Source organism: Devosia sp. (assembly GCF_036676215.1).
Taxonomy (GTDB): domain Bacteria; phylum Pseudomonadota; class Alphaproteobacteria; order Rhizobiales; family Devosiaceae; genus Devosia.
The window spans coordinates 1-46,219 of the sequence record NZ_JAKFDJ010000218.1; the positions used below are offsets into that span (position 1 = coordinate 1).

Genomic DNA, 46,219 nt, shown 5'->3' on the forward strand with positions numbered 1-46,219 from the left:
GGCCTGGAAAAGCATCTACGATCCGATGTTCGGTGGCCTCAATCCCATTCTGCAGGGCGTCGGCATCATCGATCGTCCGCTCGGCTGGCTGTCCGATCCCAACATGGCCATGGGCAGCATCATTTCGGTCAATGTCTGGAAAGGCATTCCCTTCTTTGTCCTGCTGCTGTTGGCTGGCCTCAAGGCTATCGACCGCGAACAGATCGAGGCCGCGCAGGTCGACGGAGCCAACGCCGTCCAGCGATTCCGCAACGTCACCCTGCCCGGACTGCGGTATGTGATCGTTGTTACCCTGCTGCTATCGTTCATCTCCACCTTCAATCAATTCGGCTTGCCCTTTCTGATGACCGGCGGCGGACCGAGCGGGGCGACAAAGCTCTATTCGATCCTGGCCTATGAGAAGGCCCTCGGCTCGCTGCAATATGGCCCGGGCATCGCCATCGCCTTCAGCGTTGCGCCCTTGATGGCCATCCTGATCTGGCTGCTGGCGCGCTTCATGCGCCACGATGACAAGCGCGACGGCGCGTCCGAAAAAGGACCGGGGATTGCGGACCGGCTGCTGGCGGGCGGCACCTGGCTGGTCAATGTCATCATTGACCTGGTCTTCTTGCCGATCCAACTGGTATTCGCGGGTATCGAATGGGCCGTGCGCAGGGTTCGTCGGGCCACTGGCCGGTCAGCGGTGCAACCAATCTTCCGGCAATCGGCGCGCTCCAATGCGGGCCCGATTGCTCGCCTGCTGGTACTGACCCCGCTTCTGGTCTTCGTGCTTTTCCCCTTTTACTGGATCGTCACCACTTCCCTCAAGACGACGTCGCAGATCAGCGAACGTCGGTCGATCTTCTGGCCGGAGCCTGCCACCACCGAACAATATACCTCCCTGCTCCGCGACACGCCCTTTTTGACCTGGCTCATGAACTCGGTCTTCGTCGCCGCTGTCAGCACGCTTGTTTCGGTGGCTCTGGCTTCGCTGGCGGCATACGCGCTGTCACGGCTGCGGTTTCGTGGCGCGGGCCTGCTGACTACGCTCCTGCTCATCACCTATCTGCTGCCCGGCACGCTGCTGTTCATTCCCCTTTATCAGACGCTGACGACGCTGGGGGTGATCAACACCCACACAGCGCTGATCATTACCTACCCAACATTTCTGTTGCCCTTCGCAACCTGGGTGCTAATGGGCTATTTCAGATCCATCCCAATCGAACTCGAAGAAGCTGCACGGATCGACGGCGCAAGCCGGCTCTACATCTTTTGGCGCATCACCCTGCCTCTTGCGGCTCCCGCGATCCTGTCGGTGACGCTTTTTGCCTTTACCAATGCGTGGAACGAATTCCTGTTCGCCTTCGTCTTCATCACCAGTGAGTCACTGCGCACCCTGCCGATCGGGCTGCAATCGATGGTGGTCGGAGACATCCTGCCCTGGGGCAAGTTGATGGCCGCATCGCTTCTGACCGCCATCCCGGTGGCCGTTCTCTATGTCTACGCCCAGCGCTTCCTTTCCGAGGGGCTGACCGTCGGGGCAGTCAAGGGATGAATGATCCGTCTCGGATGGGGGGAGCCGGCAGCGCGCTGAACGCCTCCATCGTGCGCAACTCAATTCCATCTGCCGTCGACGCCATGGTGCTCAACATTCGTGGCCTCATCTCCGATGGAGGGCTAGGCGTGGGAGACAGCCTCCCCACTGAGCGGGAACTGTGCGAACGTTTCCAGGCCAGCCGGAACACCGTGCGCGAAGCCATGCGCATCATGAAGGCCTACGGGATAGTGTCGGTGCGCCCGAAGGTGGGGGCCATAATCGTCGACGACCGGATGGAGCGGGCGCTTGACCTGTTTTCATTCAATACTCTGGATATTTCGCGACGCACGTTCAACGACATCCAAGGCTTCCGCAAGCTGATCGAGGTTGGGTCGGTCGATGCCATTTTTGACCAGATACGGCCCGACGACATTGCAGAGATGCGAAGTATCAATGCTCAGTTACGCGCTGCAGGCTCCATCGCAGAGGCATCCGAGATGGATTTCCGCTTCCACCTTCGGCTTGTATTGGTCCTGGACAACCGGGCTGTGTGCGACGTCTATCGCATCATGAAGCCGGTCATCATCCGCATTATGGAGCGGGCCAAGGAACTGCGGGACTTTACGGTTGATACCTATGAGCAGCACGCAGCTGTCGTGGATGCCTTGGCGCTCAGGGATCGAATTCGCTACCAGTATGCATTGCAGTCGCACCTTCAGGTGGGCATCACGGCATTCGAGGATCCCGAGGAAGTGGCTCCGGCGTGATGGGCCAGCCGCGGAATCGTTTCGCGGTAGCGCGTTGATGCCACGGACATGCGCCAAAACCGACCCCGCCCCGGACCCTGGCTAGTAGAGGCGAAGTGGCGAGGACAATTTGTGGGCGATGGCCTCAAACGCGGCATGGATTTGCGCTGGGGAACTGGCCTGCAGAACGTGGTCGGTACTACCCGCACACGTCGCCATACGCGCAGGAATAATAGGGAAAAGGCTTTTACTTATGAAGTCAAAACGCTGCCGGTCGCCGGAGTTAATCGTACCGTATTTCGGCTCCAGATACTCGGTATAGATGAAATAAAGGTCGATTTCAGACCGTCGAAGGCCATCGCACGCACTCGGATTCAGCGCATAGTTCACCTCATGCGGGGCGTAGGCCTTTTTCGGGTCGTTGGGAGAACTCTTGGCATGCAGAAACCAGTAATTTGGTAGCCAGGCCTGGCCACTTTCAACGCCGTCGCTCACGACGACGACATACTGGATACGGTCACCCGGCGAGCCGCCATTGCCACTTGCCGGCATTCGGGTTGCGATCTGGCGAAGTGCTTCCTCGATATTGGTGCCGCCATATGTCATGTCGAGATTGATCTGGCTCTGCGCCAGGGACTTGACGTAGGCGGGGTCCGCTGCGCGCGCATCGGTCGGTGACAGGATTTCAGTGAGTTCGTTGCTGAACCGATAGAGGCCAACAGTCACCTGGCCGGGAAACTCCTCGGTCGCCACGATTGTATCCACCGCGGCCGCGACGGCGCTCCTCGCCACGTCAATACGCATGGTGGCGCCGTTCCGACGGGCAGCGTCATAAGATGAACTGCCCCTCGCCTTGTTGATGTGACATGCGAAGGCGCAGCTGGGGTTAGTGGCTTGCGCAACGAGTTGCTGGTCCCTGTCTGTCGCGCCGATGCCCATCGACTGCGACGTATCGATCAAAATATTTATATTGATATAGGAGCGCAACGTGACGGTAGCCTGTGCCTGGTTTGAAATTGGAACAGTATCTCGTCCGAATAGCATCATCAGTGTAGTTTGATAATTCGCCTGGAAACTGAGAGTCGCTGTTATCTCGTTTCGAGCAATCTCGGCGCGGGGTGTTACTGACGACAGCGTCGTAAGGGGAAGGTTCGAAGCGTTGGACAGGAAGAAGCCTTCGACGGCCTCGGCGATAGCCTCCTCGGTGATTTCTTCACCGCGCTCGGTTCGGACTTGTACTTCACTCAAAGCGGCCAGCACCGCTCCGTTGGCGGCTGCACTCAATCTCTGGCTGGACGTCAACGCGATCCCAAAGTCAACGGCAGCACCCGTCGCGACCAGCATCAAGGGAAGAAGCAGACCCGTCATTATGGCAAAATTGCCCGACGTATCGCGGCCAAATTGTCGAAGCAGTCCTAGCATCGCTGCACCAGTTGATCAGGATCATGATCGAGCAAGACGCCATTGCGCGTCTTCCGCACCGCGCTGACATGCAATTCCAAGGCTGAAAACAACCATCCCTGAAGCAGGGGTATGTACGGATAGGTAAAATCAACGACGACAACGGGGGCATCGCCGACCACACCTCGCCTAATGGACATGCCATCAAGCGGATCGGTGTTCTCCACAATGTCGAGGTCGCAATGGGTATAGACAGGCCTGGTGATGATGTCCGGATATAGGAAGCTCCAATGGACATCCGGCAGAAGCGGACACTCGGCCGCTCTGCAGGCCGGGTCCTTGGCAAAGCTTACCGAGGCCATCGCACGGCTATATCCGTTTGCCCAGGCGCCGTCCCTGGGCGTGGTCGCCAGATGGGCCGTGGGGTTCGCGATCATCCAGATATCCTCGACGATGTGCCGCTCGTCCACACGCAGCATGCCGTCCCCGTCACGGCTCAGGAATTCCGCAGCTAATGTCGCGGCTTGATGGGCCCTTCGGCTTTGCATAGTAAAATTGGAAAGCTCTACCACGCCCCCAAACACGACAAGCAAAAGTGGGACAATCAGCGCAAATTCGGTGGCAGCAACGCCTCTCCGATCGAAAACAATTCTGAAAATCAACGAGCGCATACGCCGCTCCCGGTCAGAATTGGTTCGCGACGGATTACCGCTCTGGCTCGGTACCGTTTCCCACTAACGCCTTCGACCACATCAGCAACGGCAAAGGGTACGATGAAGTCCTGGTAAGCATAGGTCATCTCGATAAGGACAGTGTCTCCACCGCACCCCAGACTCCATAGCCCGGCTAGAGATCGATCGCGATAATCAAACAGCCTGCCCGAAACCACCGTGGCCCCGACATCGATCTCGCTGCAGTCCAGCAACGGGCCGCCGATGTTGCAGACGACTTCTTCGATGTACGCGCGCCCATCGTCTGCATCATTGGTACGATACGAGAGGTTGGACGTGACCTCGGTCAAAACGCGATCCAGGTCGGCTTGGATAAGCGATTTTGCACCCAGTTCGACGGTTGCAATGATGACCAGGAGGAAGGGAAGGACGAGGAGCGCAAATTCAATCGCAACACCGCCGTTGTTTGCACGGTAAAACCGCCTCAACAGACAATGCGTGACGTACCTCAACCAGTGACCCCATCGATACCGAAGCAACGAAGTTCTTTCGCAAATTGATCGACGTATTATATTCCTCAGTGGGACTTAACTGGTCTTGGTTAATGCGAGGTAACGGGGGTGGAATGCCTCCAGTGCGGCCGAGACATTTGTTTATCCGGCCGCCGCTACCGTTCCGATGCGCGACCAGGACGCCAAAGCAAGGGTCCGCTTCGGGCCATTTTGAAGCCTTGGCCGCGCGAACCAGCTTCCTGATATCGGCTCTGGTCCGACCAACTAACCTGCTGGCTACCTCCCGGCGCGCAGGGGGGGCCGAAAGCAGTCAGTCAGCCTAGGAAATCACTGCGCGATAAACCCCCGTTCGGTTTCACGAGGCTGTGCCGGGACCAGACGGCCAGGAACGTAATCGGAGCGGCGGAGCCGAAGGCCCCACCGACTTACCCGGCTTACTCTCGCCAACCGGCGGCGCCGGCGGCGAGATCGCCGACCCCGGAGTGGGAGAATCCTCCCAGGTCCGCCGCCCGCGGACACTCCATGCAATGGCTCAATGGCACAACCATCGACTTCGACTTGTGCACGCTGTTCACCGACGCCGTGGTTAGCGCACTAGGGTCAGCGGCCAGCAAGTATCGGCGCGCCGCCATAGGAAACGCCACCGGATGGCTCCGGTGGCGCTGGTCGACATGACGGCCGTTACTTCAGGAAATCGGCAACATTGTCAGCGGTGACCACGTCGTTGCCGGTGTAGATGATATCATCAACGGTCTCGCCGTTCTTGATGGCGAGCAGGGTGTCCATGGCCTTCTGTCCCATTTCATAGGGACGCTGGCCAACGAGGCCGTGCGCATAGCCTTCGCTCAGCAACTGGAGCTGCTGGGGAAGCGTATCGGCCACGACGAGCGCCAGGGCACCGCTGTCAACGTCCGCCTTGTACTGGTCGACGAAGTTCTTCCAGCCATCGGGCGCGAACATCGGCCAGCCGCCAACCGGGACGATGGCGTCGATGTCGGGATTGGCGGTCTTGAGGTCACCCATCTGCTGCACAGCGAGCGCGATGTCGTCGTTCGAGAACGTGGGCGATCCGGGAACTTCGGTCCAGTTGGAGCCGGCCAGAGCTTCGCGAACGCCGTCGACGCGCAAGGCCAGGTTCGGAGCAGCAGCGCCACCCGAAATCATGCCATAGGTGCCGCCCTCGGGTGCCATCTGCAGCAGCAGCTTGCCAAGATCGACACCGAACAGCTTGTTGTCGGTGCCGACATAGGCGGTGCGAGTGCTGTCGGGAGCATCGGAGTCGAACGTGATGACGGCAATACCGGCTGCGGTAGCACGGTCGATCACGGTTGTGGCAGCCGCGATGTCGGACACCGAGATAGCCAGGCCATCAACGCCCTGGGTGATCAGATCTTCGATGATCTGAGCCTGGGTGGTGGCTTCGTGCTCCACCGGACCGATATACATGCAGGTCACGTTGCCCAATTCCTTGGCCCGGGCCTCGCAACCGTCGCGAGTCAGATCGAAGAACGGGTTGTTCATGGCCTTCGGCACGACGGCGAAGGTGTAGTTATCCTGGGCGATAGCAGTGCCGCCGAGGAACATGGTGGCGATCGTGCCGAGCACGATTGCAGTCTTGTTCATTGTAGTCTCCTCTAACCTCCGGGCAAAATGCCCGGGCTCCTTTTACCGGCGGTGGTGCCGGCCTCCCTTCACCGCCCGGCTCTTCGGCCGGATGGCGATTTCGTGTCGTCAACCGTTTCGCGTCGACCGCAACCGGTCGACCAGAACGGCCGCAACGATAATTGCGCCCACCAGAGTCTGCTGCCAGTAGGGGTCCACCCGCGCCAGCACTAGGCCGTTGCGGATGACCTCGATGAGAATGCAGCCGATGATGGCGCCCATCGCACCGCCAACCCCACCAGCCAGATTGGCGCCACCGATAACGGCCGCCGCGATGATGGTGAGTTCGTAGGCGGTTGCCAGGTTGGCCGGAGCCGACCCTAGCCAGCCCGAGATAATGATGCCGTTCACGCCGGCGGCCATGGCGCAGAGCATGTAGACCTGAATCTTGACCCGATCGACGTTGACGCCCGTCAAACGGCCGGCGTTTTCGTTGCTGCCGATGGCGAAGACGTGCTTGCCCCAGGCGGTGTGATTGAGCGCGACCCACATGATGAACGCACAGACCAGCAGGTAGATGAACGCGATCGGCACGGCATCGAAAAGCTTGCCAGCAGTGACCAGCAGGAACATGTCCTTGTCGGGCCCGGCAGGGAAGGTTCCGCGTCCCTGAGTAGCGACATAGACGAGGCCGCGGACCATGGACAACGTCCCCAGCGTGGTCACGAAGGGACTGAGCTTGAGCTTGGCGATTGCTAAACCGTTGAACAACCCGACGGCCGCTGCCGCTGCCAGCCCTGCCAGAATGGACAAGACCAGATGGCTGCCCGCGAAGGGGTAGAAGCCTGACGTCGCCAGGGCTCCCATGACAAGCGAGGTGACCGTGGCGGATAGCGCGATCGTCGAGCCTACGGACAGGTCAATTCCGCCAGTGATGATCACCAGGGTCATGCCCAGAGTAGCAATGGCGATGAAAGAGAAGTTGCGCGTGATATTGGAGATATTGCCGCCGGTCAGAAAATTGGGCGACAGCAGGCTCATGATGACGACGAGCACCACGAGGGCCGCCAGCACATAGGCCGATTGGCTGGCGAGGAAGCCACGCTGCCAGAAGCGGGTGTGGCCCACATTGGAAAAAGTCTGAATATTTGCCCCAGCCATCATGCAGCCTCCCTGGCCCCGGTAATCAATGCCGTCACTTCTTCGGGGGAAGAATTGGCTATGGGCTTGTCGGCAACCTTGGTCCCGCGGCGCATGACGATGACGCGCTCGCAGACCGCAAAGACGTCCGGCATGCGGTGGGAAATCAGGATGACGGCGATGCCTGCATCCTTGAGGCGATGGATCAGGTTGAGCACCTCGGCAACCTGGCGCACCGAAATGGCTGCGGTGGGCTCGTCCATCAGGATCAGCTTTGCATCGGCCAGCCTCGTCCGGGCAATGGCGACTGCCTGGCGCTGGCCGCCGGACATCTGCTTGACGTAGTCACCGGCGCGCGTCTCCGATTTCAGCTCGGCGAAGAGCTCGGCGGCGCGGGCATTCATCGCCGCGTGGCGTAGAAAGCGGAACGGGCCAACCTGACGCTTGAGTTCACGACCGAGGAAAATGTTCTCCGCGGCCGTTAGATTGTCGGCCAGCGCGAGGTCCTGATACACAGTCTCAATGCCCAGGCTGCGGGCTTCGCCTGGGCTGCTGATCTGTGCATGCGCACCATCGAAATTGAGCGAGCCTGAAGTCGGTTGGTATATCCCCGACATTATCTTGACCAGCGTCGACTTGCCGGCGCCATTGTCCCCCATCAAACCCACGACTTCGCCGGGTTCGATCGAAAAGCTGACGTCCGACAGTGCGCGGATTGCTCCGAACTCCTTGGTCACCTTGTTGATTTCGAGTAGTGCCACCGAACTCCTCCAGTTGTCGGTTGCGCCGCTTGGGGCGATACGCCACGCGGCCAGGTCTTCTGTGCCCTCTTTGGGGCGGTTTGTTTCTAAGGCGTTTTTTGCCTCATAGTGGCCATTCGACCAGCAGCGCGGTCGAAGCCCTCTCGGATCACCGCTTTCATCGCCTCGCGGGCAGCTTCCGGCTCCCGTCGCCTTATGGCTGCCGCGATGCGGCCGTGCGCCTCGACCGTTCCTGCCATTGCGACTGCGTCCTCCACGGGCGAACTGATGGTGAAGGCCGCCGTCAGGGCGAGCTCGACCAAGGCGCTAGTTGAAGCCATGAACGGATTGCCCGATGCGTCGGCAACAGTCCGGTGAAATGCCAGATCGGCTCGTGCAAACTCCTCGGGACTGGTCGACTCGGACATGCGCGCCGATACGGGCGCGCGCCTCTATCATGCCTTTGGCTGCAAGAGTCTTGAGTGCCTCGCGAAGGACCGTTCGCGAGACATCGAAGCGCTGCAACAATTCTGAATCAGAGGGCAGAATGCTGCCCTCGGGATAGGTGCCGCCGACAATGGAAACGCCGAGCTGCCATTGAACCTGCGAGTGCAGATTGCGTAGCGGCGCGCGCCCCGCGATCGAGGCGATAAGATCGCCGCTCGTCCCCTCCCTTGCCTCACCCAATGCCATACGGCCTCTCCCCGCCGTGCGTAAATGAGCATAGACCAAAAAGTATTACAATATGAATATAGCGACAAAATCAACACGCGGTCATCTCTACCGCCCAGCTCGCACTGGGAGGCTGACCACGAAAGAAGCGTGACCCCTCATGGCACGTCTTTCGGGCAACCTGCAGAGCGGGCACGCGAGCGGTGTGTGTCTGCGACCCACTCGGTGAGAAACCTCATCTTTCTAGCGTGAATACTCATTTACCCAGAGCCGCGGCCGACCGAAATTGTCAGTAGGCAAAATAGGTGTGACGCCGTCCAGGCGATACGCATCAGGGGAGAGCGAAATGAAGATCGGTGTGAACACCTGGGTGTGGACCTCGCCATTCGGTACGAAGGACTTCGGCCTCATCCCCAAGATCAAGTCCATGGGGTTCGATATCATCGAGGTAGCGGTGGATGACCCATCGCTCATCGATGTGGCCCTCTTAAACAAGATGGCGCAGGAGCACGCGCTTTCCATTACCATCTGTGGGGCCTTCGGCCCGACGCGCGATATTTCGAGCGACGATCCGGCCATCCGGCGGAACGGCGTCGATTATATTTCGGAGTGCATCCGGCTTGCGCAGGCGGTGGGAAGCACTCTGGTTGCGGGGCCAGTCTATGCGGCCGTGGGCAAGACGCGGCTGGTGTCGGCCGGTCAGAAGGCCCGTGAACGGGCCTGGTGCGTCGAAAATCTCCGGGCGGTGGGAAAGGTCGCAAGCGATGCCGGCGTGACGATCGGGATCGAGCCGCTCAATCGCTTTGAGACCGACATGATCAACCTGGTGGAGCAGGCGATAACGCTGATCCATGAGGTCGGCCACCCAGCCTACAAGGTTCACATCGATACCTTTCACGCCAATATCGAAGAAAAGAGCATTCCCGCGGCGATCCGCATGGCGGGCAGCTTGCTGGGACATTTCCATGCCTGCGAGAATGATCGTGGCATTCCCGGCACCGGGCATATCGACTGGGTCGGCGTCCGCGATGCGCTGCGCGACATAGGCTACGACGGCCCGGTCGTCATTGAATCCTTCACCCCCGGCGCCGTAGAAATTGCCAAGGCGGCGGCAATCTGGCGGCCCCTGGCGCCGTCGCAGGACGAACTGGCCCGTCAGGGCGCGCGTTTCCTGCGCGAATTGCTCGGCTAGAAGCCAGCCCAATAGATAGGCAATGGCCCGAACTTGCGTATAGTGAACGCGGCCATGGGCGCGTCCCGCCCATGTCCTGCGTCAGGCCGGCATGGGAGCAGGGGGTGGTCAGCGAGCTTAGTGTAGCGGTCATTGTCGAGACGTCGAACAGCTATGCCCGCGGTATCCTGCGAGGCATCCACGACTATGCCAAAACGCGCCGTTGGACCTTATATCTGACCGAGCATGGCCGGCACGAGATCGACGAGTCCTTCGCCGGCGACTGGAAGTTTGACGGCATCATCGCGCGGATCGAGACCGATCGGATGGCGCGGATCATCACCGCAATGGATGTGCCCACCGTCGATGTGAGCGCGGCCCGGCTGGTCGAGGGCATCCCTTGGGTCGAGACGGATGACGAGGCGATCACGGGCTTAGCGCTGGAGCATCTGCGCGATTGCGGGCTGCAGAATTTCGCCTTTTTCGGCGACCCGTTCTACAATTGGTCGATCTGGCGGCAGCATGCCTTCGAGCGCATTCTTGGGCCTTCCGAAAGCGTGAAGTCGGCCATATTCAACCTGCCTGCGCGCGAGGAGCCGCGGGTGCGCTGGTGGACGCAGCGCGAGGCCATCCGCGCCTGGCTGGACAGCCTGCCCAAGCCGGTCGGCATCTTTGCCTGCTACGACGCCTGCGGCCAGCAATTGCTGGAGATTTGCCGCTACTACGACATCAAGGTGCCCAATGACGTAGCGGTCGTGGGCGTCGATAATGACGAGCTTCTGTGCGAGATCACCACGCCCAGCATGTCCAGCATTGTCCCCAATGCCTTCCGCACAGGCGTGCAGGCCGCTGAAATCCTCGATCGCCTGTTGCGGGGCGAAAAGCTGTCTGGCCGCAAGCACTCGATCGAGCCGCTGGGTGTGCGCAAGCGGGTATCCACCGACGTGCTGGCGGTGGGCGACCGGCACGTGGCGGAAGCGGTGGCCTTCATCCGCCGGAATGCGCACAAGAATATCCGGGTTGAGGACCTGCTCGGCTCGGTGCCGCTGTCGCGCCGGGTGCTGGAGGCGCGGTTTCGCAAGGCGCTCAACCGTACGCCACACCAGGAAATCCTGCGCGTCCGGACCAATGCGGTGCGCGAACTGCTGCTCGAGACCGACATGCCGCTATCGGAGATCAGCGCGGCGCTCGGCATCGAGCATCCGGAATATCTGAGCGTCTTCTTCAAGAAGGAAACCGGCCTGACGCCACGGGAATATCGCGACCAGGTGCGCGACCGGTCCCTGCTGAAGACGGCTGACTGGGCGCCCCGGCAATAGCCATCGGCAAATATCTCAGAAGTTTCGCGTGAATGCTCATGGCCATGCCCGGTACGTCGGCAATACTTGCCGCCAAGGACGTGGAGGGGATCATGGAAAAAGTGCGCGTGGGGCTGATCGGGCTCGGGTTCGGGGCGGAGTTCATCCCGATTTACCAGGCTCATCCGAAGGCGGAGGTCACCGCGATCTGCCAGCGGTCGCAGGCAAAACTCGATGAAATCGGCAACAGGTTCGGCGTCGAGGCGCGCTACACCGATTTTCGCGACGTACTGACCGACCCCAATGTGGATTTCGTTCACATCAACAGCCCGATCCCCGACCATGCCCCCCAGAGCATCGCCGCGCTCAAGGCCGGCAAGCATGTGATGTGCACGGTTCCCATGGCGACCACGCTGGAGGAGGCCAAGGAAATCGTCGGCCTGGTTCGCGAAACCGGGCTCAAATACATGATGGCCGAGACGGTGGTCTATAGCCGCGAATACCTGTTCATCAAGGAACTGTACAACAAGGGTGAACTGGGCCGCATCCAGTACCTGCAGGCCTCACACCCGCAGGACATGGAAGGCTGGCCCGACTATTGGAAGAACATGGTGCCGATGCACTATGCGACCCATGTGGTCAGCCCGCTGATGGCGCTGGTCGATGGCATGGCCGACTATGTCAGCTGCTTCGGCTCGGGTGCGGTCAATGACGAGATCGCCCGCCGGTCAGGCTCGGCCTTTGCCGTGGAGTCCTGTCACATCAAGATCAAGGATTCCGACGTCGCGGCCCATGTCTGGCGCTTTCTCTGGGACACCGCGCGGCAATATCGTGAGAGCATCGACGTCTATGGCTCGAAAAAGTCATTCGAGTGGGAATTGATGACCGGCGAACAACCGGTGCTGCATACAGCTAAGCGGCCGGAGCCAGAGATTGCCGAGCGGGTGGAAGTTCCCGACTACGCTCGCCTACTGCCCAACGAGATTCAGAAGTTCACCCGCGCCATTGTCGATGAGGACCACTTGTCGTTCATCCAAGGCGGCGGGCATGGCGGTTCGCATCCGCATATGGTCAACGAGATGGTCAACGCCTTACTGGAAAACCGGGATCCGTTCCCCAATGTCGAGCAGTCGGCCAACTGGACTGCCGTGGGCATCTGCGCGCACCAGTCGGCGCTCAAGGGCGGCGAGATCGTGAAGGTTCCCGATTTCGGCAAACGCTGATGGAGGTGCGGTTCAATCCGCCGTTCACAGGACTAGCGGGCACTGACAATGAGTTCGGTCAGGTAGCGGCCGGTCAGTGAATGCGGCACACCCAGGTCCCGCACGCTGTCCATGTGGTTGCGATTGACCACGACGCGCTGCGACACCTTCATTCCCTGGCCGTGAAGTTTGCTGGCAAAGTTATTGGCTTGCTGATGGAAGGGCGGAGTCTCCCTGGCACCAACAAGCACCATGACGCTGGTACTGGCGTCATACTGTTTTTTCATCGGCGTGAAGGCCGCCACCTCGTCGTCGGTGAGCGCGATCTCATCCTTGAGGAATGACTTCTGCAGGGGCTTGAGGTCATAGAGGCCGCCCAGCAGCAGGGCAGACTGCACGCGGCTCGGTGTCCGCTCGTGCTGAAACAGCATGGTTGCCAGATGGGCGCCGGCAGAATGGCCGCTGATAGTCAGCCGGGCGGGGTCGCCACCATGCTGGGCAATGTTATCAAGCACCCATTGTTTGGCGCGACCAACCTGATCCACCAGCGTGGCCATGCGTACCGCAGGCATCAGGGCATAGTCGACAATGACGGCAATCGCCCCCACTGCAACAACGGTATCGGCCACCAGAGAGTAGTCGCTCTTGGAAAATGCGCGCCAGTAGCCACCATGGATGAACATGTGCACCGGGCAAGGCGTCGCGGTTTCGGCCGGGAAAAACAGGTCTACGGTTTCGGAAGGGGCATCGCCGTAGGCGATGTCCGCCAGCATCCGCACGGTGGCGCGCGTGGCGGCACTGCGCGCGACGATATCGGAAACGATGCCGTCGAAATCTGCAACATGCCCACGTATTCGAAATGCGTCGGTTTCCATGGCTCTTGCTCTCTAGAAACTGGTGGCGATGTATTTCGCCTCCATGAACTCGGCTATGCCATGGTGCTGGCCGCCCTCACGCCCAAGTCCGCTCTGCTTCACGCCGCCAAACGGAGCGGCGGGGTCCGACACGAGGCCGCGATTGAGCCCGATCATGCCCGCTTCCACCGCTCCCGCCACGCGCAGACCTTTGGAAATGTCGCGTGTGTAAATGTAGGCGGCGAGTCCGTACTCGGTGTTATTGGCGCGAGCCACCACTTCGGCTTCATCCTCGAACCGGTAGATGGGCGCCACCGGCCCGAAGATTTCCTCGGCGGCCATCTTGGCGCCATCCGAGGCGTTGGTCAGCACGGTGGGGGGATAGAAAAAGCCCGGCCGATTGGGGCGTGCAGCGCCGGTAACCACCTTGGCACCCTTGGCAATGGCGTCGTCGACGAGCCGCTCGATTTTCTCAACGGCCTTCCTGGTAATCATCGGGCCGCATTCGGTTTCGGGCTCGGCCCCTGGTCCGAGGCGCAGTGCCTCCATGCGCTCCACCAGGCCGGCAGTGAAGGCGTCGTGGATGCCCGACTGCACATACAGGCGGTTGGCAGCGGTGCAGGCCTCGCCCGCATTGCGCATCTTGGCGATCATGGCCCCATCGAGCGCCGCGTCGAGGTCCGCATCGTCGAACACGATGAAAGGCGCATTGCCCCCCAGTTCCATCGCGCAGGAAATGACATGTTTTGCCGCCTCCGCAAGCAGGGCCCGTCCCACGCCGGTCGAGCCGGTGAAGGAGAGCTTGCGCACGCGCGGATCGGCCAGGATGACAGCCGTCACGGGGCCGGGAGCGGTCGTTGTCAGGACATTGACAACGCCAGGCGGTACGCCAGCCTCTTCATAGATCGCGGCCAGCGCATAGGCCGTCAGAGGAGTCTCCGAGGCCGGCTTGAGGATGACAGTGCAGCCGGCAGCCAAAGCAGGCGCGATCTTGCGGGTCGCCATGGCCGCAGGGAAATTCCACGGCGTGATCATGAGGCAGATGCCGATGGGCTGGTAGTCAACCACGATGCGGTTGGTGCCAGCCGGGGCCATGCCGAACTCGCCGGTGATACGCACGGCTTCTTCGGCATTCCAGCGGAAAAACTCGGCGGCATAGGCCACTTCGCCCTTGGCATCGCGCAGCGCCTTACCGTTCTCCAGCGAGATCAGGGTTGCCAACATGTCGGCGCGCTCAACCATCAGCTCAAAGCATCGCCGCAGGATCTCCGACCGCTTGCGCGGCGGTGTATCGCGCCAGCCCGGCGCGGCCTTGGCGGCCGCGTCCACTGCCGCAGCCGCATCGGTCAGCGTGGCATCGGGCACATTGGCCAATACGGCTTCGGTGGAGGGATCGACCACGTCGATCATGCCGCCACCCGCCGCCGCCCGCCATTCGCCGCCAATATAGAGCCCTCGCGAAGCGGCCTGGAGGTCAGGGCTTGTCGTCATGGATGAAGGTCCCGTCATGCTGCTGCGCTCGCCATGTCGCCATCATAGGCGGCGCGGACGAGGCGTTTCATGCCCGGCAGGTCGAATGGCCGGGGATTGTTCTTGATCAGGCGGTCGATGCCAAGCGCCTGCTCTGCAGTCCAGTCGAGCCGGTTCTCGGCCAGGCCAAGAGCGGCAAGGGTCGGGGCGATGCCAATGGCGCCAAACACCCCGGCCACCTTGTCGATGGCGCCTTGCGCCAGCATTTCGGTGTCGCGGCCGGCGACGCCCAGCGCCGTGCCAACCTCGGCCATCTCCGACAGACAGGCGGCACGGTTGTAGGTCATCACATAGGGCAGCACGCAGGCAACCCCTAGTCCATGGGCGGTGTGGGTGATCGCGCCGACCGGATATTGAATGGCATGCGCGGCACCGGTGCCCGCGGTGCCGAAGGCGCAGCCGGCAGCCATCGCGGCCAGCATGACATCGGCGCGTGCAGCCGCGTTGCCCCCGTCCCTGACCGCGGTCTCGAGACTTTGGCCGAGCAGGAAGATCGCCATCAGCGCAAAATGATCGGTCAGCGCGCTCTTGCCAATGAACACATGTTTCTGGGAAAGGGCGGCATCGCCGTCACGGCGGACGGCGGTGAACGCCTCGATGGCATGGGTTAGCGCATCGGCTCCGGCAATCGCCGTGAGACCTGCGGGGCAGGTCATCGTCAGGTCGGGATCGCAGATGGCGGCCGTGGCAATCAGGTGCGGGCTCGAAATGCCTACCTTGAGCGTACGCACCGGGTCGGAGATCACCGCGACGGGGGTCACTTCCGAACCCGTGCCTGCCGTGGTCGGCACGGCGATGACAGGCAAAACAGGGCCCGGCACCTTGAACTCACCATAGTAGTCGCTGAGTACGCCGCCATGGCTCAGCAGTAGGGCCGCACATTTGGCCATGTCGAGGCAGGACCCGCCGCCAATGCCGATCACCAGATCGGGGGCGAAGGCCCGCGCCGCGTCGACGCAGGTGCCCACGGTGTCGCTCGGCACATCGGGCAGCACGCGATCATAGATCGAGACCTCAAGGCCCGAGGCCCGCAGGTCGTCCATCATTTCGGCAAAACTCGACGTTGCGGCAAAGCGCTCGTCGGTGCAGACCAGTGCGCGCCGACCTGCCTTGGCGGCGACGGCACCAAGCGCCCGGCGCTGCCCGCTGCCGAACAGGATTTCGCGCGGCAGTCTCAGCGCCCCAAACAAGGACATAGCCACTCTCTCCCCACGTCGCATGCCAAACTACATCCGCCGATATAGGATCGTATAGGATATAGTATTGTCGGCGAGCCACCATCATGCTAGATGGTTGGCCATGTCAAGAGTGGCGAGCAGGCGTGAATGAAATCGACTGTCATCAACCGTCCGGGCGGCGATACTGCTGGCGGCATTGCCCGCCCCAACAGCCTGGCCGGCGATGTCTATGACGCTATTTTCGCGCAGCTCATGTCGCTGCAGATACCCCCCGGCGCCCGCATCACCGTCGACAATCTGGTCCGCGAGCTCAACGTGTCGCATACCCCGATCCGCGAAGCGCTCGGGCGACTGGAGGGGGAGGGGCTGGTGTTGCGCGCGCATCTCGTGGGCTACCGCGCCGCGCCGCAGGTCAGCCGCGACCGCTTTGACGAACTCTACGAACTGCGCATGCTGCTGGAGCCGGAAGCTGCGGCCAAGGCCGCCGCGCGCATCGACGAAGCAGGCCTTGCCACATTGCAGCAACTGGCCGGCGTGATGGCCGCCGACCATGGCCAGGACGAGCAGTTGCGCTACTCCGACTTCGCCCGTCAGGACGCCGAATTTCACGACAAGATTCTGGAGATTGCCGGCAACGGACTGATACGCGATGTCCTGCGGATGCAGCACACGCACTTCCACATCTTTCGCTTGATGTTCCATCGACGCGTCACCGTCGAGGCCTTGGACGAGCATGAGGCACTGCTCGAGGCTTTCCGGCGCAGGAACCCGCAAATGGCACGGGAAGCGATGGTTGTGCATATCCAGAATTCACGCACGAGGCTGCTGCCGGCTTTTGTCTGATGTCCTTGCGCCGATGTCAGCCTGACGGAATGCCGGCGCTTGCGCCGGAACTGCCGAATGATTTGAAACAAGGAGGAACAGAATGGCCGGTAAGAAAATCTTGATGCTCACGGGCGAATTCACCGAAGAGTACGAGATCTTCGTCTATCAGCAGGGGATGCAGGCAGTAGGGCACACGGTCCACGTCGTCTGCCCGGACAAGAATGCGGGCGACCGCATCAAGACCTCGCTGCACGATTTCGAGGGCGACCAGACCTATACCGAAAAAATGGGCCACTACGCCGATATCAATAAGACCTTCTCGGAAGCCCTGGCGCAACTCGACCAGTATGATGCGGTTTACTGCGCTGGCGGCCGCGGTCCGGAATATATCCGCACCGACAAGCGCATCCAGGCCATGGTCAAGCACTTCCATGATGCCAAAAAGCCCATCTTCACCATCTGCCATGGCGTGCAGATCCTGATCGCGGTGGATGGTGTGGTGCGCGGCAAACGTGTCGGCGCGCTGGCCGCCTGCGAGCCGGAAGTGACCCTGGCCGGCGGAACTTATGTCGATCTCTCGCCCACCGACTCGCTGATTGACGGCAACATGGTCTCGGCCAAGGGCTGGACAGCGCTGGCCGCCTTCATGCGCGACTGCCTCAAGGTGCTCGGGACTGAAATCAGGCACGCCTGATCCCGACAATAGACGTCAGGCGCCCCGATTGTGATATCGGGGCGCCTTTCGCTATCCTGCGTGCCGCAGGTTGATCCCGCTCTTGCCGTCAAAGAGCACGACTTTCTCGGGGTTCCAGGAGAACCGGACTTCCTCGTCGATCTTGAGACTGGTCTGGCTCGGCACGGTGGCCTGGAGCAGGTGGCCATCCATGCGCAGCGTGACGATCTTGGCCACGCCATGGTTCTCGACGTCATGGACGCGCGCTGACACGGGGGCTCCACCCTCGAGATAGAGGTCTTCCGGACGGATGCCGAAAGTAAGGTCGCGACCGGCGGCTGCGCCGTGCCCGTCAAAGGGCAGGCGCTGGCCTGCTGCGGTGACGGCTGCGCCCTTTTCGAGTTGCCCATCGATCAGGTTCATCGGCGGTGAGCCCACGGCGCGAGCCACGAAGGTATTGATCGGATTGGCATAGATCTCGTGCGGCGTGCCGGTCTGCACCAACTGCCCGTTGTTGAGAACGCCGATCTTGTCGCCCATCGCCATGGCCTCGATCTGGTCATGGGTGACGAACAGAAAGGTCGCGCCCAGATTGACCTGCAGGTTCTTGAGCTCAGTCCGCAATGCCTCGCGCAGCTTTGCATCGAGCGCCGAGAGCGGTTCGTCCATCAGGAAGACCCGCGGCTGACGCACGATGGCGCGGCCGATGGAGACGCGCTGCATCTCCCCGCCCGAGAGCCGATCGACCTTGCGGTCCATCAGATGCTCGATGCGCAACGTCTTGGCGACGCGATCCACCTGCGCCTCGATCTCGGCCGGGCTGGTCTTGCGGATAGGGGACTTGAGCGGGAATGCGAGATTCTCCCGCACCGTATAGCGCGGATAGAGCGAATATTGCTGCAGTACCAGCGCCACGTCGCGCTCAGCCGCGCCCCAGTCCCCCACGTCTTGGCCATCGATGAAAATCTGGCCGGACGTGGGCTTTTCCAGGCCCGCCACCAGCCGGAGCGTCGTGGTTTTGCCGGCGCCCGTCTGTCCGAGCAGCACGAAGAACTCACCATCGGCGATTTCGAGGTCGAGATCCTTCAGGGCGACGTGATTTCCGAAGGTCTTGGAAATCCCCTTGAGTTGAATATGCGCCATCAGAGCCTGATTCCCAAAGAACTGCCGGTTGTGGTGTCGAAAAAATGCGCCTGGGCCGGGTCGATCCGGGCCCAGACCGTGGCGCCGGGGCCAGGGACGAAGGCGCTCTTGGTGCGGGCGCGCAGCACCGCGTCGCCAACCTTGAGATCGACGATATCGTGCGAGCCGAGCGGTTCGATGATGCCGACCGTAACCTCGACGTACCCATCCTGCGCGTCGCGAGAAACCAGGACACCCTCGGGACGGACCCCGAGCTTGAGTTTGCCCGGCTGAGCTCCGGCCTCCTTGAGCTTGCCGGACAAAGCAGGCGGGAAAGCAAAGCTTGTACCACCCAGGTTGACGCCGACGCCGGATGCGCTTTCGCTGATATCGACGTCGGCCAGATTCATGATCGGACTGCCGACGAACTGGGCGACGAACATGTTGACGGGATAGCGATAGACCTCGTCAGGGCTGCCCACCTGCTGCAGCAGACCTTCATGCATGACGACGATGCGGTCAGCCAGCGACATGGCCTCGACCTGGTCGTGCGTCACATAGATCGAGGTGGACCCGTTCTCGATATGGAGGCGCTTGAGCTCTACCCGCATGCTTTCACGGAGTTTGGCATCGAGCGAACCGATGGGCTCGTCAAGCAGGATTGCCTTGGGGCGGCGCACCAGAGAGCGGCCAATGGCGACGCGCTGCATGTCACCGCCCGAAAGGGCCGACGGACGGCGGTTGAGCAGTCCGGAGATGCCCAAGGATGCCGCCACCGACTGCACCATGCGATCGACCTCGGCCCGGCTCTGGCGCACCGCCCTCAGCGGGAACGCCATGTTCTCGTAGACCGTCAAATGCGGATAGAGCGCATAGTTCTGGAACACGAAGGCAACATCGCGCTCCGACGCATGGACATCCTGCACCGCCTTGCCGTCGATCAGGATCTCACCGGAATCGATGTCCTCGAGGCCGGCAATGGCCCGCAGTGTGGTGGTCTTGCCGCAGCCCGAGGGACCCAGCAGGACCACGAACTCCTGATCCTTCACTGTCAGGTTGATGTCCCGGATGACATGGACCGGACCGAAGTGCTTGTCGATATTGCGCAGCTGAATCTCAGTCATGTCGGCCACCCATCGTCACGGTTTCGGAGACCGACACCGGGCCAGTATCGTCCTCGTCTATCGCTTCTTCGGGCGCGGGAATATGCACCGATATGTTGAACCCGATCAGGCCGATCAACATGACCAGGACGCTCCAGGCATGCAGAAGCCCAACCCACGGCTGACACAGAAACAGGATGCCGGCGACCATCAGCGCAATGGAGCCGGGGCCAAAGTACTTCTGATTGAATTCTCGACTGATCATTTGCGAATTGCACCAAAGCTCATGCCGCGCAGCAGATGGTTGCGGAGCAGGAAGGTGAAGATGGCGACCGGCAACAGGAACAGCACGGTTCCGGCCGCGATCACGGTCCAGTCTTGCAGGCCCGTACCGACCTGGCTTGGGATAAACGGTGGAGCAGTCTGGGCCCGGCGGTTGGTCAGGATCAGCGCGAAGGCATACTCGTTCCAGGCCGTGATGAAGCAGAAGACGGCGGTGGCGGCGATGCCGGTGGCTGCTTCAGGCAGCACGATCTTGAAGAAGGCCTGCATGCGGGTATAGCCGTCAACCAGGGCGGCTTCCTCGTACTCCTTTGGGATCTCGTCGATGAAGCCCTTCATCAGCCAGACCGCAAACGAGACGTTGAACGCGGTATAGAGAATGATGAGGCCGAAATGGGTGTCGTTGAGACCCACCGCCCGGTACATCAGGAACATGGGAATGGCGACCACGATGGGCGGCAGCATTCGCGTAGAGAGGATGAAGAACAAAAGATCCGCCTCCCCCTTCACCCTGAACCGGGAGAAGCCATAGGCGGTGATCGTCCCCAGCGTCACGGCGAGCAGGGTAGAGGTCACCGCGATGATCACCGAGTTCAGGAAGCGCTCTGGATAGGCCGAAAACACCACCTGCCCAAGGCCATCACGCGACAGGCGCTCGCCGCCATCAAGGACCAGCTTTTCCCACCAGGGAGCGGCTTCATAGACAGCAGGATCAACCGGCGTCGTGAGCTGGGCCCGCTTGGTGAAGAGCTTGACGAAGGGCGTGATCGAGGGTTCGAACGACACAGTGGGCGGCACGGAGGTCGCCAGCACCAGCGGCTTGAAGGCCGTCGAGGTGATCCAGTAGATCGGCGACAGGAAGATCAGGGTCACGACGATGACCGCTGCAATCGCAATGCGGTTGCCGAGCCGTCCTGCGCGCGTTGAAACGACAGCCATCTCAGCGCTCCTTTGCCTTGTTCAGGTACTTGACGTAGATGTTCGTGATGCACAGCACCATGATCAGAATGATGTAGGCGAGGGCCGAGGACGGACCCGTCTGCCACTGCTGGAAGGCCATCTTGTAGAGCCGCGACGAAATGAGTTCGGCGGCGGGTTGGCCCGTCATGACGAAGGCGATGTCGAAGGTCTTGAACGCCTCCATGGTACGGAAGATCACCGCAATTAGCAGGATCGGCGCGACCAGCGGCAGGGTGATGCGGAAAAAGGTATAGAGCTTGCCGGCCCGGTCGATCGATGCGGCCTCGTAGAGATGCTTGGGCACGGCCGACAGGCCGGCCAGCGACAGCAGCATCACGAAAGGTGACCACATCCAGATGTCGGTGATGGCCACTGCATAAAGTGCCAGATTTGCATCGCTGAGCCAGGCAACCCGTCCGAGCCCGAGGGCATGGTTGAGGATGCCCCAGGAGGGATCATAGATCAGCTTCCAGAATAGCCCCACCACCACCGGCGACAGCATCATCGGCAGCATGAGCAGTGTGGTGAGCAGGCCCTTGAAGGGCAGGGGGCGGTTGAGCAGCAGTGCCAGCCCGAAACCGACCATGAACTGCCCGGTGACCGAAACGATCACGTACCACAGGGTCGTTGTAAACGTGCGCCAGATAACCGGGTCCGCGAGCACATCGACGTAATTTTTGAAGCCGACGAAATTCACCGATGCCTTGCTGGACGCGCGAAAGTCGGTGAAGGAAAAACCGAGCGAGTAAAGCAGCGGAAACACGTTGAAGATGATGAGGAATGCCACCGTCGGAATGACGAACACATTCCGGATCGTGGTGTCGCTCCACCCGCGCGACGCGGCGCGCGACGCGGGATCAAGCGTCGTGATGAGGTTGGTCAAGGCGTAGCCCCCCGATTGGACAGAGCCGGAGAGGAGGTTCCCTCCCCTCCGGGTACGTTTGCGTACTTACTTTGCCGCGTAGCCAGCCGACGTCAGCGTATCGACCCACGTTGCGGCAAGTTTATCGAGCGTTTCCTTGGCCGTGCCCTCCCCATTGACGACATAGGGGTAGAAGGTGTCGGCAGCCTCGGTGAGGAGTTCGGCATATTCCGGCAATGCCCAGAAGTCGCGGACCTTGAACATGGTCTGGAAGAACGCCTCGTTGAACGGCGTGGCGTTGCGGAACTCTTCCGATTCAAGGGTCGCGGCATGCGCAGTATAGCCACCGAGCTCAGCCCAGCGCTTCTGTGTGTCTTCCTTGATGAACCACTCGAGGAACTTCATCGCCTCTTCCTGGTTCTGGCCATAGGAAATCAGCGAGATGCCCTGGCCGCCGAGTGCTGCAAAGTCGTCGCCACTCGGGCCGGGTGGGTTCGCGAAGAAGCCCATATTGGCAGCGTGCGGGTTGGTGGCTTCATTCACCAGCGAGGGGAAGAACGCGAAGAAGTTCATGCCCATGGCCACCTGGCCCTGCGCAATCGCCGTGTTCACCTCGGCAAAGAACGCATTGCCCCAGCCCGGAGGGCCAAAGGTGAAGAGCTTGCGATAGTCTTCCAGCGCCTCGATCGACTCTGGCGAGTTGAGCAGGCCCGTAACTTCATACGTCTCATAGTTGCCGAAGGAACCGCCATAAGCGAAGACGGAGTTCTCGACGCCCATGACGATCGCATCGCCGGCGTTTTGCGAATAGATCGCCGCGCCATAGCGGTTCTCGTCGGGGCGGTGGAAGAACTCGGCAATGTCGATGAGCTCCTTGAAGGTCTTCGGTACAGCAAGATCGTAGCCGTACTTGGCCTTGAAGGCTTCCATCTCGACCGGATCCTCGAACCAGTCCTTGCGGTACGCCCAGCCAAGTGCGTCGCCTTCAAGTGGGACCGACCAGTACGTGCCCGAACCACCTGGATACTCTGAGTAATACTGCATCGTGGCCGGGGCCATCGTCGTGGTCAGGTTGTTCTCATTGATGAAGCCGGTGAGGTCAACGTAGTGACCGCCGGTTGAGCCGGCACCCAGCCACTGGCTGTCGCCAACGACGAGATCATAGGCCGAACCCTGAGCGTTGAACTCAGTGAACGCCTTGGTCTGGAAGTCAGGCCACGGCACCGTCTCCACGGTGACGGCAACGCCGGTCTCCGCCTGGTATTCGTTCACCAGCTCCTGCAGGTAGTTCGCAGGGTCCCATTCTGCCCAGAGAATTGTGAGCTCCTGGGCCTGAACAGCAAGGCTGCTCATGGCCACGAAGCTTGCTCCGGCTAGTAGGCTAACCATAGTTTTGCGCATTGTATCGTCTCCCTCACATGCACATCTCTCGCCTAGTGAGCCCAGCAAGTGACGCCGTGCCTCACCGGATGCTGATCGAGCAAACCCTCAAGGGGTCCGCTCCTCCGACCTTCATCCCTCCTCCGTGGTTCGCAAACCGTGCCGATCTGTATCGGGCACACGCCTCTCCCCACTATCTGCGCTCAGGACCGGCAGGCCGCCACACCACTGCGGCGGGGACGCCGATGTCAGCACAAATTAGTCGCCCACCTCGCGGGTGGGTGCCACAGACGCATCTTGCGTGCGTTCAGTGGCGGTGTTGTTCTTGGCCGACTGGCCATTGATTGTTTCCGCTTCAGCAGCATTTATCAGCGCCGCAGCGGCCCACTGGGCAACGCCCTGCGCCTCCTCCAGGGTCAGCCCCCATATGTCCTTGAGCACATTCAGCACCTCAATGCCGAACACCATCGACAGCGCCTGCGCCACCCGCAAATGCTGGCCGTGTGTCAGCTTGCCCGCCAGCGGCGCCGTTGCATTCATGAGCAAATCGACGCGATGGCCTCGCGTGAAGAGGGGCTCGCTGCCAAGCGTGCCCGCCCGCCGTTGCGCCCACTGGTCCAATGACAGGCGAAGCGACGCCTTGAACGTCGCTTCAAACTCCTCGACACGCGGGATTGCCGTCGCCAGAAGGTCGGCAACACGCTCCCCGGCGCCACCATGGCTCGGCGTCCATTCCAGGATTGGCCCCAGAGCCTCATCGACCACGGCGTGAACCAGCGCAGCCTCGCTAGGAAAATAACGATACGCCGTCGCCCGTGAAACGCCCGCAATCTCGGCAACACCTGTAACCGATGGAGACAGGCCCGACTGCATCAGCGCGATTGCGGCATCAAGCATGAGCCGGCGGGTCCTGGCTCTGGCACCACGCTCGGCACCAAGTCCCTGCGTTGTTGTGGCTGGATTTCGCTGATGTGAGACGACCATATCAATATGATACATGCGTCTCATTTTTGTGCAATAGCCGTTAACAGATCAGAACCGCTGCGAGGAGGCGCTAGATCAGTGCTTTTGATAGAAAGCTGCGGGTGCGGCCGCGCGGAAAATCGACCAAGCGTGCCGAAAACCGTGTAGCCGGCCTTTTGATAGACGTGCAGTGCCTCGGGTTGAAGGTGTCGATATAGGCGCCGCGACAGCCGCGCTGTCGTGCTTCCGCTTCGGCCTCCGCGAGCATCTGGCTGGCGAGACCTTGCCCCCGATGCGTCTCGCCCAATTGGCGATAGCCTTGCTGTCGCGCGCCGGTGATCGCCCGTTACGGTTCGTGGGCGGCGTGCTCGACCTTCATCCCGTCATCTTCGAGGTGATCATGGGATGCCTCAAGGGTAGGGACGTGAGCAGGGCCGAAGGCGATGCCGCGCTGGCAGCCGCGCAACTGCCGGGCGGCAAACACCTGGCGTGGAATCCCCTGCTGACCGGACCACTGTCCATTTAGCTTGATGGAGGTGACCGGACTGGCGGTGAGCGGGCGCATAGCGCAGGTATCTTCTGTCCTCAAAGACGGCACCAAGATCGAGCGTCACCCTTTTGGACGCACCCGACGCCTTTGTCGGACCTTGCCGGCCGATTGAGCGATTTTCAGCGTGCAAGGAAGGAAAGCGACGTTCGATCCGTTGGGACGAAGCCTCGGATTGGCCGGAAGCGGACATGTATGCGGATCGAAGATCACCCCTCCAATGGGGTCAGAGCATCGAAATCGACGATTTCCGGCTGTTGTCCCAAAGCTTCAAGCACTTGCAGGAATTCAGGGCTGGTCAGCGACACCGTTGCGGTATTGGTCAGCGGATGGAAGGTGATACGCGGCTGTCGCAGCATGTCGGCTGCGAGCACCAGCTGCACGGCGTTATTTGTGTCGTTGATCAGCGCCAGAGGGCTCACCGAGCCCTGCGCTACGCCCAGCGCCGCATCGAGCGTTTCGGCGCTGGCAAAGGAGAACTTCTTGGCGCCCAGATGCGCCGCCAGCGCCTTGAGGTCGAGGCGCCGATCTGTCGGCACGCAGACCAGCCAGAGCCCACCCTTGGCGCCCTTGAGCATCAAATTCTTGGTGTGCACGCCCTCGAGGCCGGCCCAATATTGCAGGGCTTCGTCCACGGTATGAACTGGCGGATGCTCGATGGCGATGGGGGTGATGCCGAGCGTCGTGAACAATTCGGCAAGCGCGGCGCGTGGATCGGTCATGGGCAGTTCTATCCTAGTGGACGCCCGCAGATGGGCGCGCTGGCTTGCGGCGCAGGGCGGCAACAACGTTCTGGTTGAAAATACTCCCGACAAGTTGCCCATCCGGGCCCCTGACGCACACCGAGGGTGCGCCCGCCGATAATTGCTCGATGACCCCGGCGAGGGAACTGGCGGCGTCCACCGCATTCACGCCGCTGCCGATCTGCGGCGACATGATGTCCATGGCGCGCAGCACCAGCAGCGGGTTCATATGTGCCACGAAATCCTCGACATAGTCGTCCACCGGGTTGGCAATGATTTCCTGCGGCGTGCCGCATTGCACGATGCGCCCGCCCTCCATCAGCGCGATGCGATCGCCCAGCTTGAACGCCTCGTCCAGGTCATGGCTGACAAAGATGATGGTGCGCTTGAGCTTGGCCTGCAGTTCCAGCAATTCGTCCTGCAGCCGCGAGCGGATCAGCGGGTCGAGCGCCGAAAACGGCTCGTCCATAAGCAGGATCGGCGCCTCGGTGGCAAAGGCTCGCGCCAGCCCGACGCGCTGCTGCATGCCGCCCGAAAGCTGCCCCACATTGCGGTCGGCCCAGTCGGTGAGGCCGACGAGATCGAGCTGCGCCCGCACCTTGGCGTCGCGCTGCAACTTTGACATGCCACCAAGCTCCAGCCCCAGCCCGACATTGTCGAGCACCGTGCGCCACGGCAGCAGCCCAAACTGCTGGAACACCATGGCCACCGACTTCCGCCGCAGCCGCAGCAGTTCTTCCCGCGTACAGGCCGCCGGATTGACCGACCGCCCCCCGTCATTGACCGTCACCGAGCCGCGCACCACCGGGTTGAGCCCGTTGACCGCCCGCAGCAGCGTCGATTTGCCGGAGCCCGAAAGCCCCATCAGCACCAGGATTTCCCCGCTCCGCACGCTCAGCGAGCAGTCGTGCACGCCCAGGATCTGCTTGGTCGCCTGCTGGATTTCCTGGCGCGTCTTGCCCGCGTCCATCATCGGCAGCGCCAGCTGCGGATTGGCGCCGAAGACGATGTTGACCCGATCGAAGATGACAGCGTCTTCCATGAGCCTACTCCTGCCTGATGCGCAGCATGCGGTCGAGCACGATGGCCACAACCACGATGATAAGGCCGCTCTCGAAGCCGAGTGCGGTATTGACCGAATTGAGCGCCCGGACCACGGGAACCCCGAGCCCGTCCGCGCCCACCAGCGCCGCCACCACCACCATGGACAGCGACAGCATGATGGTCTGGTTCAGCCCTGCCATGATCTGCGGCATGGAATAGGGCAGCTCCACCTTCCACAGCTTCTGCGTCGCCGTGCCGCCGAAGGCCTCCACCGCTTCGAGCAAAGCAGGAGGCGTCGAGGAAATGCCAAGATGCGTCATGCGTATGGGCGCCGGCAGCACGAAGATGACGGTCGCAATCAGGCCCGGCACCATGCCGATGCCGAAGAACACGATCGCCGGGATCAGATAGACGAAGGTCGGCAGCGTCTGCATCAGGTCGAGGATCGGCTGCAGGAACCGATAGAGCCTCGGTCGATGCGCCGTGGTGATGCCGATCGGTACGCCGATGGCCATGCAGACCACGCAGGATGAGATGACCAGCGTCAGACTCTCGGTGGTCTGCTCCCAATAGCCCTGGTTGAGGATGAACAGGAACCCGGCAAGGACCAGCAGGCAGGTCCACACATTGCGCTGCAGCCACCAGGTGAGCGCGACGAACACGGCGACGATGATCAGCGGGTGCGGCGTCTGAAACGCCCAGAGCAGGGCGTCGATCAGCGCCTCGGCGCCGTCGGCCAGGGCGTCAAAGGCGGTGGAAAAGTTATCCCGCAGCCAGTTGAAGAAGTCGCTCGCCCATTTTCCGACCGGGATCTTGTAGTCCGTCAGCCATTCCACAATCACGTCTCCCGCAAAGCAGAACAGCCCGGTCGTTGCGGACCGGGCTGTTGGTGTTCTTAGTTCGCGAGCGCCGCGGTAACCGCCGCTGCGCCATCACCACCGTCAAGCGTCGTCACGCCATCGACCCAGCTCAGCGCCACGTCGGGATTGGCTTTGAGCCAGGCCAGGGTCGCCTCGTCCGGATCGGCGCCATCATTGAGGATCTGGCCCATGATTTGGTTTTCCATCGGCAGGGAGAACTCGAGGTTGGCCAGGAGCTTGCCCACATTCGGGCATTCGGCAGCGTAGCCTTTGCGGGTCACGGTGTCGACGACGCCTTCGCCTCCGAAGAAGTCCTCGCCGCCCGGCAGGTATTTGAGCGGGAAGGCGGCATTCATCGGGTGCGGTTCCCAGCCGAGGAACACCACGTCCTTGTTGTCCTTCACGGCGCGGTCGACTTCGGCCAGCATGCCCTGCTCGGAGCTTTCCACCACCTTGAACTCGCCCAGGCCATGCGTATTGGCGTCGACGAGGCTGATCAGATAGCCATTGCCCTCATTGCCGGGCTCGATGCCATAGATGGTGTTGTCGAGCGATTCGGCGAATTCGGCGATCTTGGAATAGTCGGTCAGGCCCTTGTCGAACGTATAGGTCGGCACAGCCAGCGTATATTTGGTGCCGGTGAGGTTGGTCGCAACCTTCTCGACTTCGCCGCTGTCGAGATATGGCCCGATGACACCCTGCTGCGCCGGCAGCCAGGTGCCGAGGAACACGTCGACATCGTCGCTTTCGAGCGAGGCATAGGTTACCGGCACCGATAGCACCTTCACATCGACCTCATAGCCCAGCGCTTCCAGGACATGCTTGGTCGCCGAGGTCGTGGTGGTGATGTCGGTCCAGCCCACATCGGAAAAAATCACGGTGTCGCATTCGGCTGCAAAAGCGGTTCCCGCCAGCAGCGACAGCGCCAGGGCGCTGGTCAGAGTGAGGGTGGTCTTTCTCATAGTCTGTCGTCTCCTGATTGCGGGGTTCTGTGCGAGAGTCTTTTTTCTTGATTGACGGCTCAATCAAAAACGAGACAATCAGAAATGTAAACTCCAAAATATGTGCAGGCGGCCAAAATGCCGAAAATCGGTGCAGAAGCAGTCCGGCGAAAGGCGATGGTGGAAGCCGCCATCGTCGAGATCGGCGTGGCCGGCAGCCTCGACGTCACCGTCAGCCAGATTGCCCGCCGCGCCGGCATGTCCCCCGCGCTGGCCCACCACTATTTCGGCAGCAAGGACCAGATGTTCCTCGCCGCCATGCGGCACATCCTCAAGCGCTTCGGCGAAAGCGTCCGCCTGCGCCTGGCCAGCGCACCCACGCCGCTGGCGCGCCTGCATGCCATTATCGACGCCAGTTTCGCGCCGGAACAGTTCGATCGCGAAATCGTCGCGGCCTGGCTGACCTTCTATGTCCGTGCGCTACAGTCCGAGCAAGCCAGCCGCCTGCTGCAGGTCTATGCGCGACGGCTGCATTCCAATCTGGTGTTCAACCTGCGCCAGATTTTTGACGCCGAAACCGCCCAGTCGGTGGCGCAGGGCCTCGCGGCCCTGATTGACGGCTTCTACATCCGCCACGCGCTGCAGGATTTTGCGCCCGCCCAGCCAGAAGTGCTGGCCCTGGCGATGGACTATCTCGACCTCTGTATCCGGCAGAAAGCAACCCATGTCTGAGCGGCCCAATATCCTGATCTTCATGGTCGATCAGCTCAACGGCGCGCTGTTCCCCGACGGGCCGGCGGCGTGGCTGCACGCTCCCAATCTCAAGGCACTGGCCGCGCGGTCCACCCGCTTCGCCAATGCCTATACCGCCTCGCCGCTCTGCGCCCCCGGCCGCGCCAGCTTCATGTCGGGGCAATTGCCGCGCCGCACCCGCGTCTACGACAACGCCGCCGAATTCGCCTCGGACATTCCCACCTATGCGCACCATCTGCGGGCGGCGGGCTATGCCACGACGCTTTCGGGCAAGATGCATTTCGTTGGGCCCGACCAGTTGCACGGCTTCGAGGAGCGGCTGACCACCGACATCTACCCCGCCGATTTCGGCTGGACCCCTGACTATGACAGGCCCGGCGAGCGGATCGACTGGTGGTATCACAATCTCGGCTCGGTCAAGGGCGCCGGGGTGGCCGAGATCACCAACCAGCTCGAATATGACGACGAAGTCGCCTTCAACGCCGTGCGCAAGGTCTATGACCTCGGCCGCCGGCTGGAGCCGCGGCCCTGGATGCTGACGGTGAGCTTCACCCATCCGCACGACCCCTATGTGGCGCGGAAAAAGTATTGGGACCTCTACGAGGATTGCGCGCATCTTTCGCCCGAGATCGCGCCGATCGCCTACGAGGATCAGGACGCCCATTCAAAACGCCTGATGGATGCCTGTGACTTCCGCACCCTCGATATCACCGAGGACGACGTCCGCCGCTCGCGCCGCGCCTATTTTGCCAATATCTCCTATGTCGATGAAAAGATTGGCGAAATTCTGGAGGCATTGCGCGGAACGCGGCAGGCAGACAACACCATCATCGCCCTTGTTTCCGACCATGGCGACATGCTGGGGGAGCGCGGTCTGTGGTTCAAGATGAACGCCTTCGAGGGCTCGGCGCGGGTGCCGCTGATGATCGCCGCGCCAGGCCTGCCGGCCGGGCGGATCGATGCACCGGTCAGCACCATGGACCTGACCCCAACGCTGTGCGACCTCGCGGGCATTTCGCTTGAAGCCATCGCCAAGTGGACCGATGGCGAGACGCTTGTGCCGCTTGCCAATGGCGCCAAACGCACCAGCCCGGTCCGCATCGAATATGCCGCCGAGGGCTCGGTGGCGCCGCTGGTCTGCCTGCGCGACGGCAAGTTCAAGTATATCGCCTGCATGGCCGATCCCGCCCAACTGTTTGATCTATCGAGCGATCCGCACGAATTGGTCAATCTTGCGAGTGACCCGGCTTATGCCGAAACCCGCATCCGCTTCGCCGCCATGGTCGCGCGATACTGGGATCTGCCGGGCTTCGACGCCGAAATCCGCGCCAGCCAGGCGAGGCGGCATGTCGTCTATGCGGCGCTACGCAACGGCGCCTATTACCCGTGGGATTTCCAGCCCTTGCAGCAGGCTTCGGAGCGCTACATGCGCAACCACATGGATCTCAATGTGCTCGAAGAGAGCAAGCGTTTCCCGAGGGGCGAATGATGCGCGACGTGCAACCACCGGCCAGCCATTTCATCGACGGCCGCTATGTCGAAGACACCGCTGGGCGGTTGATTGAAAGCATCTATCCGGCCAGTGGCGAGGTCGTCGCGCGGCTGCACTCGGCAACGCCCGCCATTGTCGAACAGGCCCTCGCCTCTGCGACGCGCGCCCAGAAGGAATGGGGCGCGCTCAAGCCAGTTGTTCGCGGCCGAGTTTTGCGCAAGGCGGCCGACATCATCCGGGAGCGCAACCAGGAATTGTCCGAGATCGAAACTCTCGATACCGGCAAGCCGATCCAGGAAACCCTTATAGCCGACGCCGCCTCCGGCGCTGACTCGCTCGAATACTTCGCGGGCCTTGCCGCGACCATGACTGGCGAGACCATCCCGCTCGGCGGCGACTTCGTCTATACCATCCGAGAGCCGCTCGGCGTCTGCGTCGGCATCGGCGCCTGGAACTATCCCACCCAGATCGCCTGCTGGAAGGCCGCCCCGGCTTTGGCCGCCGGCAATGCGATGATTTTCAAACCCTCCGAGATCACCCCGCTCGGCGCCCTCAAGCTCGCTGAAATCCTGATCGAAGCGGGCGCTCCTGCGGGCCTGTTCAATGTGGTGCAGGGTTACGGCGATGTCGGCGCTGCGCTGATCACCGATCCGCGCGTGGCCAAGGTGTCGCTCACTGGCTCGGTCGGCACCGGCAAAAAGGTCTATGCCGCCGCCGCCGCCGGCATGCGCCATGTCACCATGGAACTGGGTGGCAAGTCGCCGCTGATCATCTTCGACGACGCCGATATCGACAGCGCCATCAGCGCCGCCATCAACGCCAATTTCTATTCCTCCGGCCAGGTCTGCTCCAACGGCACCCGCGTCTTCGTCCACGACGCGATCCGCCCGACCTTCCTCGACCGTCTCGTCTCCCGCACCGCCAATGCCATCATCGGCGACCCGCTCGATGAGGCGACGCAGGTCGGCCCGCTGGTCTCGGAAGCCCAGCGCAACAAGGTGCTTGGCTATATCGAAACCGGCAAGGCCGAGGGCGCCAAATTGCTGATCGGGGGCAGGGTGCCGCCCAGCCAGAATGCCGGCTTCTATATCGAGCCGACAGTCTTTGCCGACGTCACCGACGACATGACCATCGCCCGCGAGGAAATCTTCGGCCCCGTCATGGCTGTGCTCGGCTTTTCCGACGAAGCCGATGTCATCGCCCGCGCCAATGCCACCGAATTCGGCCTCGCCGCTGGCGTGTTCACGGCCGACCTCGCCCGTGCCCATCGTGTGATCGGCCAGCTCGAAGCCGGCACCTGCTGGATCAACACCTACAATATCACCCCGGTCGAAGCGCCCTTTGGCGGCGTCAAGCAGTCCGGCGTCGGCCGCGAAAATTCCCGCGCCGCGCTCGATCACTACAGCCAGATCAAGTCCGTTTACGTTGCCACCGGCCCCGTCGCCGCCGCCTACTAGGATTTTCCGTCATGGAAGCTGATTTTGTCATCATCGGTTCGGGCTCCGCCGGCGGCGCCATGGCCTCCCGCCTCAGCGAGGACGGCAAGCATTCCGTCATCGTGCTCGAATTCGGCGGTACCGATTTCGGCCCGCTGATCCAGATGCCGGCGGCCTTGAGCTATCCGATGAACATGCCGCGCTACGACTGGGGCTTCCGCAGCGAGCCCGAGCCGCATCTGGGCGGCCGCACGCTCGGCGTGCCGCGCGGCAAGGTCATCGGCGGCTCATCTTCGATCAACGGCATGGTCTATGTGCGCGGCCATGCCGGCGATTATGACCACTGGGCCGAATCCGGCGCCGCCGGCTGGGGCTATGCCGACGTCGTCCCCTATTTCAAGCGCATGGAGAACTGGCATCCGGGCACCCATGGCGGCGATCCCGACCGCCGCGGCAATTCCGGCCCGCTCCACGTCACCCGCGGCCAGCGCGACAATCCGCTGTTCAAGACCTTCGTCGAGGCCGGCAAGCAGGCCGGGTTTGAACTTACCGACGACTACAATGGCGAAAAGCAGGAGGGCTTCGGCCCCATGGAGCAGACGGTCTGGAAAGGCCGCCGCTGGTCCGTCGCCAATGCCTATCTCAGGCCCGCGCTGAAACGCCCCAACCTGACGCTGGTCAAATGCTACGCCCGCAAGGTGGTCATCGAGAGCGGCCGCGCCACCGGCGTCGAGATCGAACGCGGCGGCAGGGTCGAGATCGTCCAGGCGCGAAAAGAAGTCATCGTCGCCGCGTCCTCGATCAACTCGCCCAAGATCCTGATGCTCTCAGGCATCGGCCCAGCCGCGCAACTGGCCGAGCATGGCATACCCCTAGTCGCCGATCGTCCCGGCGTCGGGCAGAATCTGCAAGACCACATGGAGCTCTATATCCAGCAGGCCTCCATCCTGCCGATCACGCTCTACAAATACTGGAACCTCTTCGGCAAGGGGCTGATTGGCGCGCAATGGCTGTTCTTCAAGAACGGGCTGGGCGCCTCCAACCAGTTCGAAAGCGCTGCCTTCATCCGCTCCAAAGCCGGGGTGAAATACCCCGATATCCAGTTCCACTTCATCCCCATCGCGGTCCGCTATGATGGCCAGGCAGCAGCCGAAGGCCATGGCTTCCAGGCCCATGTCGGCCCCATGCGCTCGGCCTCGCGCGGCGCCGTGACTTTGCGCTCATCCGACCCCAAGGCGGCGCCGCGCATCCAGTTCAACTACATGTCGGATCCCCAGGACTGGGCCGATTTCCGCCACTGCATCCGCATCACCCGCGAGATTTTTGGCCAAGCGGCCTTCGACCCCTATCGCGGCAAGGAAATCCTGCCGGGGGAAAAATACCAGACCGACGACGAACTCGACGACCACATCCGCCGCCACGCCGAGAGTGCGTACCATCCGTGCGGGACGTGCAAGATGGGGCGGGCCGATGATCCGATGGCCGTGGTCGATCCGGAACTGCGCGTCATCGGCGTCGACGGATTGCGGGTGGCGGATAGTTCCATCTTCCCGCGTATCACCAACGGCAATTTGAATGGCCCCTCGATCATGGTGGGGGAGAAGGCCTCGGATCATATTCTGGGGAAGACGCCATTGCCGCCGGACAATGGGGTGCCGTGGATCAATCCGCGGTGGGAGACGTCGGACCGGTAGGTTCACGAACTCGTCCACCCACTGCGCATCACCCTCGGGTCAAGCCCGAGCGTGACGATCGAGTATGGGTAAATGCAGGGTGATCGCTAAACCGCCACCTTCGTCGTCCGTCGCTCCGCGCTCGGGCTATGCCCGAAATATTCCGTGTAGCTCTGTGAAAAATACGACGCGGAATTAAACCCGCTGGCCATGCCCACCTCCAGGATCGGCATCGCCGTCTGCCGCAGGAGCTGGCAGGCATGCTCCAGCCGCAGCTTGAGATAATGCCGGCTGGGCGGATAGCCCAGATGTTTCCAGAACAGCCGCTCCAACTGCCGGTTGGATAGCGCCACGCTGGCAGCGAACTGGCTCATGGTCAGCGGCCGGTCGAGGGTCTGCTCCATCAGCGTCACCACGCGCAGCAGCTTGGGGTGGGCCACCCCCAACCGCGTGCGCAGGTCAATGCGCTGACGCTCGCTGGCCTCGCGGATGCGGTGGTGGATGAGCTGGTCGGTCACGGCCTTCGAGACTTGTTCGCCGTGGTCGCGCTTGATCAGGCTCAGCATCATGTCCGCCGCCGCGACACCCCCGGCGCAGGTGAAGCGGTCCCGATCGATCTCGAACAGGTCCCCACCAATCTCCAGATCAGGGAAATCGGCCTGCATGCCCGGCCGGTTCTCCCAGTGGATAGTCGAACGGTAGCCATCCAGCAGCCCGGCCTTTGCCAGCACATAGGCGCCGGTGCAGACCGCTCCCGCCGCCGCGCCGAACTTGCTCAGCCGTCGCAGCACGGCCACCAAGGCGCGGTGATCGGTGTTCTGCACCTCCACCCCCGAACACACCACGACGGCATCCATCGCCTTGGCGTCCCGGAACGCCCTGTCGACCTTCACCTCGACCCCATTGGATGCCTCTGCCGTCATTCCGTCGGCAGAATAAAGCTGCCATTGATAGAGCGTCCTGCCGCTCACCCGGTTGGCCAGCCGCAGCGGTTCGATGGCAGCCGTAAACGCGATCATCGAAAACTGCTCGGTCAGCATGAAGCCGATCATCTGGGGTGGTTTGGGGTGGTCCATGCCGATTTCGGTCCTGTCCTGCGTCCGGCGCATTCACTATGTCGGAAAACCTAAAGCCGCTGTCGCGCCACATCAAGACACCGGGCGAAAAAGGAGCAATTCTGTCTCCCGATCGAGGACGACCTCCGCCTCGTGTCTCTGTTGAGGAGAGACGCAGTATGCTCGACCAAGCCCCGCTCCTGGCGCGTCTCGTGCATGGCCGCAAGCCGGGCCACAGCCTCGACGCCCCCTTCTATACGTCGCCCGAGATTTTCGAGGCCGACATGGAAGCCATTTTCGGCCAGCACTGGATCTATGTCGGCGTCGAGCCCGACGTGCCGGAACCCGGCGACGCCATGACCATCGATATCGGCAAGAACTCGATCCTCATCGTCCGCAACGACGACAACGCGGTCAAGGCCTTCCACAATGTGTGCCGCCACCGCGGCGCCCGGTTGATCGACGAGGAAAAGACCACGGTCGGCAACCTGGTCTGCCGCTACCATTCATGGACCTACAATCTCGAGGGCAACCTCGTGCATGCGCCGCATATGGGTGCCGACTTCGACGCCTCCTGCAAGGGCCTGAAGCCCGTCAATCTGCGTTCGCTCGAAGGCCTGCTGTTCATCTGCCTTTCCGACAATCCGCCGGAAGATTTCGACGACATGGCCGCCCGCATGGCGCCCTATATTGCCCCCCACAAGGTGCGCGACACCAAGATTGCCTACCAGAGCGACCTGATCGAGCCGGGCAACTGGAAGCTGACGATCGAGAACAATCGCGAGTGCTATCACTGCGAGGCCAACCATCCCGAGCTGACCGTACCGCTCTTTGCCTATGGCTTCGGTTTTGCGCCCGAGGAGATGGAGCCGCTCGACCTGGAAAATGCCCAGCGCTACGAGGCGTTGCGCAAGGTCAGCCATGCCGAATGGGAGGCCATGGGCCTGCCGTCGCGCGAAATCGAGGAACTCGACAGCCGCGTCACCGGCTTCCGCACCGAGCGCCTGCCGCTCGATGGGAACGGGGAATCCCACACCATGGATACCCGCGCCGCCTGCCGGCTGCCGCTGGGCGCCTTCACCAATGCCAAGCTGGGCGGCCTCAGCTTCTGGACCCAGCCCAATTCCTGGCACCATTTCCTCGGCGACCACATTGTCACCTTCTCGGCGCTCCCGCTCGATGCCGGCCGCACGCTGGTGCGCACCAAATGGCTGGTCAACAAGGATGCGGTGGAAGGCGTCGACTACGACCTCGCCAACCTCATCGAGGTGTGGACCGCCACCAATGCGCAGGATTCGGCGCTGGTCGGCATGTGCCAGCAGGGCGCCAACAATCCGGCCTATGAGCCGGGTCCCTATTCGCCCAATACCGAGATGCTCGTCGAGAAATTCATCCGCTGGTACATCGGCCGCATGGCCGAGCATATCGGCGCATGAACCTCATGACCTCGTCCCTGGGCGACGCCAACCGGTTGCAACTCGCGTCCAATGCCTGGGACAGCGAGGAGGACGACGTTCTGGTCTGCCGCGCCGTGCGGCAGGAGACCCATGACGTCAAGACCTTCGTGCTGACGCCGCAGACGCCGGGGCGGTTTCACTACCAGCCCGGCCAGTTCATGACTTATGCCTTCGAGATCGGCGGCGAGACCATCCATCGCTGCTACACCATCTCGTCGGCGCCAACGCGGCCCAATGCTATTTCGCTCACGGTCAAGCGCGTGCCCAATGGGCCGGTATCGAACTGGCTGCATGACAATCTCAAGCCCGGCGTGACAGTGAAGGCGCTGGGGCCGATGGGGAGCTTTACCTGCTTCGCCCATCCGGCGACGCGCTACCTGTTCCTCTCCGGCGGCAGCGGCATCACGCCGCTGATGTCGATGGCGCGGACCTTTCACGACCTGGCCGATCCCAAGGACATCGTCTTTGTCCACTCGGCGCGCACCGTAACCGACATCATCTTCCACCAAGAGCTGGAGCTGATGGCGCGGCTCAATCCGAGCTTCAAGTTCGCTCCGATCTGCGAAGCTGCCAATCCGCTGGCCCCCTATAGCGGGCTGACCGGGCGCCTGTCGCCGGACAACCTCAAGGTCATCGCGCCGGACTTTCTGACCCGCGAAATCTTCGTCTGCGGCCCGGCGCCCTATATGGCCGCCGTGCGCGCCATGCTGGCTGCGGCCGGTTTCGACATGGCCCATTATCACGAGGAAAGCTTCAACTTCGAGACGCTGTCGGCGGGCGAACGGGCCGAGGCGATCGAAGGCGAGATTGCGCTCGATGCGCCGGAATCCGTTAAGAGCTTCAAGGTGGAATTCACCAAGACGCGCCGCTCCATCGACGTGCCCGAGAACATGACCGTGCTCGAAGCCGCCAAGCGCGCCGGCATGCGCCTGCCCTCGTCCTGCACGCAGGGCATGTGCGGCACTTGCAAGTCGAAAAAGGTCTCGGGCTCGGTCAACATGACCCACCAGGGCGGCATCCGCCAGCGCGAGATCGACGCCGGCATGATGCTGCTGTGCTGCTCCAAACCCACCAGCGACCTGGTGATCGAACGCTAATTGTCTGCTTACGAACGGGGATATCTGTTGAGCGCACTTCACAGTCAAAGCCTGGTCATCGACGGCCTGATCATCTCCAAGTGGGACCGCTCGGTCTTCGAGGATATGCGTAAGGGCGGCATCTCGGCCGCCAATTGCACGGTCTCGGTGTGGGAGGGCTTCCAGGCCACGGTCGACAATATCGCCACCATGAAGCAGGCGATCCGCGACAACAGCGATATCCTGACGCTGATCCGCACTAGTGACGACATCATCCAGGCCAAGAAGGACAACAAGACCGGCATCATCCTGGGCTTCCAGAACGCCGCCGCCTTCGAAGACAACCTTGGCTATATCGAAGCCTTCGCCGATATGGGCGTGCGCGTGGTCCAGCTCTGCTACAACACGCAGAACCTGATCGGCACCGGTTGCTACGAGCGCGATGGCGGGCTTTCCGGCTATGGCCATGAAGTGGTCGCCGAGATGAACCGCGTTGGCATCCTGGTCGATCTCAGCCATGTCGGTCCCAAGACTTCGGAAGAGACAATCCTGGCGTCCAAGAAGCCGGTGACCTATTCGCACTGCCTGCCGATGGGCCTCAAGGAACATCCGCGCAACAAGACCGACGAACAGCTGAAGTTCATCGCTGACCATGGCGGTTTTGTCGGCGTCACAATGTTCCCGCCCTTCCTCAGGCGCGGCACCGACGCCACCGTGGTCGATTATGTCGAGGCGCTGGACTATATCGGCGACATCGTCGGCTGGGACAATGTCGGCGTCGGCACCGATTTTACCCAGGGCTATGATCGACCCTTCTTCGACTGGATCACTCACGACAAGGGCCGCCACCGCCGCCTCACCGATTTCGGTACCGTGCAGAATCCCGAAGGCATGCGGATGATCGGCGATTGGCCGAACCTCACCGCCGCCATGGAAGCGGCCGGCTGGAGCACCGAGAAAATCCAGAAGACCATTGGCGGCAACTGGCTGCGCACCTTCAAGACCGTGTGGGGCGCATAGATGCAGCCGCAACTGCCCATCGAGGTCAATGACGAGACCGGTGTGTGGACCACCGATGGTCTGCCGATGCTCTATGTCCCACGCCATTTCTTCACCAACAACCACATCGCGGTGGAAGCCGCGCTTGGCCGCGACACGTACTCGGAAATCCTCTACCCGGCCGGCTACAAGTCGGCCTGGTTCTGGTGCGAGAAGGAAGCGGCGACGCATGGCCTCAAAGGCCTCGCCGTGTTCGAGCACTATCTCAAGCGCCTGTCGCAGCGCGGCTGGGGCCTGTTCAGCTTCGTCTCGGCCGATATCGAAACCGGCAATACGCAGATCATGCTCAAGCACTCGAGCTTCGTGTTGCAGCAGTCCGGTGCCTCCGGCAAGCTCTGCTACATGTTCGAGGGCTGGTTTGCCGGCGCCATGGATTGGGTCGGCAAGGATACCGGGCACAGCTACGCCACCGTGAGCCGCGAAACCCAGTGCGCCGCCGAAGGCCACGACCACTGCATCTTCAGCGTGACCCCCCAACCGGCCTGACAGGCTCCAGGACTTCCGCCATGGCCTCTTACCCAACGCTGATGTCGCCGTTCACGCTCAACAAGCTGACGCTGCGCAACCGCGTCGTCTCGACGGCGCATGCGGAAGTCTATGCAGAAGCGGGCGGCCTGCCGGGCGATCGCTACATCCGCTACTACGAGGAAAAGGCTAAGGGCGGCCTCGGCCTCGCCATCTGCGGTGGCTCCAGCCCCGTCTCCATCGACAGCCCGCAGGGCTGGTGGAAATCGGTGAACCTCTCCACCGACAAGGTCATCGATCCGCTGGCCCGGCTGGCCGAGACCATGCACAAGCATGGCGCCAAGATCATGATCCAGGCGACCCATATGGGCCGCCGCAACGCCTTTCACGGCGAAAACTGGCCGCATCTGATGACGCCGTCGGGCATTCGCGAGCCGGTGCATCGCGGCAATGCCAAGATCATCGAGATCCAGGAAATTCGGCGCATCATCAAGGACTTCGGCGTGGCCGCTAAGCGGGTCAAGGCCGCGGGCATGGATGGCATTGAGGTCTCGGCCGCGCACCAGCACCTGATCGACCAATTCTGGAGTCCGCGCTCCAATTTCCGCACCGACGAATGGGGCGGGAGCCTGGAAAACCGCATGCGCTTCGGCCGCGAAGTGCTGAACGAAGTGCGCGAAGCCGTCGGTCCGGATTTCGTCGTCGGCCTGCGCATGTGCGGCGATGAATTCCACGAGGATGGGCTCGACCACGAGACGCTAAAGGAAATTGCCCAAGCCATGGGCGAGACCGGATTGATCGACTATATCAGCGTCGTCGGTTCGGGCGCCGATACGCACAATACTTTGGCCAATTGCATGCCGCCCATGGCGCTGCCGCCCGAGCCCTTCGTGCATCTGGCCGCCGGCATCAAATCGGTGCTCGATATCCCCGTGATGCATGCGCAGTCGATCCGCGACGCCGGGCAGGCTGAGCGCCTCTTGGCCGCCGGCATGATCGACCTCGTCGGCATGACCCGCGCCCAGATCGCCGATCCGCATATGGTCGAAAAGATCCGCGACGGCCGCGAGGATGAGATCAAGCAATGCGTCGGCGCCAACTATTGCATCGACCGCCAATATAACGGCCTCGACGTGCTCTGCGTGCAGAACGCCGCCACTTCGCGCGAAGCCACCATGCCGCATATCATCACCAGATCGACCGGTCCCAAGCGCAAGGTCGTGGTGGTCGGTGGCGGCCCCGGCGGTCTCGAAGCCGCCCGCGTGGCGCGCAGCCGCGGCCACGACGTGGTGCTGTTCGAAAAGGGCGATGCCGTCGGCGGCCAGATCAACCTCGCCGCCAAGGCCCCGCAGCGCGAGCAGATGGCCGGCATCGTCCGCTGGTTCGACATGGAAACCAAACGCCTCGGCGTCGATCGCCGCATGGGCACCGAAGCCACGCCGGACATGATCCTCGACGAAAATCCCGACATCGTCGTGCTGGCGACAGGCGGCAGTTCCAATATCTGGCAGGTCCCCGGCTGGGGCATCGAGGACGGGCTTGCGGTCAGTTCCTGGGATATCCTCTCCGGCAAGGTTGCCCCCGGGCAGAACGTGCTCGTCTACGACGTGATGAGCGCCCATACCGGTTCCGGCACCGCCGATTTCCTCGCCACCCGCGGCAGCACGGTCGAAATCGTCACCCCGGACGTGAAAGTGGCCGACGATGTTGGCGGCACCACCTTCCCGATCTTCTATCGCCGGCTCTACGCCATGGACGTGGTGATGACGCCAAACTACTGGCTCGATCGCGTCTATCGCGAGGACGACAAGCTCATCGCCGTCATCCGCAACGAATATACCGAGGCGCTCGAGGAGCGTGCCGTCGACCAGGTCGTGGTCGAAAACGGCATCCTGCCCAATGATGCCCTCTACTGGGACCTCAAGGAAAAGTCGGTCAATTTCGGCCAGACCGACAATGCGACCCTCTTTGCGTCCGAGCCGCAGCCGTCCCTCTCCGAAGACCTCTCGGGCGACCGCTTCCTGCTCTATCGCGTCGGCGATTGCATCTCCCAGCACAATATCCACGGCGCCATCTACGACGCGCTGCGCCTCTGCAAGGATTTCTGAGCCATGCTCTGGGTTCAGATCGCCATCACCTTCGTGTTCTGGCTGGCGGTCGCGACCCTGGCTGTCGGCCTCATCCGCCGCATCGGCCTCTGGCGCAATGGCCGCCCGGCGCCGGTGGATTGGGCCGGGCTCCTCGCCATCCCCAAGCGCTATCTGGTGGACATCCACCACGTCGTGGCGAAGGACGGCTACATCGCCAACACCCATATGGCCGTCGCCGGCGGCGCTATCGCCGCGCTGGCGCTGGTGGCGCTCAACTATGGCCTCGCACTCTATCAACCCTGGCTCGATTGGCTGACGCTCTCGGCCGCCGCCGTGATGCTGGGTGGCAGCTACTTCGTGTGGGCCCGCCGGCGCAATCCGCCGACGCGCCTGTCGAAGGGCCCGTGGTCCCGTCTGCCCTACACCCTCGGCGCCTTCGCCGTCGCGCTCATCGGCCTGACGCTTGCCGCCATCGTCCCGGCCTCGGCCATGACCGCCGCTTTCGCCCTGCCGCTGCTGCTCCTGCTGCTGGCTGGCTCCGCTGAACTCGCCCTCGGCATCGGCACCGGTGGCCCGATGAAACATGCCGTTGCCGGCCTCCTCCATCTCGGTTTTCATCCCCGCAAGGAGCGCTTCACCGAGCGCTCGGTCGGCCTGCGACCTCTCGATCTCGACGCCGCCGAATTCGGCGTCGCCAAGCCCGAGGACTTCCGCTGGAACCAGCTGCTCTCCTTCGATGCCTGCGTGCAATGCGGCAAGTGCGAAGCCGCATGCCCGGCCTTCGCCGCCGGCCAGCCGCTCAATCCCAAGAAGCTGATCCAGGACATGGTGGTCGGCCTCGCCTCGGGCAGCGACGCGAACTTCGCCGGCAGTCCCTATCCGGGTCTGCCCCTTGGCGAGCATTCCGGCGCCCCCGACAAGGCCATTGTCCCGTTCCTCATCGAGCCCGAAACGCTCTGGTCCTGCACCACCTGCCGCGCCTGCGTCGAGGAATGCCCGATGCTGATCGAGCATGTCGACGCCATCGTCGATCTGCGCCGCAATATCACTCTCACCACTGGCGAGCTTCCCGGCACGGCTCCCGAAACCCTCGCCAATCTGCGCGAAACCGCCACCACCGGCGGCCATGATGTCGCCACCCGCCAGCATTGGGCCATCGATCTAGACGTCGCCCACGCCCAGCCCGGCAAACTGGTGGACGTGCTGTTGGTCGCTGGCGAAGGCGCCTTCGACATGCGCTACCAGCGCACCCTGCGCGCCCTGGTCAAATCCCTCCGCGCCGCCAAGATCGACTTCGCCGTGCTGGGCGACAGCGAATTCGACACCGGCGACACCGCCAGGCGGCTCGGCGATGAAGCCACCTTCCAGTCTCTCGCCCGGCGCAATATCGCCAATTTCGCCCGCTTCGACTTCCAGCGCATCGTGACGCCCGATCCGCATGTGCTCAACAGCCTCAAGAACGACTATCCGGCGATCGGCGGCCACTTCACCGTGCTGCACCACTCGACGTTCCTGGCCCAGCTTGCCAAATCCGGCCAGCTCCAGCTCGGCCCCACCCCCGACCAGCGCGCCGTGACCTATCACGACCCCTGCTATCTCGGCCGCTACAATGGCGAGATCGACGCGCCGCGCGCTTTGCTCAAGGGCATCGGCATCGAAGTCCAGGAAATGGAACGCTCGGGCCTGCGCGGCCGCTGCTGCGGCGGTGGCGGTGGCGCGCCACTGACTGATATTCCCGGCAAGCAGCGCATCCCCGATATCCGCATGAACGATGCCAAGGCGACCGGTGCCAGCATCGTCGCAGTCGCCTGCCCGCAATGTACAGCCATGCTCGAAGGCGTTGTCGGCGACCGCCCCGAAGTTCTCGACATCGCCGAACTCGTCGCCCAAAGCCTCCCGGTGCCGGCATGAGCGACACCATCAAACGCATCAATCCGCGCCGACCCTTCCTTGTCACGCCGGAGGGACTGAAACGCATCGTGCTCGGCGAGGCAGGGCAGGGCGGCGCTGTCCATGTCGCCGCCCATCGTGAAACGGCTCCCAGGCCGCTGCGACTCGCCGGTGCCGCCACGGGCCACTTCCTCGTCATCGCCCACAGCGATCGCGGCGCCCTAGATGCCCATGCCCACCAGGCCATCGCCGCCGCGGCCCTGCTGGCCGACGCGACCACCGCCATCGCCGTCCTCGTCCTCGGCGAATTGACCGAAGACCTGTCGCCGCTCGGTGCCGACCAAGTGTTCGTCGCCGCCGACTGCGACAAGGTCCTGTTCGATCCCGACCGCGAACATGCTGTCGCCAGCGACCTTATCGCCCGTCTCGATCCGCGCCACATCTTGCTGCCGGACAACGCCATCGGCGACGGCGATCTCGGCCGCCGCCTCGCCGCGCGTCTCGGCACTCCAATGGCCACCCATGTAGTCGAGCTCCGCCCCGACGCCGTCGCCACCTACCGGCAGGGCGGCGCGCAGATGGCCCGCCGCGATCTGCCGCGCCTCATGTTGCTCGACGCGGAAACCACCGACACGACACTGCCCTTCCGTGGCGCTGGTGACCTCACCACGCTGGAAACGCCAGCCTTCGCCGACAGCGCCTACGCCGATCTCGGCACGCCGCCCATCGACGCCGCCCAACTTGGCCTCGAAGAAGCCGACTTCATCGTTGCAGCCGGCAATGGCGTCTCCGATGTGTCCAGGGTTCTGGCGCTGGCAAAAACCTTCGACGCCGCCGTCGGCGCCAGTCGCGTTGCCGTCGATGATGGCAAGTTCACCCGCGACAAGCAGGTGGGCGCTACCGGCAAGACGGTCAGCGCCAATGTTTACATGGCCATCGGCATTTCCGGCGCCGTGCAGCATCTGCAGGGCATCAAGGCCGTCCGCCACGTCATCGCCATCAACACCGATGCCAGCGCGCCGATAGCCGGCCGGGCGGATCTTACGGTGGTCGATGATGCACAGCTCGTGATGGGGGAACTGCTCGAAGCGACGCGCGGGCGAAACTATGCGGGGGACGAGACTGAAGGCACCGACCTCCCAGTCGACACCCTCCCCCTTGCGGGGAGGGATCAAGGGTGGGGGGCGGCTGGCCCGAATATTGGGGCTCTCGCACCCCCTCCTGGCCTCCCCCGTCAAGGGGGAGGTACAGATCGCGGCCCTCCGGCTCTTGTGGCCACCAATTCCTCAGTCGACACCCTCCCCCTTGTGGGGAGGGATCAAGGGTGGGGGTCGGTTGGCCCCAATGTTAGACAGGTGCGCGTCCTGGTCCTCGCCGCCCTCGGCCGCAACCCCATCAACGGCGCTGCCCGTCCCAACCGTGACGACTTGCTGGCGCTCGAACTTGGTCGCCAGCTCGGCGACGTATCCATCCTCCATGCCGGCAATCCCGACGACCCGGCCCTCAGCGACTACCTCGCCCATGGTGCTGCCACCCTCGACGTGCTCCCCGCCACCCAGGACCAGGACATCGCCAGCCTCCTCGCCGACCATGCGACTGGTTACGATCTCATCCTTACCGGCACCCGTTCCGAGGGCGGCGAGGGTTCCGGCCTCGTCCCCTACCTCGTCGCCGAGCGCCTCGGCTGGCCGATCGTAGCCCAAGCGCTTGATGTCAAAACTGCCGACGGCCATGCCGAGATCACCCAAGCCCTGCCCAAGGGTCAACGCCGCCACGTCCGCGTGCGCCTGCCCGTCGTGATCGCCATCCATTCCAAGGCCCCGGTCACGCCACGCTACGCCTTTGCCCGCCGCATGGCGGGGCAGATCGTGCGGCACGACGCGGTGGGGGCACCCGTGCTCGACACCGCCTGGCGCGTCGAGCCTGCCACCAAACGCCCCGTCAAATTCAAGGCCAAAGAGTCAAAAGCCGGCCATGCCCGCATGCTCTCGGCCATCGTGACCGAGGCCAAGGGCGGCGCCGTCATCAATACCGGCTCTCCCGCCGACAAGGCCCAGGCGATCCTGAGCTATCTCCGCACCCACAAACTGATCGACTGGTGACCCTGATGCGCTTTTCCTTCCCCAATCTGCTCAAAGAGGCGCTGTCCGGCAACACCGGCTGGCCCGAGCAATGGCGTCAGCCCGAGCTCAAGCAGAGCTACGATGCCATCATCGTCGGGGCCGGCGGGCATGGGCTGGCCACGGCCTACTACATGGCCAAGGAACACGGCATGACCAACATTGCCGTGCTGGAAAAGGGCTGGCTCGGTGGCGGCAATACCGGTCGCAACACCACCATCATCCGCTCCAACTATCTCTGGGAAGAGTCTGAGGCGCTCTACGAGCACGCCATGAAGCTGTGGCAAAATCTCAGTCTCGAGCTCAACTACAACGTCATGTATTCGCCGCGCGGCGTGCTGATGCTGGCGCACAACATCCACGACGTGCAGGTGTTCAAGCGCCACGTCCATGCCAACCGGCTGGCCGGCATCGACAATGAATGGCTGACCGCCGAGCAGGCGCAGGACTTCTGCCCCATCCTCAATATCGATCCCAATGTGCGCTACCCGATCATCGGCGCCGCTCTGCAGCGCCGCGGCGGCACGGCCCGGCACGATGCGGTGGCCTGGGGCTATGCCCGCGCCGCGTCCGCCATGGGCGTCGACATCATCCAGAATTGCGAGGTCAAGGGCATCCGCCGCGGCCCCGATGGCGCGGTCACCGGGCTCGAAACCACCCGCGGTCCGGTGTCGACCAAGCGCGTCGGCGTCGTCGCGGCCGGCCATTCGAGCGTCCTGATGCAGATGGCCGACGTCTCCATGCCGCTCGAGAGCTATCCGCTGCAGGCGCTGGTCTCCGAGCCGATCAAACCGATCATGCCCTGCGTGGTCATGAGCAACACCATCCACGCCTACATGTCCCAGTCCGACAAAGGCGAACTGGTGATTGGCGCTGGCACCGATGCCTATACGTCCTATTCACAAACGGGCGGCCTGCACATCGCCACCCACACGCTTGAAGCCATTTGCGAGCTGTTCCCCGCCGTCCGCCGCCTGCGCATGCTGCGCAATTGGGGCGGCATCGTCGATGTCACGCCCGATCGCTCGCCAATCATCGGCAAGACGCCGGTGCCCGGTCTCTTCGTCAATTGCGGCTGGGGCACGGGCGGCTTCAAGGCCACGCCGGGCTCGGGC

General features: G+C 62.5%; 42 protein-coding genes and 1 pseudogene. 20 read left to right on the plus strand and 23 right to left on the minus strand.

Translation table 11 applies throughout. The annotated features are described in order from the left end of the window. The coding region (locus V6M52_RS18050; RefSeq protein WP_332702281.1) for an ABC transporter permease at positions 1 to 1,534 on the plus strand (1,534 nt) is incomplete at its 5' end. Beyond that, positions 1,531 to 2,283 carry a FadR/GntR family transcriptional regulator gene (locus tag V6M52_RS18055; RefSeq protein WP_332702283.1) on the plus strand — a complete coding sequence of 251 codons (753 nt, stop codon included), beginning with the start codon at positions 1,531 to 1,533 and terminating at the stop codon, positions 2,281 to 2,283. The genes V6M52_RS18050 and V6M52_RS18055, both read left to right, overlap by 4 nt. An 81-nt stretch (positions 2,284 to 2,364) precedes the next feature. On the opposite strand, the gene V6M52_RS18060 is transcribed toward V6M52_RS18055, so the two are convergent. The 7 genes and pseudogenes from V6M52_RS18060 to V6M52_RS18090 all read right to left on the minus strand — a co-directional run bounded on the left by V6M52_RS18060 (position 2,365) and on the right by V6M52_RS18090 (position 9,021). Beyond that, entirely contained in the window at positions 2,365 to 3,684 is a 1,320-nt protein-coding gene (locus V6M52_RS18060) for a TadE/TadG family type IV pilus assembly protein (protein WP_332702285.1), read from the minus strand. Then, positions 3,678 to 4,334 carry a TadE/TadG family type IV pilus assembly protein gene (locus V6M52_RS18065; protein WP_332687706.1) on the minus strand — a complete coding sequence of 219 codons (657 nt, stop codon included), beginning with the start codon at positions 4,332 to 4,334 and terminating at the stop codon, positions 3,678 to 3,680. The genes V6M52_RS18060 and V6M52_RS18065 overlap by 7 nt, the downstream gene beginning before the upstream one ends. Next, positions 4,322 to 4,846, minus strand: coding sequence for a TadE/TadG family type IV pilus assembly protein (locus V6M52_RS18070; RefSeq protein ID WP_332687705.1), 525 nt, complete (start codon positions 4,844 to 4,846; stop codon positions 4,322 to 4,324). The genes V6M52_RS18065 and V6M52_RS18070 overlap by 13 nt, the downstream gene beginning before the upstream one ends. Positions 4,847 to 5,527: 681 nt before the next feature. Further along, a complete protein-coding gene (locus tag V6M52_RS18075) occupies positions 5,528 to 6,469 on the minus strand; it encodes a sugar-binding protein (RefSeq protein ID WP_332687704.1) in 942 nt (313 codons plus the stop codon). A 108-nt stretch (positions 6,470 to 6,577) separates the two neighbouring features. Beyond that, positions 6,578 to 7,612 (minus strand): ABC transporter permease, encoded by a 1,035-nt coding sequence (locus V6M52_RS18080; RefSeq protein WP_332702287.1) that lies wholly within the window; start codon positions 7,610 to 7,612, stop codon positions 6,578 to 6,580. Beyond that, positions 7,609 to 8,349, minus strand: coding sequence for an ATP-binding cassette domain-containing protein (locus V6M52_RS18085; protein ID WP_332687702.1), 741 nt, complete (start codon positions 8,347 to 8,349; stop codon positions 7,609 to 7,611). The genes V6M52_RS18080 and V6M52_RS18085 overlap by 4 nt, the downstream gene beginning before the upstream one ends. An 86-nt stretch (positions 8,350 to 8,435) precedes the next feature. Further along, a pseudogene (locus tag V6M52_RS18090) lies at positions 8,436 to 9,021 on the minus strand (FadR/GntR family transcriptional regulator). Positions 9,022 to 9,346: 325 nt separating this feature from the next. Here V6M52_RS18090 and V6M52_RS18095 point away from each other — a divergent pair. From V6M52_RS18095 to V6M52_RS18105, 3 genes are all read left to right on the plus strand, one after another. Beyond that, a complete protein-coding gene (locus tag V6M52_RS18095; protein ID WP_332702289.1) occupies positions 9,347 to 10,192 on the plus strand; it encodes a sugar phosphate isomerase/epimerase family protein in 846 nt (281 codons plus the stop codon). A 104-nt stretch (positions 10,193 to 10,296) separates the two neighbouring features. Beyond that, positions 10,297 to 11,490, plus strand: coding sequence for an AraC family transcriptional regulator (locus tag V6M52_RS18100; protein WP_332702291.1), 1,194 nt, complete (start codon positions 10,297 to 10,299; stop codon positions 11,488 to 11,490). A gap of 32 nt (positions 11,491 to 11,522) precedes the next feature. Further along, on the plus strand, positions 11,523 to 12,692 hold the full coding sequence (locus V6M52_RS18105; protein WP_332702292.1) for a Gfo/Idh/MocA family protein: 1,170 nt from the start codon (positions 11,523 to 11,525) through the stop codon (positions 12,690 to 12,692). Positions 12,693 to 12,724: 32 nt separating this feature from the next. On the opposite strand, the gene V6M52_RS18110 is transcribed toward V6M52_RS18105, so the two are convergent. The 3 genes from V6M52_RS18110 to V6M52_RS18120 are packed head-to-tail and all read right to left on the minus strand — an operon-like array spanning position 12,725 to position 16,251. Then, on the minus strand, positions 12,725 to 13,546 hold the full coding sequence (locus tag V6M52_RS18110) for an alpha/beta hydrolase (protein ID WP_332702294.1): 822 nt from the start codon (positions 13,544 to 13,546) through the stop codon (positions 12,725 to 12,727). 12 nt (positions 13,547 to 13,558) lie between these two features. Continuing rightward, the gene (locus V6M52_RS18115) at positions 13,559 to 15,016 is read right to left on the minus strand and encodes an NAD-dependent succinate-semialdehyde dehydrogenase (protein ID WP_332702296.1); all 1,458 of its coding nucleotides are present in this window, start codon (positions 15,014 to 15,016) and stop codon (positions 13,559 to 13,561) included. Between the two features lie 14 nt (positions 15,017 to 15,030). Next, on the minus strand, positions 15,031 to 16,251 hold the full coding sequence (locus V6M52_RS18120) for an iron-containing alcohol dehydrogenase (protein WP_332702298.1): 1,221 nt from the start codon (positions 16,249 to 16,251) through the stop codon (positions 15,031 to 15,033). Positions 16,252 to 16,380: 129 nt separating this feature from the next. Between V6M52_RS18120 and V6M52_RS18125 the strand changes: the two genes are divergently transcribed. Together V6M52_RS18125 and V6M52_RS18130 are read left to right on the plus strand one after the other, a co-directional pair. Next, the gene (locus V6M52_RS18125; protein WP_332702300.1) at positions 16,381 to 17,076 is read left to right on the plus strand and encodes a GntR family transcriptional regulator; all 696 of its coding nucleotides are present in this window, start codon (positions 16,381 to 16,383) and stop codon (positions 17,074 to 17,076) included. An 82-nt stretch (positions 17,077 to 17,158) separates the two neighbouring features. Continuing rightward, positions 17,159 to 17,752 carry a DJ-1/PfpI family protein gene (locus V6M52_RS18130; protein ID WP_332687694.1) on the plus strand — a complete coding sequence of 198 codons (594 nt, stop codon included), beginning with the start codon at positions 17,159 to 17,161 and terminating at the stop codon, positions 17,750 to 17,752. A gap of 51 nt (positions 17,753 to 17,803) precedes the next feature. Here V6M52_RS18130 and V6M52_RS18135 read toward each other — a convergent pair whose 3' ends face one another. From V6M52_RS18135 to V6M52_RS20020, 8 genes are all read right to left on the minus strand, one after another. Next, positions 17,804 to 18,874 carry an ABC transporter ATP-binding protein gene (locus V6M52_RS18135; RefSeq protein ID WP_332687693.1) on the minus strand — a complete coding sequence of 357 codons (1,071 nt, stop codon included), beginning with the start codon at positions 18,872 to 18,874 and terminating at the stop codon, positions 17,804 to 17,806. After that, positions 18,874 to 19,977 carry an ABC transporter ATP-binding protein gene (locus V6M52_RS18140; protein WP_332702302.1) on the minus strand — a complete coding sequence of 368 codons (1,104 nt, stop codon included), beginning with the start codon at positions 19,975 to 19,977 and terminating at the stop codon, positions 18,874 to 18,876. Before V6M52_RS18140 ends, V6M52_RS18135 begins: the two co-directional genes overlap by 1 nt. Continuing rightward, positions 19,970 to 20,221, minus strand: a complete 252-nt coding sequence (locus V6M52_RS18145) for a hypothetical protein (RefSeq protein ID WP_332687691.1) — start codon at positions 20,219 to 20,221, stop codon at positions 19,970 to 19,972. Before V6M52_RS18145 ends, V6M52_RS18140 begins: the two co-directional genes overlap by 8 nt. Continuing rightward, positions 20,218 to 21,177: a carbohydrate ABC transporter permease gene (locus V6M52_RS18150; protein WP_332702304.1), complete on the minus strand. Its 960-nt coding sequence runs from the start codon at positions 21,175 to 21,177 to the stop codon at positions 20,218 to 20,220. Before V6M52_RS18150 ends, V6M52_RS18145 begins: the two co-directional genes overlap by 4 nt. A gap of 1 nt (position 21,178) precedes the next feature. Then, positions 21,179 to 22,081, minus strand: coding sequence for a carbohydrate ABC transporter permease (locus V6M52_RS18155; RefSeq protein WP_332702306.1), 903 nt, complete (start codon positions 22,079 to 22,081; stop codon positions 21,179 to 21,181). A gap of 66 nt (positions 22,082 to 22,147) precedes the next feature. Beyond that, positions 22,148 to 23,461 (minus strand): ABC transporter substrate-binding protein, encoded by a 1,314-nt coding sequence (locus V6M52_RS18160; protein WP_332687950.1) that lies wholly within the window; start codon positions 23,459 to 23,461, stop codon positions 22,148 to 22,150. A gap of 237 nt (positions 23,462 to 23,698) precedes the next feature. Continuing rightward, entirely contained in the window at positions 23,699 to 24,424 is a 726-nt protein-coding gene (locus tag V6M52_RS18165; protein WP_332702333.1) for a TetR/AcrR family transcriptional regulator, read from the minus strand. Positions 24,425 to 24,494: 70 nt separating this feature from the next. Next, positions 24,495 to 24,671, minus strand: coding sequence for a hypothetical protein (locus V6M52_RS20020; RefSeq protein ID WP_442881889.1), 177 nt, complete (start codon positions 24,669 to 24,671; stop codon positions 24,495 to 24,497). Between V6M52_RS20020 and V6M52_RS18170 the strand changes: the two genes are divergently transcribed. After that, positions 24,594 to 24,929, plus strand: a complete 336-nt coding sequence (locus V6M52_RS18170) for a hypothetical protein (protein WP_332702308.1) — start codon at positions 24,594 to 24,596, stop codon at positions 24,927 to 24,929. The two genes, V6M52_RS20020 and V6M52_RS18170, sit on opposite strands and share 78 nt — an antisense overlap. A 230-nt stretch (positions 24,930 to 25,159) precedes the next feature. On the opposite strand, the gene V6M52_RS18175 is transcribed toward V6M52_RS18170, so the two are convergent. From V6M52_RS18175 to choX, 4 genes are read right to left on the minus strand one after another with little or no spacing between them, the layout of a single operon-like run. Then, on the minus strand, positions 25,160 to 25,672 hold the full coding sequence (locus V6M52_RS18175; protein WP_332687948.1) for a prolyl-tRNA synthetase associated domain-containing protein: 513 nt from the start codon (positions 25,670 to 25,672) through the stop codon (positions 25,160 to 25,162). 13 nt (positions 25,673 to 25,685) lie between these two features. Beyond that, positions 25,686 to 26,735 (minus strand): choline ABC transporter ATP-binding protein, encoded by a 1,050-nt coding sequence (gene choV, locus V6M52_RS18180; RefSeq protein ID WP_332702310.1) that lies wholly within the window; start codon positions 26,733 to 26,735, stop codon positions 25,686 to 25,688. 4 nt (positions 26,736 to 26,739) lie between these two features. After that, positions 26,740 to 27,573 carry a choline ABC transporter permease subunit gene (gene choW, locus V6M52_RS18185; protein WP_332702313.1) on the minus strand — a complete coding sequence of 278 codons (834 nt, stop codon included), beginning with the start codon at positions 27,571 to 27,573 and terminating at the stop codon, positions 26,740 to 26,742. Between the two features lie 59 nt (positions 27,574 to 27,632). After that, complete coding sequence (gene choX / locus V6M52_RS18190) at positions 27,633 to 28,559, minus strand: choline ABC transporter substrate-binding protein (RefSeq protein WP_332702315.1); 927 nt, start codon at positions 28,557 to 28,559, stop codon at positions 27,633 to 27,635. A 117-nt stretch (positions 28,560 to 28,676) separates the two neighbouring features. Between choX and betI the strand changes: the two genes are divergently transcribed. The 4 genes from betI to betA are packed head-to-tail and all read left to right on the plus strand — an operon-like array spanning position 28,677 to position 33,913. Continuing rightward, positions 28,677 to 29,270 carry a transcriptional regulator BetI gene (betI, locus tag V6M52_RS18195; protein ID WP_332687944.1) on the plus strand — a complete coding sequence of 198 codons (594 nt, stop codon included), beginning with the start codon at positions 28,677 to 28,679 and terminating at the stop codon, positions 29,268 to 29,270. Beyond that, on the plus strand, positions 29,263 to 30,780 hold the full coding sequence (betC, locus tag V6M52_RS18200; protein WP_332702317.1) for a choline-sulfatase: 1,518 nt from the start codon (positions 29,263 to 29,265) through the stop codon (positions 30,778 to 30,780). Before betI ends, betC begins: the two co-directional genes overlap by 8 nt. Next, positions 30,780 to 32,240, plus strand: coding sequence for a betaine-aldehyde dehydrogenase (gene betB / locus V6M52_RS18205; RefSeq protein ID WP_332702335.1), 1,461 nt, complete (start codon positions 30,780 to 30,782; stop codon positions 32,238 to 32,240). The genes betC and betB overlap by 1 nt, the downstream gene beginning before the upstream one ends. 11 nt (positions 32,241 to 32,251) lie before the next feature. Next, positions 32,252 to 33,913 carry a choline dehydrogenase gene (gene betA / locus V6M52_RS18210; protein WP_332702319.1) on the plus strand — a complete coding sequence of 554 codons (1,662 nt, stop codon included), beginning with the start codon at positions 32,252 to 32,254 and terminating at the stop codon, positions 33,911 to 33,913. Positions 33,914 to 33,999: 86 nt separating this feature from the next. Here betA and V6M52_RS18215 read toward each other — a convergent pair whose 3' ends face one another. After that, positions 34,000 to 35,001 (minus strand): GlxA family transcriptional regulator, encoded by a 1,002-nt coding sequence (locus V6M52_RS18215; protein WP_332702321.1) that lies wholly within the window; start codon positions 34,999 to 35,001, stop codon positions 34,000 to 34,002. Between the two features lie 125 nt (positions 35,002 to 35,126). On the opposite strand from V6M52_RS18215, the gene V6M52_RS18220 reads away from it, so the two are divergent. From V6M52_RS18220 to V6M52_RS18255, 8 genes are all read left to right on the plus strand, one after another. Further along, positions 35,127 to 36,383, plus strand: coding sequence for an aromatic ring-hydroxylating oxygenase subunit alpha (locus tag V6M52_RS18220; RefSeq protein ID WP_332693431.1), 1,257 nt, complete (start codon positions 35,127 to 35,129; stop codon positions 36,381 to 36,383). Then, a complete protein-coding gene (locus V6M52_RS18225; RefSeq protein ID WP_332693428.1) occupies positions 36,380 to 37,501 on the plus strand; it encodes a hybrid-cluster NAD(P)-dependent oxidoreductase in 1,122 nt (373 codons plus the stop codon). Before V6M52_RS18220 ends, V6M52_RS18225 begins: the two co-directional genes overlap by 4 nt. 27 nt (positions 37,502 to 37,528) lie before the next feature. Continuing rightward, on the plus strand, positions 37,529 to 38,500 hold the full coding sequence (locus V6M52_RS18230) for a dipeptidase (protein ID WP_332702323.1): 972 nt from the start codon (positions 37,529 to 37,531) through the stop codon (positions 38,498 to 38,500). Beyond that, positions 38,501 to 39,025 (plus strand): DUF5943 domain-containing protein, encoded by a 525-nt coding sequence (locus tag V6M52_RS18235; protein WP_332702325.1) that lies wholly within the window; start codon positions 38,501 to 38,503, stop codon positions 39,023 to 39,025. A 20-nt stretch (positions 39,026 to 39,045) separates the two neighbouring features. Beyond that, a complete protein-coding gene (locus V6M52_RS18240) occupies positions 39,046 to 41,112 on the plus strand; it encodes an NADH:flavin oxidoreductase (protein ID WP_332702327.1) in 2,067 nt (688 codons plus the stop codon). A gap of 3 nt (positions 41,113 to 41,115) precedes the next feature. Then, positions 41,116 to 43,005, plus strand: coding sequence for a (Fe-S)-binding protein (locus tag V6M52_RS18245; RefSeq protein WP_332702329.1), 1,890 nt, complete (start codon positions 41,116 to 41,118; stop codon positions 43,003 to 43,005). Continuing rightward, on the plus strand, positions 43,002 to 45,086 hold the full coding sequence (locus tag V6M52_RS18250) for an FAD-binding protein (protein WP_332702331.1): 2,085 nt from the start codon (positions 43,002 to 43,004) through the stop codon (positions 45,084 to 45,086). The genes V6M52_RS18245 and V6M52_RS18250 overlap by 4 nt, the downstream gene beginning before the upstream one ends. A gap of 5 nt (positions 45,087 to 45,091) precedes the next feature. Further along, on the plus strand, positions 45,092 to 46,219 hold a 1,128-nt coding region (locus V6M52_RS18255; protein ID WP_442881888.1), incomplete at its 3' end, for a sarcosine oxidase subunit beta family protein.

Coding starts and splice junctions, on each gene's coding strand:
- V6M52_RS18055 (WP_332702283.1), top strand. CDS start 1,531: ATGAATGATCCGTCTCGGATGGGGGGAGCCGGCAGCGCGCTGAACGCC.
- V6M52_RS18060 (WP_332702285.1), bottom strand. CDS start 3,684: ATGCTAGGACTGCTTCGACAATTTGGCCGCGATACGTCGGGCAATTTT.
- V6M52_RS18065 (WP_332687706.1), bottom strand. CDS start 4,334: ATGCGCTCGTTGATTTTCAGAATTGTTTTCGATCGGAGAGGCGTTGCT.
- V6M52_RS18075 (WP_332687704.1), bottom strand. CDS start 6,469: ATGAACAAGACTGCAATCGTGCTCGGCACGATCGCCACCATGTTCCTC.
- V6M52_RS18080 (WP_332702287.1), bottom strand. CDS start 7,612: ATGATGGCTGGGGCAAATATTCAGACTTTTTCCAATGTGGGCCACACC.
- V6M52_RS18095 (WP_332702289.1), top strand. CDS start 9,347: ATGAAGATCGGTGTGAACACCTGGGTGTGGACCTCGCCATTCGGTACG.
- V6M52_RS18105 (WP_332702292.1), top strand. CDS start 11,523: ATGCTCATGGCCATGCCCGGTACGTCGGCAATACTTGCCGCCAAGGAC.
- V6M52_RS18110 (WP_332702294.1), bottom strand. CDS start 13,546: ATGGAAACCGACGCATTTCGAATACGTGGGCATGTTGCAGATTTCGAC.
- V6M52_RS18115 (WP_332702296.1), bottom strand. CDS start 15,016: ATGACGACAAGCCCTGACCTCCAGGCCGCTTCGCGAGGGCTCTATATT.
- V6M52_RS18120 (WP_332702298.1), bottom strand. CDS start 16,251: ATGTCCTTGTTTGGGGCGCTGAGACTGCCGCGCGAAATCCTGTTCGGC.
- V6M52_RS18125 (WP_332702300.1), top strand. CDS start 16,381: ATGAAATCGACTGTCATCAACCGTCCGGGCGGCGATACTGCTGGCGGC.
- V6M52_RS18130 (WP_332687694.1), top strand. CDS start 17,159: ATGGCCGGTAAGAAAATCTTGATGCTCACGGGCGAATTCACCGAAGAG.
- V6M52_RS18135 (WP_332687693.1), bottom strand. CDS start 18,874: ATGGCGCATATTCAACTCAAGGGGATTTCCAAGACCTTCGGAAATCAC.
- V6M52_RS18140 (WP_332702302.1), bottom strand. CDS start 19,977: ATGACTGAGATTCAGCTGCGCAATATCGACAAGCACTTCGGTCCGGTC.
- V6M52_RS18145 (WP_332687691.1), bottom strand. CDS start 20,221: ATGATCAGTCGAGAATTCAATCAGAAGTACTTTGGCCCCGGCTCCATT.
- V6M52_RS18150 (WP_332702304.1), bottom strand. CDS start 21,177: ATGGCTGTCGTTTCAACGCGCGCAGGACGGCTCGGCAACCGCATTGCG.
- V6M52_RS18160 (WP_332687950.1), bottom strand. CDS start 23,461: ATGCGCAAAACTATGGTTAGCCTACTAGCCGGAGCAAGCTTCGTGGCC.
- V6M52_RS18165 (WP_332702333.1), bottom strand. CDS start 24,424: ATGGTCGTCTCACATCAGCGAAATCCAGCCACAACAACGCAGGGACTT.
- V6M52_RS20020 (WP_442881889.1), bottom strand. CDS start 24,671: ATGCTCGCGGAGGCCGAAGCGGAAGCACGACAGCGCGGCTGTCGCGGC.
- V6M52_RS18175 (WP_332687948.1), bottom strand. CDS start 25,672: ATGACCGATCCACGCGCCGCGCTTGCCGAATTGTTCACGACGCTCGGC.
- choV (WP_332702310.1), bottom strand. CDS start 26,735: ATGGAAGACGCTGTCATCTTCGATCGGGTCAACATCGTCTTCGGCGCC.
- choX (WP_332702315.1), bottom strand. CDS start 28,559: ATGAGAAAGACCACCCTCACTCTGACCAGCGCCCTGGCGCTGTCGCTG.
- betI (WP_332687944.1), top strand. CDS start 28,677: ATGCCGAAAATCGGTGCAGAAGCAGTCCGGCGAAAGGCGATGGTGGAA.
- betC (WP_332702317.1), top strand. CDS start 29,263: ATGTCTGAGCGGCCCAATATCCTGATCTTCATGGTCGATCAGCTCAAC.
- betB (WP_332702335.1), top strand. CDS start 30,780: ATGCGCGACGTGCAACCACCGGCCAGCCATTTCATCGACGGCCGCTAT.
- betA (WP_332702319.1), top strand. CDS start 32,252: ATGGAAGCTGATTTTGTCATCATCGGTTCGGGCTCCGCCGGCGGCGCC.
- V6M52_RS18215 (WP_332702321.1), bottom strand. CDS start 35,001: ATGCGCCGGACGCAGGACAGGACCGAAATCGGCATGGACCACCCCAAA.
- V6M52_RS18220 (WP_332693431.1), top strand. CDS start 35,127: ATGCTCGACCAAGCCCCGCTCCTGGCGCGTCTCGTGCATGGCCGCAAG.
- V6M52_RS18225 (WP_332693428.1), top strand. CDS start 36,380: ATGAACCTCATGACCTCGTCCCTGGGCGACGCCAACCGGTTGCAACTC.
- V6M52_RS18235 (WP_332702325.1), top strand. CDS start 38,501: ATGCAGCCGCAACTGCCCATCGAGGTCAATGACGAGACCGGTGTGTGG.
- V6M52_RS18240 (WP_332702327.1), top strand. CDS start 39,046: ATGGCCTCTTACCCAACGCTGATGTCGCCGTTCACGCTCAACAAGCTG.
- V6M52_RS18245 (WP_332702329.1), top strand. CDS start 41,116: ATGCTCTGGGTTCAGATCGCCATCACCTTCGTGTTCTGGCTGGCGGTC.
- V6M52_RS18250 (WP_332702331.1), top strand. CDS start 43,002: ATGAGCGACACCATCAAACGCATCAATCCGCGCCGACCCTTCCTTGTC.